We start from the raw sequence: 57,671 nt of genomic DNA, 5'->3' as shown, positions 1-57,671 counted from the left end.
AGAGCGTAACGCCGAAGCCCAGCCCCCCCATCGCGAGCAGGGTCAGCAGCACCGCCTGGCTGCGCCGGCTGCTAATCCACATCGGCACGCTCTTCTGCAAGGGTAAAACTGAACTGCCAGCGTCCCTCGGCGTCGCGCTGCGTTCCGCCCGCTTTTGCCGGCGCGAATCCCGCCACATTGGTCAGAATGCGCTCCAGTCCGGCCAGCGCCTGAAGGTTGAGGGCCAGGCCGTTCACGGTCAGAACCGCGCCCTGGTAATCCAGCCGCGTCAGCCACGCCTGCGCGGGCAGATCTGCCGCCAGCGCCAGCAGCCTGGGTTGCCAGGCGGCGATCGCCGCTCTACGCCGTTGCTGTTGACGATGACGCTGGTGCTGCTGCCACGCCTCGCGCATTGGAAGCTCGCGCTGTTTAAGCGAGGCGAGCAACTGCGCGTCGGCCGTCGCGTGGAGTGTCGCCAGGGCGAGATGCTGCAGACGGACCGTGCGACATACCTGCAGGATCATCAATCCCAGCAGCATAATGCCGGTAGCAATCAGCAGGATGAAGCGCAGGCGCTGGCGCCGCCGCAGGTCGCGCCAGGGGAGAAGATTAACGGCATGCGTCATGGTGTTCACTCCCCAGCGCCAGCCCAAGGGCGATAGCGTAGCGATCGCCATCGACCGGCAGAGGAGGCTGCCGGCGGTGAATGACCTGCCAGACATCTAAGTTGCTGGCCTCGTCGCCAGCGTCAGCGCACAGACGCAAAGGAACCTGAAGCTGCTCCGCCAGCTGGCTTAACGACTTCACCTCATCGCAGGTGACACAACCCCAGGCCTCCTGCGTCGCCCATAGCCAGTGATTTTCATCCCGCCACGCGAGGCCCTGCGACTGCGGGTTCAGCAAGGGGACAAACGCGCCGAGCGCGCTGGCATCCGGCACGATGGCCGCTACCCGCAGTCGTAGCCGTCCTGCCAGCGCCCGCAGGACATTGATGTCCAGCCGCTGCGCCGCCGTGACCTGCCAACCGTCATCCCGCGAGGTGGGAGCATAATCAATGCTTAAGGAGGCGGCGGGCATCGCCAGTTGCTGGGTCATCGCGCTGGCTATCCACGTCGCCTGTTCACGATCCCGCAGGGCGAACTGGGGATAAGGCAGGCGCTTTTGCAGCGTGCGAACGGCGGGGAAAGCGATACTGACTTGATGCTGCACCGGTAGCTCCCGCCGCCAGGCGCTAAGCTGTGCGCCAAGGGCGCTGACGTCCACCACCATCCCCTGCCGTACCAGGCCTGGCGGCAGCGGAATACGCCACCAGCGGCGCAGCGCCCAGTGTGAGCGTTCATGCAATAGCGCGACAATGGCGATGCTATCCTGCTGGATATGCATCCCGATCCGCCAGTTTCTGAAAGCCATGCTTACGATCTCCTTATCCGGCAAAACTGTCCGGCTATATCAATGCACCTGGCTTGCCTTTATACTACCGCGCGTTTGTTTATAAACTGCCCAAATAAAACTAAATGGGAAAACACCGGTGAAGTTCGTAAAGTATCTATTGATCCTTGCAGTCTGTTGCGTACTGCTGGGAGCAGGCTCGATTTTTGGCCTCTACAAATACATAGAGCCGCAACTCCCCGACGTCGCAACCCTGAAGGATGTGCGTTTGCAGATCCCGATGCAGGTCTATAGCGCCGACGGTGAGCTTATTGCGCAATATGGCGAAAAACGCCGTATCCCTGTGACGCTGCAGCAAATTCCCCCCGAGCTGGTGAAAGCGTTTATCGCCACTGAAGACAGCCGTTTCTATGAGCACCACGGCGTCGATCCGGTGGGTATTTTCCGCGCCGCCAGCGTGGCGATGTTTTCAGGCCACGCCTCCCAGGGCGCCAGCACCATCACCCAGCAGTTAGCACGTAACTTCTTCCTCAGCCCCGAGAAGACGTTGATGCGTAAGATTAAAGAGGCCTTTCTGGCTATCCGCATCGAGCAGTTGCTGAACAAAGATGAAATCCTTGAGCTGTATCTGAACAAGATCTACCTCGGCTACCGCGCCTATGGCGTCGGCGCCGCGGCGCAGGTCTATTTTGGCAAACCTATCGACCAGTTGACCCTGAGTGAGATGGCGGTGATTGCCGGTCTGCCGAAAGCGCCTTCTACCTTTAACCCGCTCTATTCCATGGATCGCGCGACCGCCCGTCGCAACGTGGTGCTGTCGCGTATGTTGAGCGAGGGGTACATCACCCAGGCGCAATATGATGAGGCGCGCAGCGAAGCGATCGACGCCAGCTATCACGCGCCGAAAATCGCTTTCTCCGCCCCTTACCTGAGCGAAATGGTGCGCCAGGAGATGGTGAATCGCTACGGCGAGCAGGCCTATGAAGATGGCTACCGGGTTTACACCACCATTACTCGCAAGAATCAGCAGGCAGCCCAGCAGGCGGTACGCAATAACGTGCTGGATTACGATATGCGTCACGGCTACCGCGGCCCGGCCAGCGTGCTGTGGAAAGTCGGTGAAACGCCGTGGGAGACGAAAAAAATCATCGACTCGCTGAAGCGTCAGTCTGGCTACGGCCCGCTTTTCCCGGCGGTGGTCACTTCCGCGAATGCCCAGGAGGCCGTCGCGCTGTTGGCTAACGGCGACTCGGTTTCTCTGACGATGGACGGCGTGCGCTGGGCCCGGCGCTTTATCTCGGATACGCAGCAGGGGGCGACCCCGCGTAAAGTCAACGACGTCCTGCAGGCCGGGCAGCAGATCTGGGTTCGTAAAGTGGCTGACGGCTGGTGGCTGTCACAGGTCCCGGACGTCAACTCAGCGCTGGTCTCCATTAATCCGCAAAACGGCGCGATTATTGCTCTCGTCGGCGGGTTTGACTTTAACCAGAGCAAGTTCAACCGCGCCACTCAGGCGCTGCGTCAGGTCGGCTCCAACATTAAGCCGTTCCTCTATACCGCCGCGATGGATAAAGGCTTAACGCTGGCTAGTATGCTCAACGATGTGCCGATCTCGCGCTGGGACGCAGGCGCAGGATCCGACTGGCGGCCGAAGAACTCGCCGCCGCAGTATGCCGGTCCGATTCGTTTACGCCAGGGGCTTGGACAGTCGAAAAACGTGGTGATGGTGCGCGCTATGCGCGCCATGGGCGTTGACTATGCCGCCGAGTATCTGCAGCGCTTTGGCTTCCCGGCGCAAAACATTGTCCACACAGAATCGCTGGCCCTGGGCTCCGCCTCCTTTACGCCCCTGCAGGTTGCCCGCGGATATTCGGTGATGGCCAACGGCGGCTTCCTGGTCAACCCGTTCTTTATCAGTAAGATTGAGAATGATCAGGGCGGCGTTCTCTTCGAAGAACGTCCGAAAATCGCCTGCCCGCAGTGTGATTTACCGGTCATTTACGGTGATACGCCAAAATCCAACGTGCTGGAAAATAAAGATGTGGAAGATGTCGCCACCTCGACGGAACCGCAGAACGGCAACGTGCCGCCACAGCCGCAGCTGGAGCAGGCCAACCAGTCGCTGGTTGCACAGAGCGGCGCCCAGGAATACGCGCCGCATGTGATTAACACGCCGCTGTCGTTCCTGATAAAAAGCGCACTGAACAGCAACATCTTTGGCGAACCGGGCTGGATGGGAACCGGCTGGCGTGCCGGACGCGATCTGCAGCGGCATGACATCGGCGGGAAAACCGGGACCACCAACAGCTCGAAGGATGCCTGGTTCTCAGGCTACGGCCCAGGTGTAGTGACTTCGGTATGGATCGGCTTTGACGATCATCGTCGCGATCTTGGCCGCACCACCGCCTCCGGGGCGATTAAAGATCAGATCTCCGGCTATGAGGGGGGTGCTAAAAGTGCCCAGCCGGCCTGGGACAGCTTTATGAAGAGCGTGCTGGAGGGGGTGCCGGAAGAGCCGTTAACCCCGCCGCCGGGGATCGTCACGGTGAATATCGACCGCAGCACTGGTCAGTTGGCTAACGGGGGCAACAGCCGCGCGGAATACTTCATTGAAGGAACCCAGCCCACGCAGCAGGCGGTCCATGAGGTGGGCACCACCCTGACTGACGGCGGTGGTGAAACCCACGAACTGTTCTGACAAAAAAAGCGCCTGCGGGCGCTTTTTTATTGCTGCTAACGGCGCGCTTTCTCTCAGAGTCGGCCCTGAGCCAGCAGCCACTCGCGCACCAAAAACAGCGCGCTGACGTTACGGGCTTCGTTAAAATCTTCTTCATCCAGCAGCGACATCAGCTGCGCCAGCGGCCAGCGCACCTGCGGCAGCGGCTCAGGTTCATCGCCCGGCAGTGACTCAGGATAGAGGTCTTCCGCCACCAGGATATTCATTTTGCTGGAGAAGTAAGAGGGGGCCATACTGAGCTTCTTCAGAAACGTCAGCTTATTGGCGCCAAAGCCAACCTCTTCTTTCAGCTCGCGATTCGCTGCTTCATCCACGGTTTCACCCGGGTCAATCAGCCCTTTGGAGAAACCCAGCTCGTAGGATTCCGTGCCGACGGCATACTCGCGAATCAAAATAATGTGATCATCAACAATCGGCACAATCATCACCGCTTCACGGGTGGATGGCCGCATACGTTCATAAACGCGACGCACACCGTTGCTGAATTCCAGATCGACGCTTTCGACATTAAAGAGGCGCGAACGGGCGACAGTTTCAACATTGAGAATGGTGGGTTTTTGTAATGATTTGCTCATTGTCATCGGTCTATGCTGTGATTAAGCAGTCATTGTGCGATACGCAACACGCTTTCGGCAATCCAAATCGCTACTTATTTACAGAGTTGTAACCTTTTACCGGCAAAGGGGAAAGTAATAAAGATAAAAAAGTCAATAGCTTGAATTCTGTTTGAGAATTTACCGATTTCTGCGCATTAACGTTTTTGGTAAGCTTATACGTTGCTGCATGACATATTCACTACCCTGTAACCAGGTGCGCCACTAACACTGCAGCTTGACGTTAGTCTTCACGTTCACCGACGATATCGTAAGAAAAAAATAACTATGATGGGATGGGCATGGGCACCTTTCTGATTTTCCTTACAGCTCTGCTAATCTGCGTATTGCTCATCGGATGGTGGTACCGGTCTCACGCCAGACGCCGACGCCTTCCTCTACTGCACGCCTTTAGCGACGCCACTACGCGGCCGCTTCCTGCCGATGAGCGTCAGGCTATCGAAAAGTATCTTGCGGAGCTCAGTCGCACCCTGCAGGTCCCGGCGTCCGGCGCAACGACCGCACCCGTCGCTTTGGCGCTGAATGAACAGAGTGATACGGTCTACGCGGTGACGCGAGCCATCACTCGCTACGGGATCACTACCGACGCGCCGAATAAATGGCGCTACTTTCTCGATTCGGTGGAAGTCCATCTGCCGCCGTTCTGGGAACAGCATATCAACGACGAAAACAGCGTTGAGCTGATCCCCACCGACAGCCTGCCGCTGGTTATCACCCTTAACGGACATAGCCTGAGCGACTATCGTCAGGAGGCGCAAAGCTACGCCCTGGAACGCGCATCGGCCACCCAGGCCTCCATTCGCGGCGAAGAGAGCGAACAGGTAGAGCTACGGCAGATCCGTCGGGAAAGTCGGGAAGAACACGCCCTCAACCGGCCGGATGGGCTGCGCGAAGCGATCCTGATCGTCGCCTCCTTTCTGTTCTTTTATTTCAGCCTGATTGGGCCAGCCGTTTTTACCCCCTGGCTGGTGGCCGCGGGGGTACTGCTTCTCGCCGCTGGCGTGGGGGGGATCTATGCCCCGCCGCGCCGCGCCGCGTTGCGCGAAATCCACTGCCTGCGTGGCGTTCCCAAGCGCTGGGGACTGTTTGGCGAAAACGATCAAGAACATATCAATAATATCTCGCTGGGCATTATCGATCTTATCTATCCGCGCCACTGGCAGCCATGGATAGCCCAGGACCTGGGACAGCAGACCGATATTGATATCTATCTCAACCGTCACGTGGCCCGCCAGGGACGCTACCTGTCGCTCCATGATGAAGTGAAAAACTTCCCGCTACAGTACTGGCTGCGCAGCGCGATTATCGCCGCCGGCGCGCTGGTAGTGGTGATCATGCTGTGGGTCAGCGTACCGCTAAATATGCCGTTTAAGTTCACCCTGTCGTGGTTGAAGGGCGCCCAGACGATTGAAGCGACAACCGTCGACCAGCTGGCAAAAGCCCATGTGCGCATTGGCGATACGCTGCGCCTGACAGGCACCGGGATGTGTAATATCCGTACGCCGGGTAGCTGGTCGGCCAAAGAGGATTCGCCGTTCCTGCCTTTCGATTGTTCACAGATTGTATGGAACGACGCCCCTCCTCTGCCGCTACCGGAGTCTGATATTGTCAGCAAAGCGACCGCCCTGATGCAATCCGTCCAGCGCCAGCTGCATCCGGAAACCGACGATGACTCCCGCGTCAGCCCGGCGCTGCGCTCCGCGATTCAGAAATCAGGCATGGTGCTGCTGGATGATTTCGGCGATATCGTCCTGAAAACCAACGATCTCTGCTCGGCAAAGGATGACTGCCTGCGCCTGAAGAATGCGCTGGTCAACCTCGGAAATACCCGTAACTGGGAGGCGCTGACCAAGCGCGCCACCGCCGGGAAACTGGACGGCGTGAACGTGCTGCTGCGCCCGGTCAGCGCGGAGTCGCTGGAGAATCTGGTGACCACTTCCACCGCCCCCTTTGTAATGCGTGAAACTTCGCGAGCCGCGCAGGCGCTAAACAGCCCGGCGCCCGGCGGTTTCTTGATCGCCAGCGATGAAGGCAGCGTGCTGGTCAATCAGCCGTGGCCGGCGGTGAGCCTGTATGATTATCCGGCACATGAGCAGTGGAGCGAGCTGCGGCGGCTGGCCGGTATGCTCATGCATACCCCTTTCCACGCCGAAGGGATCGTCACCAATCTGTTTACCGACGCCAACGGCACCCAGCATATCAATCTGCACCGCATCCCCGACCGCAGCGGACTGTGGCGCTATCTGGGCATTACGCTGCTGCTGTTGTCGATGCTGGGGTGCATGGCTTACCACGGCGTACAGGCGCTGCGTCGTTATCAACGCCATCGCCAGCGTATGGAAGAGATTCAGAAATATTACGAAAGCTGCCTGAACCCGGTACTGCTCCCCGCGTCTGACCCGCAAGATTAATTTTCCCGGCGACAGGGTATGATACCCTGTCGCCCATTTTCTGCTCGCTGGAGAGTCATCATGCATTTTGATATCGCCTGGCAGGAGGTCGATACCGTTCTGCTGGATATGGACGGCACGCTCCTGGACCTCGCTTTTGACAACTATTTCTGGCAAACGCTGGTGCCTGAAACCTGGGGAGCCGCCCGCGGCCTCAATCTGCAGGAGGCGAAAGACGCCATGCGCCAGGAGTATCACGCCGTGCAGCATACGCTAAACTGGTACTGTCTGGATTACTGGAGCGAGCGCCTGGGTTTGGATATTTGTGCGATGACCAGCGAACAGGGTCCGCGCGCCACGCTGCGCGAGGATACGGTGCCGTTCCTTGATGCGCTCAAGGCCTGCGGTAAGCGACGCATTCTGTTGACCAATGCCCATCCCCACAATCTGGCGGTGAAGCTCAAACACACCGGCCTGGATGCGCACCTTGATTTATTACTTTCCACCCACACATTTGGTTATCCGAAAGAGGATCAGCGCCTGTGGCGCGCCGTGGCGGAGGAGACTGGCCTTGAGGCCCATAAAACGCTGTTTGTCGACGACAGCGAGGCGATTCTGGATGCCGCGAGGGAATTTGGCATTCGTTACTGCCTGGGCATTACCAATCCCGACTCCGGGCTGGCGGAAAAGCAGTATCTGCGCCATCCGGGGCTGAATGATTACCGGCGACTGATCCCTTCGCTTACCCCGAAGGAGAGGCGATGAAAGAGAAGCCCAGCGAAACCGTCAGACTGGACAAATGGCTTTGGGCCGCCCGCTTTTACAAGACCCGCGCGCTGGCGCGGGAGATGGTTGAAGGCGGCAAGGTGCATTACAACGGACAACGCAGCAAACCCGGGAAAATTGTCGAGCTGGACGCCATGCTGACGCTGCGCCAGGGCAATGACGAGCGTACGGTACGGATCGTCGGTATTACCGAACAGCGCCGCCCGGCAAGTGAAGCCGTCGCCCTGTATGAAGAGACGGCGGAAAGTATCGAGAAGCGTGAAAAAGTGGCCCTGGCGCGCAAAATGAACGCCCTGACCATGCCGCACCCTGACAGACGTCCGGACAAGAAAGAGCGCCGCGACCTGATGAGATTTAAACACGGCGAGAGTGAGTAACTCGCGCCAGAAAGAGAGATGATTATGACTCAACACGATCAATTACATCGTTATCTGTTTGAAAACTATGCCGTACGCGGCGAGCTGGTGACGGTGTCGGAAACCCTGGAACAGATTCTGGCGAATCACACCTATCCACAGCCGGTGAAAACGGTGCTGGCGGAGCTGCTGGTCGCCACCAGCCTGCTGACCGCGACGCTGAAGTTTGCTGGTGATATTACCGTTCAGCTGCAGGGCGATGGCCCTTTACAGCTGGCGGTGATCAACGGCAATAACCAGCAGCAGTTGCGCGGCGTCGCGCGCGTGCAGGGCGATATTGCGGACGATGCGGATTTGAAAACGATGGTCGGCAACGGCTATCTGGTCATTACCATCTCCCCGAAAGAGGGTGAACGTTATCAGGGTGTGGTCGGTCTGGAAGGCGATACGCTGGCCGCCTGCCTGGAAGATTACTTCCAGCGTTCAGAGCAGTTGCCGACGCGCCTCATCATTCGCACCGGGGAACATGAAGGTCAGCCGATGGCCGGTGGGATGCTGCTGCAGGTGATGCCGGCGCAGGATACCCAGACGACCGACTTCGAGCACCTGGCGACGCTCACCGAGACCATCAAGGCGGAAGAGCTGTTCACCCTGCCGGCGAACGATGTGCTGTGGCGCCTGTACCATGAGGAAGAGGTCACGGTCTACGAGCCGCAGAGCGTCGAGTTCAAATGTACGTGTTCTCGTGAACGCTGCGCTGGCGCGCTGAAGACCCTGCCGGATGAAGAGATAGATAGCATCCTCGCCGATGAAGGCGAGATTGATATGCACTGCGACTACTGCGGTAACCACTATATCTTCAATGCCATGGATATTGCCGAGATCCGTAATAACGCCTCTCCGGCCGACCCACAGGTCCATTAATCCCCGCGTCTTCCACAGGTACAGGGTGGCGATGTTGTTCGTCGCCTTGTGCCTGACTTTTATTTATTCACGAGTTGAATCGATTTTCCCTGAAAGAGTTACGTAATTTTATTCCAGGAAAGCGATTACATTCACAATTCAGTAGTTTTTTTAATTACTTTTTAACCATTAATAAACATCTACCCCCAACATCCGTCCATTTCCTGAGATAATCCACTTCACTTCGTGACAGGAGTCACCGTTTTTTTCGTCATTCTGAGGAATGTCGAGATACGTAAATCTATGAGCCTGGTCGCGGTCAATACCCGGTAAGAAACCCTACAATTTACAGCAGTACATCTTGGCTAAGGAGCAGTGACATGCGCGTTAATCATGGTTTAACCCCGCAGGATCTCAAGGCTTATGGTATCAATGACGTTCAGGATATCGTCCACAACCCCAGCTACGATATGTTGTTTCAGGAAGAGCTCGACCCCAGCCTGGAAGGTTACGAACGTGGCGTATTAACCAGTCTGGGTGCTATCGCCGTCGACACGGGCATTTTTACCGGCCGTTCTCCGAAAGATAAGTATCTCGTTCGCGACGACACCACCCGCGATACCGTCTGGTGGTCCGATAAAGGCAAAGGTAAAAACGACAACAAGCCGCTTTCACAGGAAACCTGGCAGCATCTGAAAGGGCTGGTGACCCAGCAGTTGTCCGGTAAACGGCTGTTTATCGTCGACGCCTTCTGCGGCGCCAACGCCGATACCCGTCTCAGCGTGCGCTTTATTACCGAAGTGGCCTGGCAGGCGCACTTCGTTAAAAACATGTTCATCCGCCCGAGCGATGAAGAGCTGGCGGACTTCGAGCCCGACTTCATCGTGATGAACGGCGCGAAGTGCACCAACCCGCAGTGGAAAGAGCAAGGTCTGAACTCGGAAAACTTCATCGCCTTCAACCTCACCGAGCGCATCCAGCTGATCGGCGGCACCTGGTATGGTGGCGAAATGAAGAAAGGGATGTTCTCGATCATGAACTACCTGCTGCCGCTGAAGGGCATCGCCTCCATGCACTGCTCAGCCAACGTCGGCGAAAAAGGCGATGTCGCTATTTTCTTCGGCCTCTCAGGCACCGGCAAAACCACCCTCTCCACCGATCCAAAACGCCGCCTGATTGGCGATGATGAACATGGCTGGGATGACGACGGCGTGTTTAACTTCGAAGGGGGCTGCTACGCCAAGACCATCAAGCTCTCTGAAGCGGCCGAGCCGGATATCTATCACGCCATTCGCCGCAATGCTCTGCTGGAAAACGTGGTGGTGCGCGCCGATGGCACGATCGATTTCGATGACGGTTCGAAGACTGAAAACACCCGCGTCTCCTACCCCATCGACCATATCGACAACATTGTTAAACCGGTTTCCAAAGCGGGTCACGCCACCAAAGTGATCTTCCTGACGGCCGATGCGTTCGGCGTCCTGCCGCCGGTCTCCCGCCTGACCGCCGATCAGACCCAGTACCATTTCCTGTCCGGGTTTACCGCCAAACTGGCCGGCACCGAACGCGGCGTGACCGAGCCCACGCCAACCTTCTCCGCCTGCTTTGGCGCCGCCTTCCTGTCGCTGCATCCGACACAGTACGCCGAAGTGCTGGTTAAACGTATGCAGGCGGCCGGCGCGCAGGCTTATCTGGTCAATACCGGCTGGAACGGCACCGGCAAGCGTATCTCGATTAAAGATACCCGCGCCATCATCGACGCCATCCTCAATGGCTCGCTGGACAACGCGGAGACCTTTACCCTGCCGATGTTTAACCTGCAGATCCCAACGGCGCTCCCGGGTGTGGATACCCAGATCCTCGATCCGCGCAGCACCTATGGTTCCCCGGAGCAGTGGCAGGAAAAAGCCGATCAGCTGGCGAAGCTGTTTATCGAGAACTTTGAGAAGTATACCGATACGCCAGCGGGCGCCGCGCTGGTGGCGGCAGGGCCGCAGCGCTAACGGGCGCAGAGGTGAAAAAGCCGGGCTTGCCCGGCTTTTTGTTGTGCAACGTCCTGATTAGCCAACCTCGGCCGCACTCAGCTCTCTTTGGTGGGTTTCATCGGCGCCAGCATCCGGTGCACCGGTAGCCAGGCGCGGATCAGTAATCCGCCGCGTTCGCTGGAGCCAATCTCCAGCCGGCCGTTGTGATTGTCGATAATACGCTGAACAATCGCCAGCCCCAGCCCGGTGCCGCTGGTACTGCGGGCGCTATCGCCGCGTACAAACGGCTGGAACAGATGTTCGCGCTGCTCAGGTTTGATCCCCGGCCCGTCATCTTCCACCTGGAACCAGGCCCGGCTCGCTTCGCTGCCGCTGCTGACCTTGATCCAGCCATTGCCGTAGCGGGCCGCATTCACCACCATATTCGCCAGCGCACGCTTGATAGAAAGCGGGTGCATGCGTACCGGGATTTCACCGGCCTGCAGGGCAGTGGCGATCTCACGTTCATAGCCGCTCTCAGCAGCGATCACTTCCCCCAGCACCGCATTGAGGTCCGCCAGCTCCATCGGCATCTCCTGCCCGGTGCGCAGATAGTCGATAAACTGCTCGATGATGGCGTTGCACTCTTCGATATCTTTGTTAATCGACTCCGCGAGATACCCGTCCTGCTCGCCCATCATCTCGGTGGCCAGACGAATGCGCGTCAGCGGAGTACGTAAATCGTGGCTGACCCCGGCCATCAGCAACGTACGGTCGTCAGCCAGCTGCTTCACGCCCGCGGCCATATGGTTAAAGGCGCGGGTCACCGAGCGCACCTCAGAGGCGCCGTACTCTCGCAGCGGCGGCGGGATAATACCGCGCCCGACCTGCAGCGCCGCGTGTTCGAGATCTACCAGCGGACGGTTCTGAATACGGATAAACAGCCAGGCGCCGCCTATCGCCAACAGCATGATCGCCAGGGTATAGCGGAACAGCGGCGAGAAGTCGCCCTGATGGATCTCGGTCAGCGGTACCCGCACCCAGATATTGGGCGACAGCCAGGTCTTCAGCCACACCACGGGGGAGCTTTTATTGACCTCCACCCGCACCTCAGTGGGGCCGCCGAGCTGATGCGCCATCTGCTGGCTTAAGAATTCATAATGCTGCGCCCAGCGCAGCCCTGCGTCTTCCGCCGCTTCATTGGAATAGAGCGAAATCCCCAGCTCACGATAAATTTCACGACGAAACGCCGGGGGCACCACCAGCTGGGTGCCATCCTCCAGCTGCAGTTTGTCGGTCATCAGCATACGGACTTCGTAGGCCAATACTTTATTAAACTGCTGGAGACTCGGCAGGATCGCGAAATTCAGTACCACCAGATAGGTCGTCACCAGGCTGACGAACAGCAAGGTGACGATCAGGAGCAGCGTGCGAGCAAAGGAGCTGCGCGGCGAAAAGCGCACGCGTTTCATGCCTTAGAGCCGTCCGGGACGAAGACGTAGCCCAGACCCCAGACGGTCTGGATATAGCGCGGATGCGCCGGATCCTCTTCCACCATGCGGCGCAGGCGGGAGATCTGAACGTCGATGGAGCGCTCCATCGCAGAATATTCGCGCCCGCGGGCGAGGTTCATCAGCTTATCGCGCGACAGCGGTTCGCGAGGATGACTCACCAGCGCCTTCAGGACCGCAAATTCGCCGCTGGTCAACGGCATCGGCTCGTCTTCACGGAACATCTCGCGGGTGCCCAGGTTCAGTTTGAATTTACCAAAGGCGATAACCGCCTCTTCCTGCGATGGCGCGCCCGGCAGTTCATTCGCCTGACGACGTAGCACCGCCCGAATACGGGCCAGCAGTTCACGCGGGTTAAACGGCTTCGGAATGTAGTCGTCAGCCCCGATTTCCAGGCCAACGATCCGGTCAACCTCTTCACCTTTCGCCGTCACCATAATGATCGGCATCGGGTTGCTCTGACTGCGCAGACGACGGCAAATCGAGAGACCATCTTCCCCTGGCAGCATCAGATCCAGCACCATCAGGTGGAAGGATTCACGGGTTAACAGACGATCCATCTGTTCGGCGTTCGCCACGCTACGAACCTGGAAGCCCTGCTCGGTCAGATAACGTTCGAGCAGCGCACGCAGGCGCATGTCGTCATCCACAACCAGAATCTTATAATTCTCTTGCATTGTTTGTACTCCCAAAGGTTCACTGCAATAGTCAGTGCGTATTCTCAAAAAAGCCCGGCGCGCTCACCAGCTAAATCTGGTATATATTCCAGGCTAAATTGTTACAAAGCATATTTAACAGCAGGTTAAGTATACATTTAATCATAAGACACAGTATTTATCCTGTCGGTATTATTACGCGCTACAAATTGTGCGCAACGACAGACTGTCAGAAGGTTGAACTCACGATGAAAACGCCGCTGATCACCCGCGAGGGATATGAAAAACTGAAGCAGGAAATGGACTACCTGTGGCGCCAGGAGCGCCCGGAAGTGACCAAAAAGGTCACCTGGGCCGCCAGCCTTGGCGACCGCAGCGAGAACGCGGACTACCAGTACAACAAAAAGCGCCTGCGGGAGATCGATCGCCGGGTCCGCTATCTGACCAAATGTCTGGAACAGTTAAAGATCGTCGATTATTCCCCGCAGCAGGAAGGCAAAGTCTTCTTCGGCGCCTGGGTAGAGATCGAAAACGACGAGGGCGATACCAAACGCTTTCGCATCGTCGGCTACGATGAGATTTTTGGCCGCAAAGACTACATCTCCATCGACTCGCCAATGGCGCGCGCCTTGCTGAAAAAAGAGGTCGGCGATCTGGCTATCGTTAACACGCCGGCGGGCGAAGCCAGCTGGTATGTCAACGAGATCGAATACGTAAAATAGACAAGAACTTTCCGAGAGACACCGGGCGCGACTGGCATTTTCAGCCGTCAGTCCGTATAACTAGTCCCTGATTTTTGACCCTAAAGATGAATTAAAAGCCATGATGAATGATTCGCTCTGCCGCATTATTGCGGGTGAACTTCAGGCCAGAGCCGAACAGGTAGAAGCTGCCGTTCGCCTGCTTGATGAAGGGAACACCGTGCCGTTTATTGCACGTTATCGTAAAGAAGTCACCGGCGGTCTGGATGACACGCAGCTGCGTAATCTGGAAACCCGCCTTGGCTATCTGCGCGAACTGGAAGACCGTCGTCAGGCGATCCTCAAATCCATCGCTGAACAGGGCAAACTGACCGACGCGCTGGAAAAAGCCATCACCACCACGCTCAGCAAAACCGAACTGGAAGATCTCTACCTGCCGTACAAGCCGAAGCGCCGTACCCGCGGGCAGATCGCCATCGAAGCCGGGCTGGAGCCGCTGGCTGACCTGCTGTGGAACGAACCGGCCCACGATCCGGAAGCGGAAGCCGCAAAATATATTAACGCTGACAACGGCATCGCCGACAGCAAAGCGGCCCTGGACGGCGCGCGCTATATTCTGATGGAGCGGTTTGCCGAAGACGCCGCGCTGCTGGCGAAGGTCCGCGACTATCTGTGGAAAAACGCCCACCTGGTCTCCACCGTCGTCAGCGGCAAAGAAGAGGAAGGCGCCAAATTCCGCGACTACTTCGATCACCACGAGCCGATCGCCACCGTGCCCTCGCATCGCGCCCTGGCGATGTTCCGCGGTCGCAACGAAGGCGTGCTGCAGCTCTCTTTAAACGCCGATCCGCAGTTTGACGAGCCGCCGAAAGAGAGCCACGGCGAGCAAATTATTATCGACCACCTTGGCCTGCGCCTGAATAACGCCCCGGCGGACAGCTGGCGTAAAGGTGTCGTCAGCTGGACCTGGCGTATCAAAGTGCTGATGCACCTCGAAACCGAGCTGATGGGCACCGTGCGCGAGCGCGCGGAGGACGAAGCCATCAACGTCTTCGCCCGTAACCTGCACGACCTCCTGATGGCCGCGCCCGCCGGGCTGCGCGCCACCATGGGACTCGATCCGGGCCTGCGCACCGGGGTGAAAGTGGCCGTCGTCGACGCCACCGGTAAACTGGTCGCCACCGATACCATCTATCCCCATACCGGCCAGGCCGCCAAAGCGGCCGTCGTCGTCGCCGCGCTGTGTGAAAAGTACAATGTTGAGCTGGTGGCCATCGGCAATGGTACCGCCTCGCGTGAAACCGAGCGTTTCTTCCTCGACGTGCAGAAGCAGTTCCCGAAAGTCACCGCCCAGAAGGTGATCGTCAGCGAAGCCGGGGCTTCCGTTTACTCCGCCTCCGAGCTGGCGGCCCAGGAGTTCCCGGACCTCGACGTGTCGCTGCGCGGCGCGGTCTCCATCGCCCGCCGTCTGCAGGATCCCCTGGCCGAGCTGGTGAAAATCGACCCGAAATCGATTGGCGTCGGCCAGTATCAGCACGATGTCAGCCAGACCCAGCTGGCGCGTAAGCTGGACGCGGTGGTGGAAGACTGCGTGAACGCCGTCGGCGTTGACCTGAACACCGCCTCCGTTCCGCTGCTGACCCGCGTCGCCGGCCTGACCCGCATGATGGCGCAGAACATCGTTGCCTGGCGCGACGAGAACGGCCAGTTCCAGAATCGCCAGCAGTTGCTGAAGGTCAGCCGTCTGGGGCCGAAAGCCTTTGAACAGTGCGCCGGCTTCCTGCGTATCAACCACGGCGACAACCCGCTGGATGCCTCCACCGTGCACCCGGAAGCCTATCCGGTGGTCGAGCGCATTCTGGCCGCCACCCAACAGGCGCTGAAAGATCTGATGGGCAACAGCAGCGAACTGCGTCATCTGAAGGCTGCGGATTTCACCGATGAGAAGTTCGGCGTTCCGACCGTCACCGACATTATCAAAGAGCTGGAAAAACCGGGCCGCGATCCGCGTCCGGAGTTTAAGACGGCGAAGTTCGCCGACGGCGTAGAGACCATGAACGATCTACTGCCGGGGATGATCCTGGAAGGCGCCGTCACCAACGTCACCAATTTCGGCGCGTTTGTCGATATCGGCGTCCATCAGGATGGACTGGTACACATTTCGTCGCTTTCTGACCGGTTTGTTGAAGATCCGCACACCGTGGTGAAAGCGGGCGACATCGTGAAGGTCAAGGTCATGGAAGTCGATCTGCCGCGTAAACGTATCGCCCTGACCATGCGTCTCGACGAGCAGCCAGGCGACAGCAACGCCCGCCGCGGCGGCGGTCAGGATCGCCCCCAGGGTAACCGCCCGGCCGCGAAGGCCGCCAAACCCCGCGGTCGCGAGGCACAGCCTGCCGGTAACAGCGCAATGATGGATGCCCTCGCTGCGGCGATGGGTAAAAAACGCTAATCTCTCCCTGCCCCTTTTCAGGGGCAGTTTTCATTTTTCATCCCCTGGCGATACGGCCGCCATTACGCGCAAAACGGGTTCAGTCATTTCTGATAACCTGCATTAATTCCGTTAAGGAAAGGTCGCGAAATTATTATTTTCATTTCGTTAACTTAAGAAACCTTAATTAAACATTAGATCGCCGAAATAATATTTTGCGCCTATTTGATCACCGACTGGATTTTGCGGCATATCAATAAAAAGGTGATTTTCGCTATAAAAATAGCGCGAAGCGCATCATATGTATTGATGATAAAAACCATTCTCATTATCATCACTTTCAGAACGTTTTTTCCTTTTTCGTTGGCTACGGTCCCCGGCGCAGCTGCCTCCAGGCGTCCGGAAAATTCTTCTTCGGTTATCGATAGACAAGTAGGCCCTATGCAATTCACACCTGATAGTGCGTGGAAAATTACCGGATTCTCCCGCGATATTAGCCCAGCATACCGTCAGAAATTACTCTCCCTCGGCATGCTGCCCGGTTCCTCTTTTCATGTGGTTCGCGTAGCGCCGCTCGGCGATCCTGTTCATATTGAAACCCGACGCGTCAGTCTGGTATTACGCAAAAAAGATCTCGCCTTAATCGAACTGGAAGCGGTTGCACAATAACGGCTGGCCCGGCACAAGAGTCTGAAATATGAAAAAATTAACCGTTGGTTTAATTGGTAATCCTAATTCTGGCAAGACCACCTTATTTAATCAGCTGACCGGCGCCCGCCAGCGCGTAGGCAACTGGGCCGGGGTCACCGTTGAGCGTAAAGAGGGCGTTTTCGCCACCACTGACCATCAGGTCACGCTGGTCGACCTCCCGGGGACCTACTCCCTGACCACCATCTCTTCGCAGACCTCGCTGGACGAGCAGATTGCCTGCCACTACATCCTGAGCGGCGACGCCGACATGCTGATTAACGTGGTTGATGCCTCCAACCTTGAGCGAAACCTCTATCTGACGCTGCAGCTGCTCGAGCTGGGGATCCCCTGCGTCGTCGCGCTGAACATGCTGGATATCGCCGAAAAGCAGCAGGTGCGTATCGATATCGACGCCCTCGCCGCCCGTCTCGGCTGCCCGGTCATTCCGCTGGTCTCAACCCGCGGACGCGGAATCGAAGCGCTGAAGATTGCCCTCGACCGTCATCAGGCGAACAGCGATATTGAGCTGGTTCACTATCCGCAGCCGCTGCTGCGCGAAGCTGACCTGCTGGCGCAGCAAATGTCAGCGCAGATCCCGACCCGGCAGCGGCGCTGGCTGGGTCTGCAGATGCTGGAGGGCGATATCTACAGCCGGGCCTATGCCGGCGACGCCGCCGATAAACTGGATATTGCTCTGGCGAATCTCAGCGACGAGATCGACGACCCGGCGTTGCATATCGCAGACGCACGCTATCAGACCATCGCCGCCATTTGCGACGCCGTCAGCAACACCCTGACCGCCGAGCCGAGCCGCTTCACCGCGGCGATGGACAAAGTGATCCTCAACCGCTTCCTCGGGTTGCCGATTTTTCTCTTTGTCATGTACCTGATGTTCCTGCTGGCGATAAACATCGGCGGCGCGCTGCAGCCGATTTTTGATGCCGGTTCGGTCGCGGTCTTTATTCACGGTATTCAATGGCTGGGCTACACCCTGCACTTCCCGGACTGGCTGACCGTGTTCCTCGCCCAGGGGATCGGCGGCGGTATCAACACCGTGCTGCCGCTGGTGCCGCAGATCGGCATGATGTATCTGTTCCTCTCCTTCCTTGAGGACTCCGGCTACATGGCGCGCGCCGCCTTTGTCATGGACCGCCTGATGCAAGCCCTCGGCCTGCCGGGGAAATCCTTTGTCCCGTTGATTGTCGGTTTCGGCTGCAACGTGCCGTCGGTGATGGGCGCCCGTACCCTTGACGCGCCGCGCGAGCGTCTGATGACCATTATGATGGCGCCGTTTATGTCCTGCGGCGCGCGGCTGGCGATCTTCGCCGTCTTCGCAGCCGCGTTCTTTGGTCAGAACGGTGCGCTGGCGGTCTTCTCGCTCTACGTACTGGGCATTGTGATGGCCATTCTCACCGGCCTGATGCTGAAGCACACCATTATGCGTGGCGAAGCCTCGCCATTCGTGATGGAGCTGCCGGTGTACCACGTCCCGCACATCAAGAGCCTGATTATCCAGACCTGGCAGCGCCTGAAAGGCTTTGTGCTGCGCGCCGGGAAGGTGATCGTCATTGTCAGCATCTTCCTCAGCGCGCTGAACAGCTTCTCGCTGAGCGGTAAGGTCGTCGACAACATCAACGACTCCGCGCTGGCCTCGGTGAGCCGGGTCATTACGCCGGTGTTTAAACCGATCGGCGTGCATGAAGATAACTGGCAGGCCACCGTCGGCCTGTTTACCGGCGCGATGGCGAAGGAGGTGGTGGTCGGTACGCTGAACACCCTCTATACCGCCGAAGATATCCAGAATGAGGAATTCAATCCGCAGACCTTCAGCCTCGGCGAAGAACTGCTCGCCGCCGTCGACGAAACATGGCAGGGACTGAAAGACACCTTCAGCCTCAGCGTCCTGGCCAACCCCATCGAAGCCAGCAAAGGCGATGGCGAGATGGCCACCGGCGCCATGGGCGTGATGGGCAGTAAATTTGGCAGCGCGGCGGCGGCATACAGCTACCTGATCTTCGTTCTGCTCTATATCCCCTGCATCTCGGTGATGGGCGCCATCGCCCGCGAATCGAGCCGCGGCTGGATGACCTTCTCCATCCTGTGGGGGCTGAATATCGCCTATTCGCTCTCGACGCTCTATTACCAGACCGTCAGCTTTAGCGACCATCCGCGCTACAGCCTGGTGTGTATCCTGGCAGTGGTGTTGTTCAACGTGGTGCTCTTCGGCCTGCTGCGCCGGGCGCGCAGCCGGGTGGACGTCTCGCTGCTGGCCACCCGAAAAACGCCGGCCTCCTGCTGTTCCAGCCCGGCTGGCGATTGCCACTAAGGAGGGTCTGTGGCGTCGTTAATGGAAGTCCGCGATATGCTGGCCCTGCAGGGTCGTATGGAGGCGAAACAGCTCAGCGCCCGCCTGCGGACGCCTCAGCCGCTGATTGACGCGATGCTGGAACGGATGGAAGCCATGGGTAAGGTGGTACGGATCAGCGAAACGAGCGAGGGCTGTCTCTCAGGCAGCTGTAAAAGCTGTCCTGAAGGGAAAGCGGCGTGCCAGCAGGAGTGGTGGGCGCTGCGATGAAAAGAGTCAGGCCAGATCGCGCAGCGGGTAAAACGAGTAAGACAGCAGTGAAAAACGGGCCAACAGGCCCGTTTTTTATGACTGGATTATTTATAAACGTCAGCGTTAGCGTGTACGGTTTTTTCGTTTTTCTGCCCGGCAATCACCACAAAGTATTTCCCACCCAGCTCATCGGCTTTTTTAGACAGATCGCGTCGGGCGTCCATCGGTGACGTCGTCCTGGAGGTCGTGATGCTGCCGACCTTGGTCAAATTCATCTTCGCCACGTCTTCTTTTTGGATCTCTTTCGCGGCAAATGCGCCAAAAGACAGGGTGCCAATCACCAGAGATGCAACCATTCCTGTAACAAGTTTCATAGCCTCTACTCTCCATAAGGTTGTTATTGTAGGTCACGGTGGCGGAATGAAATAATCAACCACCGTAACAACCTAAGTATTGCTAGGAATGGCCCATTTACCATGGCGCGGCAAAAAAAATTACCCCAGCCGCGTTTTCAACGCCAGCAGCGGCTCGCAGAAGGCCGCGGGATGGGAAACAAACGGCGCATGCGCCGCCTTATCGAAGAGGATTGACTCGCTTTCCGGCCACAGCTTATCCAGCAGCGGGACAATCTTGCGCGGCACCAGTCCGTCCAGCCGGCCATACAGCCGCAGAAACGGTATCGGCAACCCAACCAGCGCCTGGCGCAGATCGACGGTTCTGAGGATCTCCAGTCCGCCGTTCAGCGCCTCGGCGGAAGGCATCGGCAGCGAGAGCACCGCCTGCTTTAACGCCCGCGCATCCTGACGCGCGCTCTCTGTGCCCATGGTTTGCAGGGCGAGGAATCGCTCGACGGTGCGCTGGAAATCGTCGCTCAGCTGCTGCTGAAACCCGGCCAGCACCTCGGGCTTGATGCCGGGCCAGTCGTCACGGGCCGCGAAACAGGGGGAAGAGGCAACCGTCACCAGCGCCTGCACGCGTTCCGGGTGCATCATCGCCACCTGGCTTGCCACCAGCCCGCCCAGGCTCCAGCCCAGCCACACCGCCTGAGGAGGAGCCTGCTCCAGCACCCGCTGCGCCATCGCCTCGAGCGACATCGCCCCATACCCGCCGCTGCGGCCATAGCCCGGCAGGTCCACCAGGTGGAGGGTAAAATGCGAAGCCAGCTGCGGCGTGATGCAATCCCATACCTGAGCGTTCAGCCCCCAGCCGTGCAGCAGCACAAGATGACAATCCCCTTCGCCGATTGTTTGCCACCAGATGTCGTTCATCCGTTACCGTTCTCTTTTTTACTGGACAGAAGGCCAAATATGCTAACAGCACACAGCTTATGCTGGCTATGCCAAATGCCGCTGGCGGTCGCCTGCTGGGGGATCTGCTCCCGCTGCAGCCGCGCCCTGCTCGCCTGCCCCCCGCTCTGCCCCCAGTGTGGCCTGCCGGCGGCGACATCCCATCATCCCTGCGGCCGCTGCCTGCAAAAGCCGCCTCCCTGGCATTGGCTGGTGGCAGTCAATGACTATCGCCCGCCGCTGAGCGGTCTGGTCCAGCAGTTGAAGTTTCACCATCGTCCGGAGCTGGGGCCCGCCCTGGCGCGTCTGCTGCAGCTGCGTCTTAAGCAGCGGCACGATTTGCCGCCGGTGGACGGTATGGTCGGCGTACCGCTGTGGCATCGCCGCCGCTGGCGCCGGGGTTATAATCAGTGTGACGAACTGTGCCGACCGTTAGCCCGCTGGCGAGGTTGCGTCTGGCATCGGGAAGGCCTGACTCGCCAGCGAGCCGGCGCCGTCCAACATTCGCTCAATGCCCGCCAGCGCAGGCAGAACCTGAAAAATGCCTTTCAGCTTGAATTTGCCGTGGAGGGACTCCATATCGCTATCGTGGATGATGTCGTCACGACCGGCAGCACCGTCGCCGAGATATCCCGCCTGCTTTTGCGAAACGGCGCCGCGACGGTTCAGGTATGGTGTTTGTGCCGTACCTTGTAGACCCCCGCTGATGGGCGTATTATAACCCAGTAAAATAGTCAACTATTAGGCCAACGCTATGATCCGTATTTCCGATGCTGCACAAGCGCACTTTGCCAAACTGCTGGCAAATCAGGAAGAAGGGACGCAAATTCGCGTATTTGTGATTAATCCCGGCACCCCAAACGCTGAGTGCGGCGTATCTTACTGCCCACCGGATGCGGTGGAAGACACCGACACGGCGCTGAAATTTGAACAGCTGACCGCCTATGTCGATGAGCTCAGCGCGCCCTATCTGGAAGACGCTGAAATTGATTTCGTCACCGACCAGCTTGGCTCGCAGCTGACGCTGAAAGCGCCGAACGCCAAGATGCGCAAAGTCTCTGACGATGCCCCGCTGATGGAGCGCGTCGAGTACCTGCTGCAGTCGCAGATTAACCCGCAGCTGGCGGGCCACGGCGGCCGCGTGTCGCTGATGGAGATCACCGACGACGGTCTGGCTATTCTGCAGTTCGGCGGCGGATGCAACGGCTGTTCGATGGTTGACGTGACCCTGAAAGAAGGCATTGAAAAGCAGCTGCTGAACGAGTTTCCGGAGCTGAAAGGGGTTCGCGATCTGACCGAGCATCAGCGCGGCGAGCACTCCTACTACTAAGCCCTTCCTCCGGCGGCACCCTGCCGCCGGTCCTCCCTGGCCCTTTCTGTGTTACCGCGCAACATCTCCCGCTAAATGACCGGCAAAAACCGGGGAAAGAGTATGACTTAAGTCTCATATTTAACATTTTCCCCCGTCAGGTGATTCTCAACCCTCACATGTTACCCGTATCATCCACTTCAGGCACCACCGGCAAAAAAATAGCCAGCTATCCTTTCTCTGGGTAAGGATAATGCAAGTATTTACGGTGCCAGACTATTTTGCTCCCACATGGGGCAGATGTCTTACAGGTTGAATCTTTGACGTTACCCATAACAAATTAAGGCCAGGTAAATCATGCCATTAATCATCGTTGCTATCGGGGTTGCCCTGTTATTGCTGTTAATGATCCGTTTCAAAATGAACGGCTTCATTGCGCTGGTTCTGGTGGCGCTCGCCGTCGGATTAATGCAGGGTATGCCGCTGGATAAAGTGATCGTCTCTATCAAGAACGGCGTTGGCGGCACCCTTGGCAGCCTCGCGCTGATCATGGGCTTCGGCGCTATGCTCGGTAAACTGCTGGCAGACTGCGGCGGCGCCCAGCGTATCGCCACTACCCTTATCAATAAGTTCGGTAAGAAGCATATTCAGTGGGCGGTTGTGCTGACCGGCTTCACCGTCGGCTTCGCGCTGTTCTATGAAGTGGGCTTCGTGCTGATGCTGCCGCTGGTGTTTACCATCGCCGCCTCGGCCCGCATCCCGCTGCTGTACGTCGGTGTACCGATGGCCGCCGCGCTCTCTGTCACCCACGGCTTCCTGCCGCCGCATCCGGGTCCGACAGCGATTGCCACCATCTTCCATGCCGATATGGGCAAAACGCTGCTCTACGGCACCATTCTGGCTATCCCGACGGTTATCCTGGCAGGGCCGGTGTTTGCGCGCTTCCTGAAAGGCATTGATAAGCCGATCCCGGAAGGCCTGCATAACCCGAAAGTGTTCACAGAAGAAGAGATGCCTGGCTTTGGCGTCAGCGTCTGGACCTCGCTGGTACCGGTGATCCTGATGGCGATGCGCGCCGTGGCCGAGATGATCCTGCCGAAGGGCCACGCCTTCCTGCCGATTGCTGAGTTCTTCGGCGACCCGGTGATGGCCACCCTGATTGCGGTACTGATCGCCCTGTTCACCTTCGGTTTGAACCGCGGCCGCTCTATGGAGCAGATCAACGATACCCTGACTTCCTCTATTAAAATCATCGCCATGATGCTGTTGATCATCGGCGGTGGCGGCGCCTTCAAGCAGGTGCTGGTGGATAGCGGCATGGATAAATACATCGCCTCTATCATGCACGAATCGAACATGTCTCCGCTGTTTATGGCGTGGTCAATCGCCGCAGTGCTGCGTATCGCGCTGGGTTCGGCGACCGTTGCCGCCATCACCGCAGGCGGGATTGCCGCGCCGCTGATCGCCACCACCGGCGTCAGCCCGGAACTGATGGTTATCGCCGTTGGCTCCGGCAGCGTTATCTTCTCTCACGTCAACGATCCGGGTTTCTGGCTGTTCAAAGAGTACTTTAACCTGACCATCGGCGAGACCATCAGGTCCTGGTCGGTGCTGGAAACCATTATCTCAGTATGCGGCCTGGTAGGCTGTCTGCTGCTGGGGATGGTGGTGTAAGGAGACTCCCGCACAGAAAAAGGCCGGTCCGCATTATGCGGACCGGCCTTTTTTATCGGACATGCTCATCGCCGCGCAGCAAACGACGCGGCGGGAAGTCATCTGGCGGCGGCTTTCTTGCTCGCCGCCTTACGCCGTTTATCCAGATCCTTGATCAGCTTATTGACCTGTTCATCGGCAAACATCTGCTCCAGGGTGACGGACAGCTTCCGGCGCCAGTTCGGGTACTCAGTGCTGGTACCCGGAATGTTAACCGGCGACGCCATCTCCAGCCAGTCTTCCGGCTGCAGGCCCAGTAGCGCACTGTTACTGTCGGCAATGTAACGCTGCATCCCCCGGTTGAGGATCCCGGTCATGCTCATCAGCGAGGCCTTATGCCCGGCACGTTTGGGCAGACAGCCGTACTTATGCAACGCATCCAGCAGCCCTTGCTTCGCCAGCTCGCGGTCCTGGTACAGCCCGCGCAGCACCACCTCATCAGGATAGAGCCCCAGCGCTTTACCTAGCGTCAGATCGCCGCTTTCCCAGTAGCCGCGGAGGGTGGGCAGGTCGTGCGTCGTCGCCACAGCCATTGATTGCTCCGGGTACAGCGCCGGCGCGCGGAACGTTTTCTCTGCATCACTCTCAAAATAGAGCACCTTATAAGAATAGACGCCGCTGTTGCGTAACTTGCTGACAATCTCCACCGGTACCGTGCCCAGGTCTTCGCCGATCACCATGCAGCGATGACGCTGGCTTTCCAGCGCCAGAAGCGACAGCAGATCGTCGACGGGATACTGAACGTAAGCGCCATGGTCGGCGGTTTCACCATAGGGGATCCACCACAAACGCAGCACCGACATCACGTGATCGATGCGCAGCGCGCCGCAGTTCTGCATATTGGCGCGCAGCAGATCAATAAACGGCTCATAGGCGCGAGCGGCAATAATATGCGGATCCATCGGCGGCAGGCCCCAGTTCTGGCCCAGCGGGCCCAGAATATCCGGCGGCGCGCCCACGGACGCTTTCAGGCAGTACAGCTCACGGTCGCACCAGGTCTCCGACCCGCCTTCGGCGACGCCCACCGCCAGATCGCGGTAGAGGCCAATCGGCATCCCGTCGCGCTGGCTGGTTTCCCAGCAGGCGGCGAACTGGCTCCAGGCCAGCCACTGCAGCCAGAGATAGAAACTGACGTCGTCCTCATGCTCAATGCAGAAGGCTTTCACCTCCGGGCTGTCGATATCCTGAAAGGCCTTCGGCCAGGCCGGCCAGCCCCAGCGCAGCGGGTCCTGTTGTACCTGCCAGGCGTGAAGCGCATCGAAAGCGGCCTGCCAGTAGAGGCTTTCCCCTTCGCGCAGAACAAACTCGCGGAACGCTGTCATCTGCTCATCTTCACGACGAGAGAATCGTTTCCACGCCATACGCAGCGCGGTCATTTTCAGCGTGGTGACCGCGGTATAGTCGACATCATCCGTTTGCCGCGCCGCCTGCAAGGCCTGCTGGGTCGCTGCGGACTGCCACCACGCCTGCGCCTCTTCGCTACGCTGGAAATCTTCAACCGCATTAACGTCGATGTAGATGACGTTCAGCCAGCGACGTGAAGACGGGCTATACGGACTGGCGCTCTCCGGGTTCGCCGGATAGAGAGCATGTATCGGGTTAAGGCCAATAAACGACCCGCCGCGGCGGGCGATTTCCGGCAACATGGCCCGCAGATCGCCAAAATCGCCGATCCCCCAGTTTTTCTCCGAGCGCAGGGTATAAAGCTGCACGCAGGTGCCCCACAGCTTTTTCCCCTCTTTCAGCGGCTGCGGTTCGTAGCAGCGCGCCGGCGCGACAATGGTCCGGCAGTGCCAACGCTCTCCCTCCTGGGTGAGCGTCAGGGAGTGGTACCCCTCCGGCAGTTTAGCCGGCAGCGGCAGCGTCTCGCCGCCGCGGGTTTTCCCTTGATACTGCTTACCGTCCTCAGTGGTCAGGATCCACTGATACTCACCGCGTCCTGCCACCGGCAGCGACATTTTTTTGCCGTGGGTGAAAATTTTCACGTTCGGCAGCGGGTTAACCGCCACTTTCGTGGCGGCGGTAGAGCGATGCATCGCATCCAGCAGGCGCTGTTTGGTGACAGCCGCGATAGACTGCGGCTTACCGTGCGCATTGATATAGCTGGGGCTGATGCCCGCCGCCAGCGCGGCATTATCGAGGCGTTTACTCTCCATAGGCCTTCCTTTAGCGTTTCGCCTGCCAGATACGTTGCTGATAATCGCGGATCGAGCGGTCGGAGCTGAACATGCCGCAGCGCGCGGTGTTGAGGATAGCCGCGCGGGTCCAGGCCTCCTCGTCGCGATACAGCTCATCTACCCGTTTTTGCGCCGCTACGTAGGCTTCGAAATCGGCCAGCACCAGGTACGGATCGCCGCCCTGCAGCAGGCTGTGCAGCATCTGATCGAAGGCATGCTTGTCGCCGTTGCTGTAGGTGCCGTTCTCCAGCTCCTTAAGCACCGCATCGAGCAGCTTGTCTTTTTTACGCCATTTCAGCGGATCGTAGCCTTTCGCTTTCAGGGCTTTCACCTCTTCAACCGTGTGGCCGAAGATAAAGATGTTTTCCTCGCCCACCTGCTCAGCGATTTCCACGTTAGCGCCATCCAGCGTCCCGACGGTCAGCGCGCCGTTCAGCGCCAGCTTCATGTTGCCGGTGCCAGAGGCTTCTTTACCCGCGGTGGAGATCTGCTCGGAGATATCCGCCGCCGGGATCAGTTTTTCCGCTGCCGATACACAATAGTCCGGCAGGAAGACCACCTTCAGCTTATCGCCGACTTTCGGGTCATTGTTGATCGCTTCCGCTACCTTATTGATGGCAAAAATAATGTTTTTCGCCAGATAGTAGCCCGGCGCCGCTTTCGCGCCGAACAGGAAGACGCGCGGCACGCGGTCCGCCTGCGGGTTTTCGCGGATCTCTTTGTACAGCGCAAGAATATGCAGCAGGTTAAGGTGCTGACGCTTGTACTCGTGCAGGCGTTTGATCTGAATATCGAAAATCGCCTGCGGGTTGATCTCAATCCCGGTACGCTGCTTCACAAACTCGGCCAGATGAACTTTGTTGGCCTGCTTGATATCGCGATAGGTCTGACGGAATGCCGCATCGTCAGCGTATTTTTCCAGATTGATCAGCTGGTCGAGGTCATTGGCCCACTCTTTTTTCAGCGTCTCATCCAGCAGCGAGGCCAGCGCCGGGTTGCACTGCTTGATCCAGCGGCGCGGCGTGATGCCGTTGGTCACGTTATGGAATTTGTTCGGCCACAGCTGGTTATATTCCGGGAACAAATCTTTTACCACCAGGTCCGAGTGCAACGCCGCCACGCCGTTGACGGCAAAGCCGCCCACCACGCACATGTTGGCCATCCGCACCTGCTTGTCATGCACCACCGCCAGCTTCGCCCAGACCTGCTTATCGCCCGGCCAGGTTTTGTCCACCAGCTGTTTAAAGCGGTCGTTGATCTCTTTAATGATCTGCATATGGCGCGGCAGCAGCGCTTTCACCAGCTTCTCATCCCAGCACTCCAGCGCTTCCGGCATCAGGGTGTGGTTGGTGTAAGCAAAGGTTTTGCTGGTGATCGCCCAGGCGTCGTCCCAGCTCAGCTGGTGCTCGTCGATCAGCACGCGCAGCAGCTCCGGAATGGCGATGGTCGGGTGCGTATCGTTCAGCTGGATCACTTCGTAATCCGCCAGCTCGGCCAGCTTGCGGCCTGCCAGATGATGACGGCGCAGGATATCGGCCACTGAGCAGGCGCACTGGAAGTACTGCTGCATCAGGCGCAGTTTTTTACCGGCCTGATGGTTGTCGTTCGGGTACAGCACCTTGGTCAGTTTTTCCGCGTCGATGCCCTGCTGCTCGGCGCGCAGGAAATCGCCATCGTTGAATTTGGTCAGGTTGAACGGATGAGCGTGTTTGGCCTGCCACAGACGCAGCGGCTGGGCGACGTTGTTGCGATAGCCAAGCACCGGCAGGTCCCAGGCTTCGCCGGTAATGACGAACGCCGGCTGCCATTCGCCGTTTTTGCTGACTTTCCCGCCGATGCCGACCTGGACATCCAGCGCTTCGTTATGACGGAACCACGGGTAGCTGTTACGCCCCCAGTCGTCCGGGGCTTCCATCTGCTGGCCATCGTCAAATGACTGGCGGAACAGACCATACTGGTAATTGAGACCGTAACCGGTCGCCGACTGCCCCACCGTCGCCATGGAGTCGAGGAAGCAGGCTGCCAGACGTCCCAGGCCGCCGTTACCCAGCGCCGGGTCTGTCTCTTCTTCCAGCAGATCGGTGAGGTTGACGTCGTAGCCTTTCAGCGCGTCGCTAACGCCCTCGTACCAGCCCAGGTTGAGCAGGTTGTTGCCGGTCAGGCGACCAATCAGAAACTCCATCGAGATGTAGTTAACGTGACGCTGTCCTTGCGCCGGTTTCGCTACCGGCTGCGCCGCCAGAAGTTCCGCCAGCGCTCCGCTGACCGCGCGCCACCATTGACGCTGTGTCATCTCGGAAGCGGACTGTAAACCAAAATGCTGCCACTGACGCGTCAGTGCAGCCTGAAACTGAGCTTTGTTAAATGAAGTCTGTGACATAATGAGATCCGGGTCCTTTACTAAAACGATGGCGCTAGTGTGCCGACCTCCCGATTCATCGTCCTCATCCCGACGGGGATTAGACAGGGAGGAGTGGCGGGGATGAGCGAAAAGTGTGATCCTGGACACTATAGTGTGGGTGAGAAGGCAAAAATATGCTGTAAAAATCACCGCGATATGACAATCGAGAGGTTACGTCCGCAGGGAAAAAATTTGTTACAGGCCAATACGCGCTAAAAATCTTTCCGCCTCTCGCCAGGTTATTAAAAAAATAAATAGAGAGCTCTGGAGAAATAAGCACATTTCATCACATTGATCCGCAAAAAAGATTACTTCTAAGAAATCTCTGACAATAATTTAATAAAAACAAACAACTACTCTTCACATAAAATAAATCTCTCCCCGCTCCGCCAGCCGCCGCCTGAAAACCGCTGGCGGCGAGTTCTGCCTGCGATTTTTCCCCATTCTCAACCAATGTCAAAATTTGTGACATAGAGCAAATTCAAGAGCATAAAGTTCGGACATAACTTGCAATAAATTTCATAATCACCGACCTTATTAGATATTAATTACGAAGCGCAAAAAAAATCGCAACCTCTCTCTTGCACAGCGAAATGTAGAACTATGTTGATTCCGTCAAAATTAAGTCGTCCGGTCCGCCTTGAACACACTGTGGTTCGTGAGCGTTTACTGGCGAAACTTTCCGGCGCGAACAATTATCGTCTCGTGCTGATCACCAGCCCTGCCGGGTACGGTAAAACAACGCTCATTTCTCAGTGGGCCGCGGGTAAAAACGATCTCGGGTGGTTTTCGCTGGACGAAGGCGACAATCAGCAGGAGCGTTTTGCCAGCTATCTGATCGCGGCGATCCAGCAGGCTACCGGCAACCACTGCGCGGCCAGTGAAGCGATGGTGCAAAAGCGCCAGTACGCCAGCCTCTCCTCTCTTTTTGCGCAGCTGTTTATTGAACTCGCCGACTGGCAGCGCCCGCTGTACCTCGTCATTGATGATTATCACCTGATCAATAATCCGGTGATCCATGACGCGATGCGCTTTTTCCTGCGCCATCAGCCGGAGAATATGACCCTGGTGGTGCTGTCGCGTAACCTGCCGCAGCTGGGCATTGCCAACCTGCGCGTCCGCGATCAGCTTCTGGAGATTGGCAGCCAGCAGCTGGCCTTTACCCACCAGGAAGCGAAACAATTTTTCGACTGCCGTCTGACGTCGCCAATCGAAGCCGACGACAGCAGCCGGCTGTGCGACGATGTCGCCGGGTGGGCCACCGCGCTGCAGCTCATCGCCCTCTCCGCCCGCCAGAATAACTCTTCCGCCCAACACTCCGCCCGCCGCCTCGCCGGGATTAACGCCAGCCATCTGTCGGATTATCTGGTGGATGAAGTACTGGATAACGTCGACGCCCGCACGCGTAACTTTTTGCTGAAGAGTTCTCTGCTGCGCTCGATGAACGACGCGTTAATCGTGCGCGTCACCGGCGAAGAGAATGGCCAGATGCAGCTGGAGGAGATCGAACGCCAGGGGCTATTCCTGCAGCGGATGGATGATTCCGGTGAATGGTTCCGCTATCACCCGCTGTTTGGCAGCTTCCTGCGCCAGCGTTGTCAGTGGGAGCTGGCGGTTGAACTGCCGGAGATCCACCGCGCTGCGGCGGAAAGCTGGATGGCGCAAGGGTTCCCCAGCGAGGCCATTCATCATGCGCTGGCCGCTGGCGATGCCAAAATGCTGCGCGATATCTTACTCAACCACGCCTGGGGCATGTTTAACCATAGCGAACTAGGGCTGCTGGAGCAGTCGCTGTCGGCGCTGCCCTGGTCAAATCTGCTGGAAAATCCGCGCCTGATCCTGCTGCAGGCCTGGCTGATGCAGAGCCAGCATCGTTACAGCGAAGTCAACACCCTGCTGGCGCGCGCCGAGCAGGAGATGAGTGTGGAAATGGACACCGCGATGCATGGCGATTTCAACGCGCTGCGCGCACAGGTAGCGATTAACGACGGCGACCAGGACGAAGCGGAACGTCTGTCGATGGTGGCCCTGGAAGAGCTGCCGCTGGCCAACTATTACAGCCGCATCGTCGCCACCTCGGTGCATGGCGAAGTCCTCCATTGCAAGGGGAAACTGACCAAATCCCTCGCCGTGATGCAGCAGACCGAACAGATGGCCCGCCGTCACGACGTGTGGCATTACGCGCTGTGGAGCATTATTCAGCAAAGTGAAATTCTCTTTGCCCAGGGCTTCCTGCAGGCTGCCTGGGAGAGCCAGGAGAAAGCCTTCCAGCTGGTGCGTGAACAGCACCTTGAGCAGTTGCCGATGCATGAGTTCCTGCTGCGCATCCGTTCTCAGCTGCTGTGGGCATGGGCGCGCCTCGACGAAGCTGAAGCCTGCGCCCGCCAGGGAATGGACGTTCTCTCAACTTATCAGCCGCAGCAGCAGCTGCAGTGTCTGGCGCTGATGGTCCAGTGCTCGCTGGCGCGCGGCGATCTCGATAATGCCCGCAGCCACCTGAACCGGCTGGAAAACCTGCTCGGTAACGGTCATTATCACAGCGACTGGGTCTCCAACGCCGATAAGGTGCGGGTGATCTACTGGCAGATGACCGGCGATAAAACCGCGGCGGCCAACTGGCTGCGCCAGACGCCGAAGCCGGAATTCGCCAACAACCACTTCCTGCAGAGCCAGTGGCGCAACATTGCCCGGGCGCAGATCCTGCTGGGCGATTTCGAACCGGCGGAAATGGTGCTGGAAGAGCTGAACGAAAATGCGCGTTCGCTGCGTTTGATGAGCGATCTCAACCGCAACCTGCTGCTGCTCAACCAACTGTACTGGCAGGCAGGACGCAAGAGCGAAGCGCAGAAAGCCTTGCTCGAAGCCCTGACGCTCGCCAACCGCACCGGCTTTATCAACCACTTTGTGATTGAAGGCGAGGCGATGGCTCAGCAGCTGCGCCAGCTGATCCAGCTAAACACTCTGCCGGAGCTGGAGCAACACCGTGCCCAGCGTATTCTGCGCGACATCAACCAGCATCATCGCCACAAATTCGCCCACTTTGACGAAGGGTTCGTCGAGCGGCTGCTGAATCACCCGGAGGTGCCGGAGCTTATCCGCACCAGCCCGCTGACCCAGCGCGAATGGCAGGTGCTTGGCTTAATCTATTCCGGTTACAGCAACGAGCAGATTGCCGGCGAGCTTGACGTGGCGGCCACCACCATCAAGACCCACATTCGCAACCTGTATCAGAAACTGGGCGTCGCCCACCGGCAGGACGCGGTGCAGCATGCTCAGCAGTTACTCAAAATGATGGGATACGGCGTCTGACGACGCCGTTGCCGTTTAGCACAGCTCCAGCTGGAGGTTGTTATCGGTGATGACCTTCAGCACGCCCGCCGGCGGCAGCACGTCGGTATAGACCGCATCGACCATACTGATACTACCCATATTGACCATCGCATTGCGGCCAAACTTGGTATGATCCACCACCAGCATCACGTGGCGTGAATTCTCAATGATCGCGCGCTTGGTGCGCACTTCATGATAATCAAACTCCAGCAGCGAGCCATCGCTGTCGACGCCGCTGATGCCAAGAATGCCGAAGTCGAGACGGAACTGCGAGATAAAATCCAGGGTCGCTTCCCCAATGATCCCGCCGTCGCGACTACGCAGTTCACCACCGGCGAGAATAATGCGGAAGTCCTCTTTAACCATCAGCGTGTTGGCCACGTTCAGGTTATTGGTGACAATGCGCAAATCGTGGTGATCGAGCAGGGCGTGCGCCACCGCTTCCGGCGTGGTGCCGATATCAATAAACAGCGTCGCCCCGTCGGGGATCTCGCTGGCTACCCGCCGGGCGATACGCTCTTTTTCCGCCGTCTGGGTCGCTTTGCGATCGTGCCAGGAGGTGTTCACCGAGCTGGAGGGCAGCGCCGCGCCGCCGTGATGGCGGAGGATCATTTTCTGTTCGGCTAAATCATTCAGGTCGCGGCGGATGGTCTGCGGGCTGACCGCGAACTGCTCAACCAGCTCTTCCGTGCTGACGTAACCCTGTTTTTTTACCAGCTCGATAATCGCGTCATGACGTTGTGTTTGTTTCATGAAATATCCCTGGAAAAATATCGCCTACCCGACCCCTGTCGGTAAGTCTTTATGCGCGTTTTCGCCCATGTAAGGTATCAACAAACGCCATCGCCAGGCCGGTCGCCAGACCAGCCACATGCGCGCCGTTAGCGATCGCCATGCCGAAAACGTCAAACCAGCCAGCAATTAACCACACTAAAGAAAAGAGTATCAACCCGCGCTGCAGATAAATACCGCTCTGCGGATCGCGCTCGCCCCGCAGCCAGACGTAGCCCATCAGCGCATAGACCACGCCCGATAAGCCGCCAAACCACGGGCCGCTAAACTGATGCTGCACGAAGCCGCTCAACAGGGCGCTGATAACGGTGATCACCACCAGTTTGCCGCTGCCGATGCGTTTTTCCACCGCGCCGCCGAGATACCACCACCATAGCAGGTTGAAGAGAATATGCATCAGCGAGAAATGCATGAAAGCATGGCTGAAATAGCGCCAGGCTTCGAACTGCAGCGAAGGATCGTAGGGCCAGGCCAGCCAAATCATCACCGGCTGATCGCCCAACAGATTTTGCAGGATAAACACCGCGATGCAGATGAGCAGAATCGCCCAGGTGAACGGGCCGGCGTTATGCCGCAGCGTGGCAAAGAAAGGAAAGCGCTGATAGCGCAACCCGCTATTGGTCTGTCCGGACTGCCAGCTCGCCGCCAGATAACGCGGGTCCGCCGGGTTCTCAAGGAAGCGGGCCAGCTCAGCCCTGACACGCCCGGCCTGACTCTCATCAGCCAGCCAGACGTCGCTCTGGGCGTGCTGCTGAATGGTCAGGATAATCCCCTGCGTCGCCATATAATCGACAAACGCCTGGGCCACCCGTGGATTGGCAAAAGAGGTAATCATTAACATGCAGCGAATCGCTTATTCCACACAAAGGGGGATAGTATACCTGCCAGCCGTTAAAACGTCCCGTGCGCCACTTCCGCCGGGAAATGGCGATGCCAGGCGTCGAACCCGCCATCAACGCTGTAGACCTTATCAAACCCCTGCTGTAGCAGATACTGCGCGGCGCCCTTGCTGCTGTTGCCGTGATAGCACATCACCATCACCGCCGTGTCAAAGTCGTGGTCACGCATAAACGCGCCCAGCGTATCGTTGGTCAGATGAAACGCGCCCGGCGTATGGCCCATCGCATAGCTTTGCGGATCGCGGATATCCACCAGCACCGCCGTCTGCTGATGCAGCTTCTGGTGCGCTTCTTCAACGTTGATACATTCAAACTGTTCCATGATTCTCTTCTCTTTCTCGTCATGACGGGCGATGGCCGGCCCAATTTTACCCTGTAGTGTACCGTCAGGCGGTAAAGAAACGCCAATATGTTACACCCATCACTCCAAAATGTTTTTTTGATGTTACCAAAAGCGCGTTTGTTTGCTATAGTGAGCGATATCGAGCATTTGTGAGCTTAAACGAAAGTGTGAGAGGGTAAGAACGTGGAAACCAAAGATCTGATTGTGATAGGCGGAGGCATCAACGGTGCCGGTATCGCGGCAGATGCCGCCGGGCGGGGTTTATCCGTACTGATGCTGGAAGCGCGCGATCTCGCCTGCGCTACCTCCAGCGCCAGTTCCAAACTTATCCACGGCGGGCTACGCTACCTCGAACACTATGAGTTCCGCCTGGTCAGCGAAGCGCTGGCCGAGCGTGAAGTGCTGTTAAAAATGGCTCCGCATATCGCCTTCCCGATGCGCTTTCGTCTCCCGCATCGTCCGCATCTGCGTCCGGCATGGATGATCCGTATCGGCTTGTTTATGTACGATCATCTGGGCAAACGCACCAGCCTGCCGGGCTCCACCGGCTTGCGTTTTGGCGCAGAATCGGTACTTAAGCCGGAAATTGTGCGCGGTTTCGAATATTCCGACTGCTGGGTCGACGATGCCCGCCTGGTGCTGGCCAACGCGCAGATGGTTGTCCGCAAAGGCGGCGAAGTGCGGACCCGCACTCGCGCCATCTCGGCAAAACGAGAGAATGGCCTGTGGGTGGTGGAAGCGGAAGATATCGATAGCGGCGAGAAGTTTACCTGGAAGGCGCGCGGTCTGGTCAATGCCACCGGTCCATGGGTCAAACAGTTCTTCGACGAAGGGATGCATCTGCGCTCGCCTTACGGTATCCGCCTGATCAAGGGCAGCCACATCGTGGTGCCGCGAGTGCATACTCAGAAGCAGGCCTATATTCTGCAAAACGAAGATAAACGTATTGTGTTTGTTATCCCGTGGATGGATGAGTTCTCCATCATCGGCACGACGGACGTCGAGTATAAGGGCGATCCGAAAGCGGTAGCCATTGATGATAAAGAGATTAATTACCTGCTGAACGTCTATAACGCGCACTTTAAAAAGACTCTCAGCCGGGACGATATCGTCTGGACCTACTCCGGCGTCCGTCCGCTGTGTGATGACGAGTCGGATTCGCCGCAGGCGATCACCCGCGACTACACGCTGGATATTCACGATGAGAACGGCCAGGCGCCGCTGCTCTCCGTCTTCGGCGGGAAGCTGACCACCTATCGCAAACTGGCCGAGCATGCGCTGGAAAAACTGACTCCCTATTACAAAGGGATCGGCCCGGCATGGACCAAAACCGCGGTGCTCCCCGGCGGCGATATCGGCGGCGACCGCGACGACTATGCAGCAAAACTGCGCCGTCGCTTCCCGTTCATCAGCGAATCACTGGCCCGCCATTATGCCCGCACCTACGGGAGCAACAGCGAGTGGATCCTGAAGGAAGCCAGCGCCCTGAGCGATCTGGGGGAAGATTTCGGCCATGAGTTTTATGAAGCCGAGCTGAAATATCTGGTTGAGCACGAATGGGTGCGCAGCCTGGATGACGCCATCTGGCGTCGTACCAAACAGGGCATGTGGCTGAATGCCGAGCAGCAAGCGCGCATCAGCGAATGGCTGGCGCAGCATGCGGGAAAGTCTGAACTGTCGTTAGCGTCCTGACATCGCGCGGCGCCAGGAGAGAAATACCCGGGCTATGGCTTGCGCTTGGCCCGGATACCTGTTCACAAATTAAACGAGACTTTTTTTCCAGTCGGCAATGTGACATTTATACTGAGTTCTCCCCCCAGTGCCGCAATGTAGCGTTTTAGGGTCGAAAGCCGCGGATCGTTATCAGCCTGTTCCATTTTAGCGATCGTTGGCTGCTTTACCCCCATAGCCGCAGCCATCTCTGTTTGCGACATTTGCAACTCTTCTCGAAGCAAGTTTAAAGCGACAGACTGGCGTATCTCTGCCGCTTTCGCTGCAATACGCTGCTGGCTTTCAGGACTCTGTTTCGCCATGAGTTCTTTTAGCGTGGCCATTATCGCTCCTTAGTCAGGTGTTGGCTGAATTCTCTGTCAGCCAGAGTAATCATCTCTTTGTAAAAACGTTTCTCATTCATGCCATCCTTATTGCCCGCACATAAAACGATAGCTTTCCGCAGAGGATCAAAAGCAAAAAAGGCGCGGATGGGGAGCCCATGATGCTGAACCCGGAGTTCTTTCATATTCTGAAACGTTGAATCTTTCACCGTATCAACATACGGGCGCCCAAGCTGCGGACCAAAATCAGATAAGATGAGCATCGTGGCCAACATATCCTCTTTTAAAGCTCTACTTTGTAATTCGAACCAGGCATCAAACGTATCCGTCGTTTCTACATCCCACATAGGCGATCCCTCATAGCCTAAAGGCTATCATCCATATTATAGCCATTAGGCTATGAACGTAAACTTATTGAGCATTTATCGTACTGCTGGCGAATTCACGTCAATAGTATATTCCCGCAATAGCCTGAATCCTCCCCGGCACTTTTCCGAATAAAACGTTCTCCGCACAGACAGAAACGGGGCCAAATGGCCCCGTTGAGTTGCATTGACTGGCTTACAGCCTTACCGGGTCGATATGCCAGATATATTTCGCGTACTCCTGGATCGTCCGGTCAGAGGAGAAGTAGCCCATGTTGGCAATATTCAGCATCGCCTTATAGGCCCACTCTTCCGGATGTTGATACAGCTCGTCGACGCGATCCTGACAGTCCACATAGCTGCGATAGTCCGCCAGCACCTGGTAGTGGTCGCCAAAGTTAATCAGCGAATCCAGCAGGTCGCGGTAGCGCCCCGGTTCCGCCGGGCTGAACACGCCGGTACCGATCTGCGTCAGCGCCTGGTGAAGCTCTTCATCCTGCTCGTAGTATTCGCGTGGTTTATAGCCGCTGCGACGTAGCTCCTCCACCTCTTCCGCGGTGTTGCCGAAGATAAAGATATTCTCTTCGCCCACGTGCTCCTGCATCTCCACGTTCGCCCCGTCGAGGGTGCCGATAGTCAGCGCTCCGTTAAGGGCAAACTTCATATTGCTGGTGCCGGAAGCTTCAGTGCCTGCGAGGGAGATCTGTTCCGACAGGTCTGCCGCCGGAATAATCAGCTGCGCCAGGCTGACGCTGTAGTTGGGGATAAAGACCACCTTCAGCTTGTCGCCAATCTGCGGATCGTTATTGATCACCGCGGCCACATCGTTGATCAGGTGAATAATATGCTTGGCCATGTAGTAAGCCGAGGCCGCCTTACCGGCGAAAATGTTCACTCGCGGCACCCACTCCGCCTGCGGATCGGCTTTGATCCGGTTATAGCGGGTAATGACGTGCAGCACATTCATCAGCTGGCGTTTGTACTCGTGGATGCGTTTGATCTGCACATCAAACAGCGCCTTCGGATTCACCACCACATTAAGCTGCTGCGCAATATAGCTGGCCAGCCGCTGTTTGTTTTCCAGTTTAGCCTGACGCACCGCCTGATTGACCGTCGGATAGTCGATATGCTGCTTCAGCTCGTCAAGCTGGCTCAGATCGGTCCGCCAGGTGCGGCCGATATGCTCATCCAACACTTTCGACAACGGCGGGTTGGCCAGCGCCAGCCAGCGGCGCGGCGTGACGCCGTTGGTGACGTTGGTAAAGCGCATCGGGAAGATTTTAGCGAATTCGGCAAACAGCGACTCCACCATCAGCCGCGAATGCAGCTCCGACACGCCGTTGACCTTGTGGCTGACCACCACCGCCAGCCAGGCCATCCGCACGCGACGGCCGTTGGACTCGTCGATAATCGAGGTTCGGCTGAGCAGCGCGGTATCATTGGGATACTGCTCCTGCAGGGTCTTGAGGAAGTAATCGTTAATCTCGAAGATAATCTGCAGATGGCGCGGCAGAATTTTGCCCAGCATATCCACCGGCCAGGTCTCAAGCGCCTCGCTCATCAGCGTATGGTTGGTATAGGAGAAGACCTGACAGGTCACCTCGAACGCCTCGTCCCAGCTGAATTTATGTTCGTCGATAAGCAGGCGCATCAGCTCCGGTATTGACAGCACCGGGTGGGTGTCATTGAGGTGAATGGCAATCTTGTCCGCCAGGTTGTCAAAGGTCTTATGCAACATGTAATGGCGGCTCAAAATATCCTGTACCGTCGCCGACACGAGGAAATACTCCTGGCGCAGACGCAGCTCGCGTCCGGAGTAGGTCGAGTCATCCGGATAGAGCACGCGGGAGACGTTTTCGGAGTGGTTTTTATCCTCTACCGCAGCGAAGTAGTCGCCCTGGTTGAATTTACCAAGGTTAATTTCGCTACTGGCCTGCGCGCTCCACAGACGCAGCGTGTTGGTGGCATCGGTGTCAAAGCCGGGGATGATCTGGTCGTAGGCTTCCGCAATAATCTCTTCCGTCTCAATCCAGCGGGTTTTCTTTCCTTCCTGCTGAATGCGGCCGCCGAAACGCACTTTGTAGCGGGTGTTGTGGCGCTCAAACTCCCACGGGTTACCGTACTCCAGCCAGTAGTCAGGGGACTCTTTTTGTCGGCCATCGACGATATTCTGTTTAAACATCCCGTAGTCGTAGCGGATCCCGTAACCGCGTCCCGGCAGACCCAGCGCCGCCAGGGAATCCAGGAAGCAGGCCGCCAGACGTCCCAGACCGCCGTTGCCAAGACCGGGGTCATTCTCTTCATCGATCAGCTCTTCCAGATCGAGCCCCATCTCCGCCAGTGCGCTGCTCACATCGTCATAAATGCCCAGCGACAGCAGCGCGTTAGAGAGGGTACGGCCAATCAGGAACTCCATCGACAGATAGTATACCTGGCGCACTTCCTGCGAGAGCTGCGCGCGGTTGGAGCGCAGCCAGCGCTCCACCATGCGATCGCGGACGGCAAACAGCGTGGCGTTAAGCCATTCATGCTTGTTGGCGATGGCCGGATCTTTACCGATGATAAACATCAGCTTATAGGCAATAGAGTGCTTTAACGCCTCAACGCTCAGCGTCGGTGATGCATAGCTAAAGGGTACATTCATAACAATGACTCCAGTGGTTACATCAAGCGTTGATAAAGTTCGCGATAGGAGTTCGCGGCAACCTGCCAGCTAAAATCCATATTCATCGCCTGACGCTGCACATAGCGCCAGAGCGACGGGCGCGACCAGAGAACAAAGGCGCGACGGATAGCGCGCAGCAATGACAGCGCATTGCTGTCCTCAAAGACAAACCCTGTCGCCAGACCATCGGCAAGGTTCTCCAGCGAACTGTCAGAGACCGTGTCCGCCAGCCCCCCGGTGCGGCGCACCAGCGGCAGCGTGCCGTACTTCAGACCATACAGCTGAGTTAAGCCGCACGGTTCAAAGCGGCTCGGCACCAGAATGACGTCGGCGCCGCCCATAATGCGATGGGAGAAGGCCTCATGGTAGCCAATCTGCACCCCCACTTTGCCCGGATGTTCGGCGGCGGCGGCGAGGAAACCTTCCTGCAGCACCGGATCGCCGGCGCCCAGCAGCGCCAGCTGGCCGCCCTGCTCAAGCAGACCCGGCAGCGCTTCGAGCACCAGATCCAGCCCTTTCTGGCTGGTCAGGCGGCTGACCACGGCAAACAGCGGCGCTTTGTCATCGACCTTCAGGCCCATCGCAATCTGCAGCTGACGCTTGTTCTCCGCCTTCTCCTCCAGCGTGTCGCGATCGTAGCGCATCGGCAGCAGCAGATCGTTTTGCGGACTCCAGATACCGTCGTCAACGCCGTTGAGGATCCCCGACAGCCGTCCTTCATGATGGCGCTGGCGCAGCAGCCCTTCCATGCCGTAGGCGTATTGCGGTTCGGTGATCTCGCGCGCGTAGGTCGGGCTTACCGCCGTAATATGGTCGGCGTAGTAAAGACCGGCCTTCAGAAACGAGATCTGACCGTTAAACTCGAGGCCATGCATGTTGTAAAACGACCACGGCAGCTCGATATCATTCATATGCCAGGAGTAAAACATCCCCTGGTAGGCCAGGTTGTGCACGGTAAAGACCGATTTAGCCGGGCGTCCGCGCGCCGCCAGGTAGGCCGGCGTCAGGCCGGCGTGCCAGTCATGGGCATGCACCACATCCGGGCGCCAGAACGGATCCAGTCCGCTGGCCATTTCGCTTCCCACCCAGCCCAGCAGCGCAAAGCGCAGGACGTTGTCGGTATAAGCGTGCTGGTTGGTATCGTGGTATGGGCTCCCCGGCCGGTCATAGAGATGCGGGGCGTCTATCAGGTAGATCCCCACGCCGTTAAAGTGGCCGTACAGCAGCGTGATCCGCCCGGCGAAGGTATCGCGGCGGGTTACCACCTGGGCATCCACCACGCCGCGGCGGATATCGGGAAACGCCGGCAACAGCACGCGGGTGTCGATACCCTCCGCAATTTGCGCCGCCGGCAGTGCGCCGATGACGTCCGCCAGACCGCCCGTCTTTAACAGCGGGAACATCTCAGAACATACATGTAAGACCTGCATTAGCGCTCCTGTTTGTGCCCCAATTTCCGCAGCATGTCGCGGGTCACCAGCACGATACCTTCCTCTGAGCGATAGAAGCGGCGTGCATCCTCTTCCGCGTTCTCACCAATCACCATACCTTCCGGGATGACGCAGGCGCGGTCAATCACGCAGCGACGCAGGCGGCATGAGCGCCCCACCCAGACATCTGGCAACAAGACTGCCGAATCAATGTTACAGAATGAGTTCACCCGCACGCGCGGGAACAGCACCGACTGCACCACCACCGACCCGGAGATAATGCAGCCGCCGGAAACCAGCGAGTTCAGGGTCATGCCGTGGCTACCGGAGCGGTCCTGGACGAACTTCGCCGGCGGCAGCGATTCCATATGGGTGCGGATCGGCCAGTTCTGGTCGTACATATCCAGCTCCGGCGTGACTGACGCCAGATCGAGGTTGGCCTTCCAGTAGGCCTCCAGCGTTCCCACATCGCGCCAGTACGGCTCAGCGTTCGGGTCAGACTGCACGCAGGAGAGCGGGAAAGGATGTGCATAAGCCATGCCAGCTTCAGTGATCTTCGGAATGATATCTTTGCCGAAATCGTGGCTGGAGTTTTCGTTGCGATCGTCTTCTTCCAGCAGCTCATAAAGATAGGCGGCGTCAAAGATATAAATGCCCATACTGGCCAGTGATTTGGTCGGGTCGGTTGGCATCGCCGGCGGGTTAGCGGGTTTCTCGACGAACTCAATGATTTTTTCGTTTTCATCGACCGCCATGACGCCGAAGGCGGATGCCTCTTCAATGGGCACCGGCATGCAGGCCACGGTGCAACGCGCCCCTTTTTCGACATGGTCAATCAGCATGCGCGAGTAATCCTGCTTATAAATATGATCGCCCGCGAGGATCACCACGTACTCCGCTTTGTAGCGGCGGATGATGTCCAGGTTCTGCGTCACTGCGTCCGCCGTGCCGCGATACCAGTTTTCGCCGTGCACGCGCTGCTGGGCTGGCAGCAGATCGACAAACTCATTCATCTCTTCGCTGAAGAACGACCAGCCGCGCTGGATGTGCTGCACCAGCGTGTGCGACTGATACTGGGTGATGACGCCGATACGGCGGATCCCTGAGTTAATGCAGTTAGATAATGCGAAATCGATAATACGGAACTTGCCGCCGAAGTGAACGGCAGGTTTCGCACGCTTAATGGTGAGATCCTTGAGCCGGGTGCCACGCCCGCCCGCGAGGATCAACGCCACGGATTTGATGGGTAATTGACGCGCCAGCATCAGCGGATCGTTTTTTTCAAGCCTAACCATGATTAACTCCTTTTTACACCCCAGCTTTCCTTCTCATCCCGCCGCGCCGCCGCCACGAGTTCAACCGGAAGCTTCAGGGATTACGACCTTTGAAATACGCACACTCCGTGCGCGGGCCCATGCCAGACAGCCATGATGACCGGATTATCCTCTCCGGCGAAGGGAGGAACGGCGCGCCATTCCCCCTCAGGTAAAACCATATCGACCACCTCTGCGGTGGCGTTCAGCGTGAGCAGCCAGCGATCAGACAACTGGATCTGCATACACGCTGCGCCCTGCTGCCACTCCCCGGCAGTCAGCGGCTGGGCGTTGCGATTAAGCCAGCGGACATTGCCATCGCCCTCCTGCCACCAGCGGTTGCGGGTGAGCGCTGGAATGCGACGGCGCAGGTGGATCAGCGCCGCGGTAAACGCGGTTAATCCCGGGTTCGCCTGACGCCAGTCCAGCCAGGTCAACGCGTTATCCTGGCAGTAGGCATTATTGTTGCCGTGCTGGCTGTGGCCCTGCTCATCGCCCGCCAGCAGCATTGGCGTCCCCTGAGCCAGCAGCAGCGTCGTCAATAGCGCATGCACGCTGGCGCGCCGCCGTTCAATCACCGCAAGATTGGCGTCTAATCCCTCTATACCATGATTGTTGCTGTAGTTATTGTTAGTCCCATCGCGATTCTCCTCCCCGTTTGCCTCATTGTGTTTCTGATTGAAACAGACGCAGTCGCGGAGCGTGAAGCCATCGTGGGCCGTCACCAGGTTCACCGTCGCCGACGGCCGTTTGCCATCGCGAGCAAAGAGATCGCTGGAGGCCGCGAAGCGTTGCGCAAAGTCACCGAGGGAGACGTTTTGCTGCAGCCAGAAACGACGGGAAATATCGCGAAAATGGTCATTCCATTCGGCGAACAGCGGTGGGAAATTAGCCACCTGATAGCCGCCCGGGCCGATATCCCAGGGTTCCGCAATCAGTTTCACCTGCGACAGCACGCTGTCGCGGCGGATAGCCTCGAACAGCGGCGCATCCTGGCGGAATTCCGGCGTCCGCCCCATCACTGAGGCGAGGTCGAAGCGAAAGCCGTCAACATGGCACTCATCCACCCAGAAGCGCAAACATTGGCGCGCCCATTCCACCACCCCGGGGTGGCTGAGATTGAGCGTATTACCGCAGCCGGTCCAGTTGTGATAATCGCCATCCTCCCTTACCCAATAATAGCTACGGTTGTCGATTCCGCGCAGGGAGACGGTGGGCCCTTCGAGATCAATTTCCGCGCTATGGTTGAGCACGATATCCAGAATCACCTCGATGCCGGCGGCATGAAGCGCCTTAACCGCATCACGAAACTCATCGAGGGCACGCGCGGGATCGCTGGCATAGCGCGGATCCAGCGCGGACCATGCCAGCGGGTTGTAGCCCCAGTAGTTGCTCAAGCCCATCCGCTGCAGTCGCGGCTCGCTGGCGAACTGCGCTACCGGCAACAGCTCGAGGGCGCTGATGCCCAGCGATTTGAAGTAAGCGATCATCACCGGGTGGCCCAGCGCCTTATAAGTTCCGCGAATGGCTTCCGGCAGCTGCGGGTGCAACAGGGTGAGCCCTTTCACGTGCGCTTCATAAATCACCGTTTCCCCCCACGGGGTACGCGGCGGCTTATCGCCCCGCCAGTCGTAATGCAGATCCACCACTTGCGATTTTGGCGCGATTGCGGCGCTGTCGCGATGATCCGGCTCCCACATTCCACCATGCAGGCGTTCGTCATCCGGCAGATCGCCCTCGACCCGATACGCGCAGGGATCGAGCAGCAGCTTCGCCGGGTTAAAGCGGTGCCCCTGCGCCGGGTCCCAGGGACCATGCACCCGATAGCCGTAGCGCAGGCCCGGCCCGGCAGCGTCCAGCCAGCCGTGCCAGATGTCGCCGCTGCGCGCCGGGAGATCGACGCGTTGCTCGTTGCCCTGCTCGTCGAATACGCACAGCTCCACCCGCTCCGCATGGGCGGAGAAGAGGGCGAAATTCACGCCCTTGCCGTCATAGCTGGCGCCCAACGGCGCAGGTTTGCCTGCCGCCAGTGAGGTCATTGCGCCTCCCGGACCAGCCAGATCGTCGCCAGCGGAGGCAGGGTCAACGATAGCGAGTGTTCGCGGCCATGGCTGGCGATCGCGTCGCTCTCCACCACACCGCCGTTACCCTGGTTGCTGCCGTGATAGTGCATGGAGTCGGTATTCAACGCCTCGCGCCAGCGTCCCGGCTGGTTAATGCCGAAGCGGTAGTCATGGCGCGGCACCGGCGTGAAGTTGCTGGCGACGATAATCTCATTCCCGGCCCGGTCGCGGCGCACAAAGACAAACACCGAACGCTCATGGTCGTCGACCACCAGCCATTCGAAACCGTAGGGGTCAAAATCCAGCTCGTGCAGCGCTTTATGGTGACGGTAGGTATGGTTCAGGTCACGCACCAGTCGCTGGACGCCATGGTGCCAGTTGTCGCCGCCCTCCAGCAGATGCCAGTCGAGGCTGCCGTCGTGGTTCCACTCGCGGCCTTGAGCGAACTCATTGCCCATAAACAGCAGTTTTTTACCCGGGAAGGCGAACAGCCAGCCGTAGTAGGCGCGCAGGTTGGCAAACTTCTGCCAGGCATCCCCCGGCATGCGGTCGAGAATCGATTTTTTGCCGTGCACCACTTCATCGTGGGAGAGCGGCAGCACAAAATTTTCGGTGTAGTTGTAGAGCATGCCGAAGGTCATTTTGTCATGATGGTAGCGGCGATGCACCGGATCGAGCTTCATGTAATCCAGGGTGTCGTGCATCCAGCCGAGGTTCCATTTGAACCAGAAACCGAGGCCGCCGCCGGCTGGCGGACGGGTCACCCCAGCAAAATCGGTGGACTCTTCCGCCATCGTCACCGCGCCCGGCGTCTGTTCGCCGAGGATGCGGTTGGTGCTGCGCAGAAACTCAATAGCTTCCAGATTTTCCCGGCCGCCGTATTCGTTGGGGATCCACTCACCTGCCTTGCGGCTGTAATCGCGATAGATCATTGAGGCCACCGCGTCGACCCGCAGGGCATCAATACCGAAGCGCTCGATCCAGTACAGCGCGTTACCGACGAGGAAGTTGCTGACTTCGCGGCGACCATAGTTGTAGATCAGGGTATTCCAGTCCTGGTGATACCCCTCGCGTGGATCGCTGTGCTCATACAGCGAAGTACCGTCAAACGAGGCAAGGGCAAAATCATCCGCCGGGAAGTGGCCGGGCACCCAGTCAAGAATGACGTTCAGCCCGGCGGCGTGCGCGGCGTTGATAAAGTAACGGAAATCATCGCGGGTGCCGAAACGGCGGGTCGGCGCATAGAGCCCGGTGGGTTGATAGCCCCAGCTGCCGTCGAACGGGTGCTCGTTTACCGGCAGCAGTTCGAGATGGGTGAAGCCCATCCATTTGGCGTAGGGCACCAGCTGGTCGGCCAGCTCGCGGTAGCTCAGCCAGAAATTATTGTCGGTATGACGGCGCCAGGAGCCGAGATGCACTTCATAGATAGAGATCGGGGCATCGAACTGGTTCGCCGCTTTGCGGTCCGCCGGCTGTTCCACTTTGGGCGGCAGATCGCAGATAAGCGAGGCGCTTTCCGGACGCATTTGCGACTCAAAGGCGTAAGGGTCGGCTTTGACCCGCAGATGGCCGTGGGCGTCAATCAGTTCGAATTTATACAGCTGGCCATTATGCGCGCCGGGAACGAACAGCTCCCAGATCCCGGACTCTTTGCGGAATCGCATCGGGTGGCGTCTGCCATCCCAGTAGTTAAACTGCCCCACCACCGACACGCGGCGGGCATTCGGCGCCCACACCGAGAAACGGGTACCGGTGACGCCGTCCATGGTGGCAGCGTGCGCGCCCAGCGTTTCGTAAGGGCGCAGGTGGGTCCCTTCGGACAGCAGCCAGACGTCAAGATCCTGCAACAGCGGACCAAAGCGATAAGGGTCATCAATCAGATTCTGCTGCCCGTGCCAGGTGACGGCCAACTGATAGCGAAAGGCGTTTTTGCGACGTGGCAGGACGCCGCTGAAGAAACCACGCGAGTCGAGGCATTCGAGCTTGCCGACTTTGCGTCCGGTTTTCGGTTCAATAACCCACACGTCGGTGGCATCGGGTAATAATGCGCGTACTTCCAGCCCGGCGTCAGTACGGTGCATGCCGAGCACGGAAAAGGGATCCGCGAAATGACCGGCGATTAGCGCATTAATCACGTCTCTATCAATATGATTAGACATGCTTTCATCCTGTTGTAAGTGTCGCTCATTCCTGTAACTGGCGACTTTTTTTGACCTGAACGGCGCAGTGCTCTCAGCATCCTCCTGCTCCGTCCCACCTTCAGGTAAGGAATTCCTTACTTAAAGCATAGCCAAGGCTGAGTTACCTCCGTGGGGAAAAATCTAACATCCGCGTTTACTCCTTGTATTACGCAAAAAAAAAGGGGGCTTGAAGACCCCCTTTATGTTCATCCTGCGCTTACGCCAGCTGGCGAAGCATCCGGCGCAGCGGCTCCGCAGCGCCCCACAACAGCTGGTCGCCAACGGTAAAGGCCGACAGATACTCCGGCCCCATATTCAGTTTACGCAGGCGCCCTACCGGGGTGGTCAGGGTGCCCGTCACCGCGGCTGGGGTCAGCTCGCGCATGGTAATCTCACGATCGTTCGGGACCACTTTGGCCCACGGGTTGTGCGCGGCCAGCAGCTCCTCAACGGTCGGGATAGACACATCTTTCTTCAGCTTGATGGTGAACGCCTGGCTGTGGCAGCGCAGCGCGCCAACGCGGACGCACAGGCCGTCTACCGGGATAACGGACGAGGTGGCGAGGATCTTGTTGGTCTCCGCCTGGCCTTTCCACTCTTCGCGGCTCTGGCCGTTATCCAGCTGTTTGTCGATCCACGGGATCAGGCTGCCCGCCAGCGGTACGCCGAAGTTATCCACCGGCAGCTCGCCGCTGCGGGTCAGCGACGTCACTTTGCGCTCGATATCCAGAATGGCGGAAGCCGGATTCGCCAGCTCTGCCGCAACATGGTTGTGCAGCTGACCCATCTGGCTCAGCAGCTCGCGCATATGACGCGCGCCGCCGCCGGAAGCCGCCTGGTACGTTGCCACGCTGACCCACTCCACCAGATCCTGGGCAAACAGGCCGCCGAGGGACATCAGCATCAGGCTAACGGTACAGTTGCCGCCGACAAAGGTTTTGACGCCATTATTCAGGCCGGCGGTGATCACGTCCTGGTTAACCGGGTCGAGGATAATGATCGCATCGTCCTTCATGCGCAGCGAAGAGGCGGCGTCAATCCAGTAACCCTGCCAGCCGCTTTCGCGCAGCTTCGGGTAAATCTCGTTGGTGTAATCGCCGCCCTGGCACGTGACAATAATGTCCAGTGCCTTCAGCGCGTCCAGATCGAACGCATCCTGAAGCGTGCCACCGGTGCTACCGCCGAATGACGGCGCTGGCTGTCCCAGCTGGGAGGTAGAGAAGAACACCGGGCGAATGGCGTCGAAATCGCGCTCTTCAACCATGCGTTGCATGAGAACAGAGCCGACCATTCCGCGCCAGCCGATAAAACCAACATTTTTCATAACGTATTCCTGCGAGGTGTGTGCTGTTTGTGCCTGGCCAGTTTCCAACTGGATTATCCCTCACCTTACAAAATGCAGCTAAAGTCGCAAGTGAAATTAATCAATGATTGCTGAACAATCAGAAAAGCAACTTATCCTGCACATTGTCCACCGTCGCTGGTCGTCGTCAAAAACGCAACGATTATCGGGGAAATCCCCTGCGCAATGGAATATTTTCCGTTGCTATTTTATTGATCCTGATTATGGATTGAGCGCGAAATCAGGTGATTTACCGCTTGCCAAATAAACGCATCAAACCCAGGCACAGCAAGGGCTGACGAGGGATACGAGTATCGTCGTAGCGCTAATAAGGGCGAATAGCAGGCAAGGAAAAGGGGGAAAAAGGGCGGCTTATTACAAAGAAGCCAGGGTAAGCAGCGTTACCCTGGCTTTTTATACCCCGCGAGCGGGAGGTGAGCGGGCTTAGCTCAGCAGCTGGAAAGCGATCATACCGACAATCGCCCCGGTGGTACCCAGGATGGTTTCCATCATGGTCCAGGTTTTCAGCGTCTGGGCTTCCGTCGCACCGGTAAATTTACCGAACAGCCAGAAGCCGGCATCGTTCACGTGGCTCACCACAATCGAGCCGCCGGCGATACAGATAGACAACGCTGCCATCTGCGCGCCGCTGTAGTTCAGTTGCTCAATGACCGGCATCACCAGGCCAACCGCCGTCAGACAAGCAACGGTGGCAGAGCCCTGAATGATACGGACGGCAGCCGCCAACACGAAGCAGGTAATCGCAATCGGCAGACCCAGGCCTGTCAGCGCTTCGCCGAGCGCCGGGCCGACGCCGGAGTCAACCAGCACCTGCTTGAAGACGCCGCCGGCGCCGATCACCAGCAGGATAATCCCCGCCGGCTGCAGCGCGTGGCCACAGATCTCCATCACGCGGTCTTTCGCCATCCCCTGGCGCATCGCCAGGCCGTAGATCGCGACCAGGCAGGCAACCAGGATCGCGGTGAACGGATGGCCGATAAACTCGAACCATTCGTAGGCAGTGGAACCCACCGGCACAAAGCGCGCGGCGATGGTTTTTAGACCCACCAGCACCAGCGGCAGCAGGATCAGCGACAGGCTAAAGCCGAAGGAGGGCATTTTGCCTTCGCCGAGATGCGGTTCGCTGATATCGTCAGGAATATGCAGCTCAACGTAGCGGCTAATGAAGTTACCCCACAACGGACCGGCGATAATCATCCCCGGGATCGCGGCGCACAGGCCAATCAGGATCATCCAGCCAAAGTCGGCGTGCATTTGCGACGCCAGCAGCATCGGCGCCGGCCCGGGAAGCAGGAACGCGGCGGCGGCGGCCACCCCTGCAAACAGCGGGATCACCAGCTTCACGAGGTTAGTGCCGGTATGGCGCGCCATCGAGAAAGCGACGCTGATCAGCAGGACAATGGCCACTTCGAAGAACAGCGGCAGCGCGCAGATAAGACCGGCAAGACCAATCGCATAGTGCGCGCGGTTGTGGCCGAAGGATTTGAGCATCTTGACGGCAATCTGATCGACCGCCCCCGTTTCATGCAGGATCTTACCGAACATCGCGCCGAGCGCGACGACGATCGCCAGGAAGCCCAGCGTACCGCCCATCCCTTTCTCCATCGTCGCCGCGATTTTATCCAGCGGCATGCCGGAGAAAAGACCTGCACCAATAGAAACCACCATCAAAGCCACGAAGGCGTGCATCCGCGCTTTCATGACTAAAAACAGCAGCAGCAATACCGAGCCGACTGCTGTTAAAACAAGCGTTAAAGTACTCACTAGTGACTGCCTTTGTTGATCACCTCGATGGTGCTGGCCACCACGCCTTCCAGCGGCTGGTCGATATCGACGATAAGCACATCGCTCTCGTCGGCGCCTGGTTCCTGCAGCGTTTCAAACTGCGTCACCAACATTTGGGTTTTGAAGAAGTGTCCTTTGCGTGCCTTCAGACGGTTTTCGATCACGTCGAAATCGCCTTTCAGATAGATGAAGGAGAGGTTCGGGTTGCCCTTGCGCAGAATGTCGCGATAGCTCTTCTTCAGCGCCGAGCAGACGATCAGCGACACCTTGTTGGTACGCTGCATAGCAAACGCGGCGTCATTCAGCGCCTGCAGCCACGGCGTGCGGTCATCATCGTTCAGCGGCTCACCGGAGGCCATCTTAGTGATGTTGCTGCGCGGATGCAGAAAGTCGCCGTCGAGAAACGCGGCATGCAGTTGATGCGCCACTTCGCTGGCGACAGCGGATTTCCCGCTGCCGGAAACGCCCATCAGAACATAGACGTGGTGATCATGATTAGTCGTGCTCAAAGCATCCTCCCACCGGACAGGTACGCCGCGCCATGGCTGACTCATCCAGCGCGAAGGCGGCGTATCGGTTAATTGTTACGGGTAACTGTTATCGGTAACATTGTCATGCCGGACCTGTGGAGAAGCAATATCCATTCGTGCCAGATGTGAATATGTGTGATCTACTTCAAACTTGTCAGTTTAAATTGATCCGCCCGGTGACAATGTGAAACCTAAATCTAACATCTTAGGGGTAATCGCTTCACCACGAATGCGCGCCAGCAGCCGTTCGGCGCCGATGCGTCCCATCCGCTCGCGCGGGGTCAGGACGCTGGCCAGCCGCGGCTCCATCACCTGGCCGATATCATGGCCGTGGAACCCGGCGATCGCCATATCATCGGGGATCTTCAGCCCCAGGCGCTGGCATTCAAACGCCGCGCCGACCGCAAGGTCATCGTTGGTACAGAAGATACCGTCAAGCTGCGGATATTCGCGGCGCGCCTGACGCATCAGCTCAATACCCGACGAGTAGGACGAAGACTGCTCCACCATCACGCTATAGGGCGTCATCCCGGCGTCGAGCATCGCCTGCTCGTACCCCTTCTGTTTGATGATAGTTCGTTCATCGAGACGCGCCCCCAGATAGGCGACGTGGCGGTGGCCGCGGGCGATAATCGCTGCGGTCATCTGCCGGGCGGCTTCAAAGTTATCAAACCCGACAGCGATATCGAGGCACGGCGACCGGCTGTCCATCAGCTCCACCACCGGAATGCCGGCGACTTCAATCATCTTCAGGGTGCGAGGCGTATGAGTGCGTTCGGTGAGGATCAGGCCGTCAATGTTCCAGGAGAGCATCGATTCCAGGCGTTTCTCTTCCATTTCCGGCTTATAGCCGTAGTGCGCCAGCATGGTTTGATAGCCGAAGGCGTCGGTGACGCTTTCGATACCGCGCAGCACTTCCGAGAAGACCTGGTTAGTTAACGACGGTAGCAGCACGCCGATGGCGCGGCTGGTCGCGTTGGAGAGAATGTCAGGGGCGCGATTGGGAATATAACCCAGTTCATCGAGGGCAACGGCAATCTTGCTACGCAGCGCTTCGGAGACCTGCTCCGGGTTGCGTAAATAGCGACTGACCGTCATTTTGGTCACGCCGACAAGATCGGCTACATCCTGAAGTACGGGTCTTTTCTTTTTCATCGTCCTGACTGTGATCAACGGGGAAACATTTTCTCAGTTTATCACGGACAAAGCGCAACCTTCGCCGATGTTGGAGAAGGTTGCGCAATTTATTTAACCTGGCTCAGATAACTATCAAACCGGCGGCAGATCGAACAGCAGGATCTCGCTATCGCTGTCGGCATGAACCGAAATAGCCTGCTCGTCCCAGATGGCCAAACCGTCGCTGGTGGTGGCTTTGGTACCGTTGATGGTCACTTCGCCTTTGACCACCTGGATCCACACGCGGCGTTCCGCGGCAATCTGGTGAACCGACTGCTCATCTTTCAGCAGCGCCCAGCGATAGAGTTCCATATCCTGGTACACCTTCAGCGAGCCATCTCGCGCATCTGGCGACAACACCAGCTGTTTGCCCTGGGCGGCGTCGAAGCGGCGCTGCTCGTAGCGCGGGGTAATGCCGGTTTCTTCCGGAATAATCCAGATCTGATACAGACGCAGACGATCGGTTTTGCTCGGGTTGTACTCAGAGTGGCGCACCCCGGTACCCGCACTCATGATCTGGAACTCGCCTGCCGGCACCTGCTCTTTGTTGCCCATGCTGTCCTGGTGCTCCACCGCCCCTTCCAGCACATAAGTCAGGATTTCCATGTCTTTGTGTGGATGGGTACCGAAGCCCTGACCAGCGTCGATGACGTCGTCGTTAATCACCCGCAGGGCAGAGAAGCCCATAAAATTCGGGTCATAATAGTTGGCGAAAGAGAAAGTATGCCAGGAATCCAGCCAACCATGGTTAGCGTGGCCACGTTCGTTCGCTTTGCGTAAGTAGATCATGTTGCACCCCCGTATGTTTTCGATGGAGTCAGTGTGGACCCATTTCGCCGTCGATCATAGAGGGTGAAAATTGACTCCTCTGTTCAAAAAATATGAACAAGCGTCGAGGAGCCCGTTTTGCTTATTTTGCCAGGGTGATGGTGGCCGGAGAAGGCTGTTCAAAGCCGCGCTCCAGGATCTCCATATTGGTGAGAACGTCAGATTCCTTGACGTAATTCGGCTGGCCGTTGACGAGAGTTTCATACAGCGCGTCGTACACCCGACCGTAGTCGCCGGTCTCCAGCGGCACCGCTTCACGCACCGTCTCCCCCGCCTCGTTGACGTACACCAGCTCGCCGACGCTGTCGTCCGCGCCAAAACCCGGCTCGCCCGGCATGATATTGGCCTTCAGGCTGGTCTCCTGCTGGTCAATGCCGTATTTCACAAACGAACCTTTATGGCCGTGAACGATGAATTTCGGGTAGTCGATCTGCACCAGGTGGCTGGTTTTGACGATGGCCTTCAGATCGCCGTAGAACAGTTGGGCCTCAAAGGTGTCATCCGGGTTGGCTTTATTGCGCAGCGAGCGCAGATCGTAAGAGACATGGTCCGGACGGCCGAACAGCGAAATGATCTGATCCAGGGTATGCACGCCGAGACCATAGAACTCGCCGTTTTGCGGGCCACCGGGGTTGGTCTCCGCCACCGGGCGGTAGTTATCGAAATGGCTTTCGATCTCCACCAGTTCGCCGAGTTTCCCGCTCTCAATCACCTTTTTGGTGGTCAGGAAGCAGGAGTCGAAGCGACGATTCTGGTAGGGCGTCACCGTGAGACCTTTGCTGTTTGCCAGGGCAAACAGGGTTTTTGCTTCCTCAAGCGTCGGGGTGAACGGCTTTTCCACCAGCACGTTTTTCCCCGCCTCCAGCGCCTTTTTCGCATATTCGAAATGGCTGTCGGCGTGGGTGCAGACCACCACCAGTTTGACCTGTGGGTCGTTTAACACGTCATCAAGATCGCTGGTGAAATGGATATGGGAATATTGCGGCACCTGCTCCTCGGGCTTTGCCCGGCGGCGGTAAATGTGCGCCACCTGCCAGCGGTCTTTGCGTTGCAAAACGTAAGGAAGGTGATAGCGGGTGGTGCTTTTACCAAAGCCAATAAATGCACAGTGCAGAGTCATAACGCTGTCCTTAGTTGATGAGCTACCTTCAACCATAGCGCAAGCCGGGCCATCACTTCATCCTCTCTGTCCGCTTTCCTGGAAGATTCGCCAGCAAAATAGCTCAAGCATCACTTATACGAAAATATTAATAACTAATTGATTAACCAGTGATTAATTCGCCATTTTCCAGCTAAAAAACTTGATCCTAACGGCGAAACTACGGATAAGTGGAGGGCAAACCAGGACGTTGCTGATGACTAACGGAGTAGCCAGCCGCTGCTAATGGACAAACAGTATTTCGCCATAAACGGCACCCTTTTTTTCTGGCTTCTTGGACTGATCGCCTGGTCTGTCGATGCCATCGCGCTGGCGCGCCTGGCGGCCGCCTGCGCGCTTGTCGCTTTCCTCCTCCATAGCCAACGGAATAAGATTAACGCGATGTTTATTAAGAAAAATAAAACGGAACCTCAAGCGTCAGAAGCAGCCACACTTCCGGCAATAAACCCAGAACCCGAAGCGGTCGCCAGCAAAAAACACGAGACCACGATCATCGCCAGCGGGGTACATTTCGTCGGCAATATCGTCGCCAGCGGCCATGTCTATATTCACGGCCAGTTGACCGGCAACATTGAGGCCAAAGAGCATCTGATTAAGGTAATGCGTGAAGGCCAGGTGGAGGGCAACATCAGCTGCCGGGAGCTGATTATTGACGGCAAGGTGCAGGGCCAGTGTCATGGCGATAGCATCACCATCGAGGAGCACGGCCATCTGGATGGTACCCTCGCCTATCGCGCGCTGGCGATCAAGAAAGGCGGGGTTTTTAGCGGTCGCGCTGAAATGCTGGCCGCAGCGGAGAACAAAAGTCATATTCTCGGTCTGGTAGCAGACACGCCATCCAAAGCCGACGCGGAGCCCGCCAGGCCGCAGAGCGCCTGAAATAGCGGCAAAAAAAAAGCCAGCACCCGGCTGGCTAAAGTAATACTGGAAGCAATGTGAGCAATGTCGTGCTTTCAGGCTTTCCGCAAGGGTCTCCCTGAATGCAGGACAATAATAATCATTCTCATTCGCACTTGTCTACTTTTTTTTGCAAATAATGCGTGTTGACTCGAACGCCGTAGTCAGTGATGTTTAAAGGGACTTTTCACCTGAATGAGGAACAAGGAATGAGTGACATCGTGATACGCCATGCTGAACCGAAAGATATTGACGCGATTCGTCAAATTCACGCCCAGCCGGAGGTGTATCACAACACGCTACAGGTCCCTCATCCATCCGAACATATGTGGCGGGAGCGGCTAACCGATACGCCCGGCGTGAAGCAGCTGGTGGCCTGTATCGATGAGCAAGTCGTCGGCCATTTAAGCATTGCCGTCGTCCAACGTCCCCGCCGTAGCCACGTCGCCGATTTTGGTGTCAGCGTGGATTCGCGCTGGCACAACCGCGGCGTCGCCAGCGCGCTGATGCGTACCATGATTGATATGTGCGACAACTGGCTGCGGGTCGAGCGTATTGAGCTGACGGTGTTCGCCGATAACGCCCCGGCAATTGCGGTGTATAAGAAGTACGGCTTTGAGATCGAAGGCACCGGCAGGCGTTACGCGCTGCGCAACGGTGAGTATGTGGATGCGTATTATATGGCCAGAATGAAGTAGCGTGTTGCCGGGTGGCGGCGACTGGCCGCCCTCTGTGCGCTCCCTGCGTCATGAGAGTCATAACGCAGAAGAAATATCGGGAGCGCAATGTGCTCTTAATTAACACAAAGCACATATTTTTCCCGGACCAAAAAGTTGAAAACCGATAACAGTATCTACGTTCGCACAGTTGTAGGCCCGGTAAGCGCAGCGCCACCGGGCAACACATCAATACCCCGCCGTTAAATCATCCGGCGAACGCGGATCGGAGGCGCCATACAGCATGCCGTCCGGCCCTACCATGATGCTTTGGGTACTGCCCATTGCCTCTTTCAGCGCCACTTTCTGCCCCTTCGTCTCGAGCAGCTTCAGGGTATCCGGGCTAAAGCCTTTCTCCACCCGCAGCTCATCCGGCAGCCATTGATGGTGGAAACGCGGCGCATTGGTGGCTTCCGCGACGTTCATCCCGAAATCGATGGTATTGACCACCATCTGCAGTACGGTGGTGATGATCCGACTGCCGCCCGGGCTGCCTGTCACCAGCCAGGTTTTGCCGTCTTTCACCACAATGGTCGGCGACATCGACGACAGCGGGCGTTTTTTCGGCTCCACCGCATTGGCGTCGCCGCCCACCAGACCATAGACGTTAGGCACGCCGGGCTTCGCCGAGAAATCATCCATCTGGTTATTGAGTAAAATACCGGAATCGCCGGCCACAATGCCGGTACCGAAGGTGGTATTCAGCGTATAGGTCACCGCCACCGCATTACCCTCTTTATCGACCACCGAGAAGTGGGTGGTCTGGTTACTTTCATACGGTGCCAGCTTGCCCGGGCGGATCTGACTGGAAGGTTTGGCCTTGTTGACATCAATCTCGGCGGCAATTGCTTTGGCGTAAGCTTTGCTGGTCAGCGCCTGCCACGGCACTTTGACGAAGTCAGGGTCGCCGAGATATTCAGAACGGTCGGCATAGGCGTGTTTCTCCGCCTCCGCCATCACCTGCATAGCATCGGCACTGCCAAAGCCATATTTCTGCATATCGAAGTTTTCGAGGATATTGAGGATCTGCACGATGTGGATCCCGCCGGAAGACGGCGGCGGCATGGAATAAACCTCATACCCGCGATATTCGCCGCTAACCGGCGTACGCTCCACGGCCTTATAGCTGGCAAGATCGGCTTTGGTGATTAGCCCGCCGTGCTTTTTCATCTCGTCAGCGATCTGGTCGGCGATGGCCCCTTTATAGAAGGCCTCCGGGCCGTGCTCGGCAATCAGCTCCAGGCTCTTACCGAGATTCTTTTGCACCAGCCGGTCGCCCTTTTTCAGCGGCTCGCCGTTCTTCCAGAAGATCGCTTTACTGTTTTCATGCTGCGGGATCACTTCGCTGCCATAGGTCTTCAGATCGTCCGCCAGCGCATCGTTAACGATAAAGCCCTCTTCTGCCAGCTTAATCGCCGGGCGGATCACTTTGTTCAGCGGCATGGTGCCGTATTTTTCCAGGGCGAGAGAGAAACCGGCGACGCTGCCTGGCGTGCCGGAGGCCAGATGCGAAGTCAGTGATTTTTTACTGTCCGGGTTGCCCTGGTCGTCAAGGAACATGTCGCGGGTGGCCTGTTCCGGCGCCATTTCGCGGAAATCGATCGCCGTGGTCTTGCCGTCTTTAGTCCGCAGCATCATAAAACCGCCGCCGCCGATATTCCCGGCCTGCGGATGCGTGACCGCCAGCGCGTAGCCAACCGCCACCGCCGCATCGACAGCGTTGCCGCCCTGGCGCAGAATATCCACGCCGACTCGGGTCGCCAGCGCGTCCACCGACGCCACCATCCCCTGCCGGGCGCGTACCGGGTGGAACACATCTTCCTCTACGCCATAAGAGACCGGCGGCGGCGGTGGCGGATTGGCGGCGACGGTGAAACTACCGCCCGCCAGCAACGCAGCGATGACCACCTGGCGCCATATTGTTGTTTTTATCATTGTCTTACTCCTGAAAGGTAGGTTTCATTCCCCGCTTAAGCCTGGTTGATAACTCCTAAAAAATCATTGTTATGGCGGATTCGAGGTACACTTAAGTGATCCCACGCACGGGAGGAGAAAACCATGAAAGCGATTCTGTTTCTGGCGGCGCTGATGCCGCTTGGCGTATTAGCCCAGCCGATCAATATTAATAACAACCCTAACCAGCCGGGTTACGTGGTGCCCAGCCAGCAGCGCATGCAAAATGAGATGAAGGTGCAGCAACAGCAGCAGCAGAGCATGCTGAAGCAGGATCTGAACAATCAGACCCGCTCGCAGCAGCAGCATTTGCAAAACCAGTTGCAGACGAATCAGCAGCGCGCGGCCCAGGGCGGTAATCTCAATCCGCCGCAGCAGGTGCTACCGAACAACAACGGTGGAATGCTGCGGCAGACCAACCCGTAAGTCAGCCGCCGCAAATCCGTCTTAAGGGTGGAAATTCGGCCCGATGACGTCAATGGCATCGGTGCAGATGCAATCTACACCCCAGCGCAGCAGCTCGGCGGCGCGCTGGGGTTTATTGACCGTGTACACCAGAATATGCAGGCCGGCCTGTTTCAGGCTCGCCACCCGCGCCGCATCCAACAGCTTGTGATTGAGGTGAATCGACACGCAGCCCAGCCGGGTGGTCAATTCGCGCCAGTCATCGCGCCACTCATCCAGCAGCAGCCCGCGCGGCAGCTCGGGCGCGGCTTCCTGCGCCGCCTCCAGAGCATCGATTTCAAAAGAGGAGAGCAGCGGCGCGGCCATGCCTTGCCACAGATCGCGCGCAGCCAGGGCCACCACGTTGCCGGTCTGCGGCCCCAGCCCGGTGGTCGGCTTAATTTCGATATTCGCCATCATACCGTGACGGCGGCAGCGCTCCGCCACCTGAGAGAGCAACGGCAGCGGCTCGCCCTTAAATTCACGGCTGAACCAGCTGCCGGCATCGACCTTCAGCAGATCGTCCCACGCCAGCTCGCCCGCCACGCCCCAGCCGTTGCTGGTGCGTTCGAGATTATCGTCGTGCAGCAGAAAGATCTGCCCGTCCTTCGACAGCTTGACGTCAAATTCAATCATCGTGTGCCCGTAGCGGGCGCCAACGTCGATAGCCGCCAGGGTGTTCTCCGGCGCCAGTTTACCGCCGCCGCGATGGGCGACGATGCGGGGATAAGGCCAGTTACTCATGCGCGTTGTCCTGTTTCACCATCAAAGAGATGCAGATGTTCCAGGGGCAGATGCAGCCATAGCGTACTGCCGCCCGCCGGGCGCTGCTGATG

At 57.9% G+C, this 57,671-nt stretch carries 48 protein-coding genes and 1 pseudogene (2 of these 49 only partly in view); 20 read left to right on the top strand and 29 right to left on the bottom strand.

Going from position 1 to position 57,671, the window contains the following annotated elements; genetic code table 11:
- The 3 genes in view from AC3EMD_RS01835 to AC3EMD_RS01825 are tightly spaced (each overlapping or abutting the next) and all read right to left on the bottom strand, a layout consistent with a single transcriptional unit that may run on beyond the window.
- A protein-coding gene (locus AC3EMD_RS01835) for a HofO family protein (protein ID WP_302073909.1) crosses the window boundary here: on the bottom strand, positions 1-82 show its 5' portion. Its footprint begins 347 nt before the window's first position; the window shows 82 of its 429 coding nt (coding positions 1-82); it begins with the start codon at positions 80-82; the stop codon falls past the left edge of the window.
- Positions 72-605 carry a PilN domain-containing protein gene (locus AC3EMD_RS01830; RefSeq protein ID WP_012540413.1) on the bottom strand — a complete coding sequence of 178 codons (534 nt, stop codon included), beginning with the start codon at positions 603-605 and terminating at the stop codon, positions 72-74. The genes AC3EMD_RS01835 and AC3EMD_RS01830 overlap by 11 nt, the downstream gene beginning before the upstream one ends.
- A complete protein-coding gene (locus AC3EMD_RS01825; RefSeq protein ID WP_012967139.1) occupies positions 589-1,389 on the bottom strand; it encodes a type IV pilus biogenesis protein PilM in 801 nt (266 codons plus the stop codon). Before AC3EMD_RS01825 ends, AC3EMD_RS01830 begins: the two co-directional genes overlap by 17 nt.
- A 118-nt stretch (positions 1,390-1,507) precedes the next feature.
- Here AC3EMD_RS01825 and mrcA point away from each other — a divergent pair, with 118 nt between their 5' ends.
- Positions 1,508-4,066 carry a peptidoglycan glycosyltransferase/peptidoglycan DD-transpeptidase MrcA gene (gene mrcA, locus AC3EMD_RS01820; RefSeq protein ID WP_008807011.1) on the top strand — a complete coding sequence of 853 codons (2,559 nt, stop codon included), beginning with the start codon at positions 1,508-1,510 and terminating at the stop codon, positions 4,064-4,066.
- Between the two features lie 53 nt (positions 4,067-4,119).
- Here the strand turns inward: mrcA and nudE are convergent, their stop codons facing one another.
- Positions 4,120-4,680 carry an ADP compounds hydrolase NudE gene (nudE, locus tag AC3EMD_RS01815; protein ID WP_012967138.1) on the bottom strand — a complete coding sequence of 187 codons (561 nt, stop codon included), beginning with the start codon at positions 4,678-4,680 and terminating at the stop codon, positions 4,120-4,122.
- 320 nt (positions 4,681-5,000) lie between these two features.
- Between nudE and AC3EMD_RS01810 the strand changes: the two genes are divergently transcribed.
- From AC3EMD_RS01810 to pckA, 5 genes are all read left to right on the top strand, one after another.
- Positions 5,001-7,130, top strand: a complete 2,130-nt coding sequence (locus AC3EMD_RS01810; RefSeq protein WP_100781139.1) for an intracellular growth attenuator family protein — start codon at positions 5,001-5,003, stop codon at positions 7,128-7,130.
- A gap of 60 nt (positions 7,131-7,190) precedes the next feature.
- Positions 7,191-7,874: a GMP/IMP nucleotidase gene (gene yrfG / locus AC3EMD_RS01805; RefSeq protein ID WP_004181456.1), complete on the top strand. Its 684-nt coding sequence runs from the start codon at positions 7,191-7,193 to the stop codon at positions 7,872-7,874.
- Entirely contained in the window at positions 7,871-8,272 is a 402-nt protein-coding gene (hslR, locus tag AC3EMD_RS01800) for a ribosome-associated heat shock protein Hsp15 (RefSeq protein WP_302073908.1), read from the top strand. The genes yrfG and hslR overlap by 4 nt, the downstream gene beginning before the upstream one ends.
- A gap of 18 nt (positions 8,273-8,290) precedes the next feature.
- Positions 8,291-9,175 (top strand): Hsp33 family molecular chaperone HslO, encoded by an 885-nt coding sequence (hslO, locus tag AC3EMD_RS01795; RefSeq protein WP_008807007.1) that lies wholly within the window; start codon positions 8,291-8,293, stop codon positions 9,173-9,175.
- 359 nt (positions 9,176-9,534) lie between these two features.
- A complete protein-coding gene (pckA, locus tag AC3EMD_RS01790) occupies positions 9,535-11,157 on the top strand; it encodes a phosphoenolpyruvate carboxykinase (ATP) (protein WP_016161903.1) in 1,623 nt (540 codons plus the stop codon).
- Between the two features lie 77 nt (positions 11,158-11,234).
- On the opposite strand, the gene envZ is transcribed toward pckA, so the two are convergent.
- Together envZ and ompR are read right to left on the bottom strand one after the other, a co-directional pair.
- The gene (gene envZ, locus AC3EMD_RS01785) at positions 11,235-12,590 is read right to left on the bottom strand and encodes a two-component system sensor histidine kinase EnvZ (RefSeq protein WP_008807005.1); all 1,356 of its coding nucleotides are present in this window, start codon (positions 12,588-12,590) and stop codon (positions 11,235-11,237) included.
- The gene (gene ompR, locus AC3EMD_RS01780) at positions 12,587-13,306 is read right to left on the bottom strand and encodes an osmolarity response regulator transcription factor OmpR (protein ID WP_001157751.1); all 720 of its coding nucleotides are present in this window, start codon (positions 13,304-13,306) and stop codon (positions 12,587-12,589) included. The genes envZ and ompR overlap by 4 nt, the downstream gene beginning before the upstream one ends.
- A 227-nt stretch (positions 13,307-13,533) precedes the next feature.
- On the opposite strand from ompR, the gene greB reads away from it, so the two are divergent.
- From greB to feoC, 5 genes are all read left to right on the top strand, one after another.
- The gene (gene greB / locus AC3EMD_RS01775) at positions 13,534-14,007 is read left to right on the top strand and encodes a transcription elongation factor GreB (RefSeq protein WP_008807004.1); all 474 of its coding nucleotides are present in this window, start codon (positions 13,534-13,536) and stop codon (positions 14,005-14,007) included.
- A gap of 100 nt (positions 14,008-14,107) precedes the next feature.
- Positions 14,108-16,438 carry a Tex family protein gene (locus AC3EMD_RS01770; RefSeq protein WP_040968926.1) on the top strand — a complete coding sequence of 777 codons (2,331 nt, stop codon included), beginning with the start codon at positions 14,108-14,110 and terminating at the stop codon, positions 16,436-16,438.
- A 420-nt stretch (positions 16,439-16,858) separates the two neighbouring features.
- Positions 16,859-17,086, top strand: a complete 228-nt coding sequence (feoA, locus tag AC3EMD_RS01765; protein WP_002920506.1) for a ferrous iron transporter A — start codon at positions 16,859-16,861, stop codon at positions 17,084-17,086.
- A gap of 28 nt (positions 17,087-17,114) precedes the next feature.
- Positions 17,115-19,433 (top strand): Fe(2+) transporter permease subunit FeoB, encoded by a 2,319-nt coding sequence (feoB, locus tag AC3EMD_RS01760; protein ID WP_008807002.1) that lies wholly within the window; start codon positions 17,115-17,117, stop codon positions 19,431-19,433.
- Positions 19,434-19,442: 9 nt separating this feature from the next.
- Positions 19,443-19,682: a [Fe-S]-dependent transcriptional repressor FeoC gene (gene feoC, locus AC3EMD_RS01755; protein WP_004202151.1), complete on the top strand. Its 240-nt coding sequence runs from the start codon at positions 19,443-19,445 to the stop codon at positions 19,680-19,682.
- A gap of 86 nt (positions 19,683-19,768) precedes the next feature.
- Here feoC and AC3EMD_RS01750 read toward each other — a convergent pair whose 3' ends face one another.
- A complete protein-coding gene (locus tag AC3EMD_RS01750) occupies positions 19,769-20,038 on the bottom strand; it encodes a YdgH/BhsA/McbA-like domain containing protein (RefSeq protein ID WP_002920510.1) in 270 nt (89 codons plus the stop codon).
- Between the two features lie 120 nt (positions 20,039-20,158).
- Entirely contained in the window at positions 20,159-20,932 is a 774-nt protein-coding gene (gene bioH, locus AC3EMD_RS01745; RefSeq protein WP_302073907.1) for a pimeloyl-ACP methyl ester esterase BioH, read from the bottom strand.
- Positions 20,933-20,971: 39 nt separating this feature from the next.
- On the opposite strand from bioH, the gene gntX reads away from it, so the two are divergent.
- The 3 genes from gntX to gntT all read left to right on the top strand — a co-directional run bounded on the left by gntX (position 20,972) and on the right by gntT (position 23,933).
- Positions 20,972-21,646, top strand: coding sequence for a DNA utilization protein GntX (gntX, locus tag AC3EMD_RS01740; protein ID WP_023340779.1), 675 nt, complete (start codon positions 20,972-20,974; stop codon positions 21,644-21,646).
- Between the two features lie 58 nt (positions 21,647-21,704).
- On the top strand, positions 21,705-22,280 hold the full coding sequence (nfuA, locus tag AC3EMD_RS01735; protein ID WP_002920540.1) for a Fe-S biogenesis protein NfuA: 576 nt from the start codon (positions 21,705-21,707) through the stop codon (positions 22,278-22,280).
- A gap of 336 nt (positions 22,281-22,616) precedes the next feature.
- The gene (gene gntT / locus AC3EMD_RS01730; RefSeq protein ID WP_008806999.1) at positions 22,617-23,933 is read left to right on the top strand and encodes a gluconate transporter; all 1,317 of its coding nucleotides are present in this window, start codon (positions 22,617-22,619) and stop codon (positions 23,931-23,933) included.
- Between the two features lie 98 nt (positions 23,934-24,031).
- Here gntT and malQ read toward each other — a convergent pair whose 3' ends face one another.
- Complete coding sequence (gene malQ, locus AC3EMD_RS01725; RefSeq protein ID WP_008806998.1) at positions 24,032-26,128, bottom strand: 4-alpha-glucanotransferase; 2,097 nt, start codon at positions 26,126-26,128, stop codon at positions 24,032-24,034.
- 10 nt (positions 26,129-26,138) lie between these two features.
- Positions 26,139-28,529, bottom strand: a complete 2,391-nt coding sequence (gene malP, locus AC3EMD_RS01720) for a maltodextrin phosphorylase (protein ID WP_016161908.1) — start codon at positions 28,527-28,529, stop codon at positions 26,139-26,141.
- Between the two features lie 624 nt (positions 28,530-29,153).
- Here malP and malT point away from each other — a divergent pair.
- The gene (malT, locus tag AC3EMD_RS01715) at positions 29,154-31,859 is read left to right on the top strand and encodes an HTH-type transcriptional regulator MalT (RefSeq protein WP_008806996.1); all 2,706 of its coding nucleotides are present in this window, start codon (positions 29,154-29,156) and stop codon (positions 31,857-31,859) included.
- A 15-nt stretch (positions 31,860-31,874) separates the two neighbouring features.
- Here malT and AC3EMD_RS01710 read toward each other — a convergent pair whose 3' ends face one another.
- Genes AC3EMD_RS01710 through glpE form a run of 3 tightly spaced genes read right to left on the bottom strand, consistent with a single transcriptional unit; the run spans position 31,875 to position 33,893 of the window.
- Positions 31,875-32,633 (bottom strand): DeoR/GlpR family transcriptional regulator, encoded by a 759-nt coding sequence (locus tag AC3EMD_RS01710; protein WP_008806995.1) that lies wholly within the window; start codon positions 32,631-32,633, stop codon positions 31,875-31,877.
- A 49-nt stretch (positions 32,634-32,682) separates the two neighbouring features.
- Positions 32,683-33,513 (bottom strand): rhomboid family intramembrane serine protease GlpG, encoded by an 831-nt coding sequence (gene glpG, locus AC3EMD_RS01705; protein ID WP_008806994.1) that lies wholly within the window; start codon positions 33,511-33,513, stop codon positions 32,683-32,685.
- A 50-nt stretch (positions 33,514-33,563) separates the two neighbouring features.
- Positions 33,564-33,893, bottom strand: a complete 330-nt coding sequence (gene glpE, locus AC3EMD_RS01700) for a thiosulfate sulfurtransferase GlpE (protein ID WP_004202138.1) — start codon at positions 33,891-33,893, stop codon at positions 33,564-33,566.
- A 204-nt stretch (positions 33,894-34,097) separates the two neighbouring features.
- On the opposite strand from glpE, the gene glpD reads away from it, so the two are divergent.
- Positions 34,098-35,606 carry a glycerol-3-phosphate dehydrogenase gene (gene glpD, locus AC3EMD_RS01695; protein WP_008806993.1) on the top strand — a complete coding sequence of 503 codons (1,509 nt, stop codon included), beginning with the start codon at positions 34,098-34,100 and terminating at the stop codon, positions 35,604-35,606.
- A gap of 62 nt (positions 35,607-35,668) precedes the next feature.
- Here glpD and AC3EMD_RS01690 read toward each other — a convergent pair whose 3' ends face one another.
- The 8 genes from AC3EMD_RS01690 to asd all read right to left on the bottom strand — a co-directional run bounded on the left by AC3EMD_RS01690 (position 35,669) and on the right by asd (position 47,308).
- The gene (locus AC3EMD_RS01690; protein WP_008806992.1) at positions 35,669-35,968 is read right to left on the bottom strand and encodes a helix-turn-helix domain-containing protein; all 300 of its coding nucleotides are present in this window, start codon (positions 35,966-35,968) and stop codon (positions 35,669-35,671) included.
- Positions 35,968-36,315, bottom strand: a complete 348-nt coding sequence (locus AC3EMD_RS01685) for a type II toxin-antitoxin system RelE/ParE family toxin (RefSeq protein ID WP_302073906.1) — start codon at positions 36,313-36,315, stop codon at positions 35,968-35,970. The genes AC3EMD_RS01690 and AC3EMD_RS01685 overlap by 1 nt, the downstream gene beginning before the upstream one ends.
- A 214-nt stretch (positions 36,316-36,529) precedes the next feature.
- The gene (gene glgP, locus AC3EMD_RS01680; RefSeq protein ID WP_008806990.1) at positions 36,530-38,977 is read right to left on the bottom strand and encodes a glycogen phosphorylase; all 2,448 of its coding nucleotides are present in this window, start codon (positions 38,975-38,977) and stop codon (positions 36,530-36,532) included.
- Positions 38,978-38,994: 17 nt separating this feature from the next.
- Positions 38,995-40,428, bottom strand: a complete 1,434-nt coding sequence (glgA, locus tag AC3EMD_RS01675) for a glycogen synthase GlgA (protein ID WP_004202133.1) — start codon at positions 40,426-40,428, stop codon at positions 38,995-38,997.
- Positions 40,428-41,723 carry a glucose-1-phosphate adenylyltransferase gene (glgC, locus tag AC3EMD_RS01670; RefSeq protein WP_008806989.1) on the bottom strand — a complete coding sequence of 432 codons (1,296 nt, stop codon included), beginning with the start codon at positions 41,721-41,723 and terminating at the stop codon, positions 40,428-40,430. The genes glgA and glgC overlap by 1 nt, the downstream gene beginning before the upstream one ends.
- A gap of 80 nt (positions 41,724-41,803) precedes the next feature.
- Complete coding sequence (gene glgX / locus AC3EMD_RS01665) at positions 41,804-43,780, bottom strand: glycogen debranching protein GlgX (protein ID WP_023340784.1); 1,977 nt, start codon at positions 43,778-43,780, stop codon at positions 41,804-41,806.
- Complete coding sequence (glgB, locus tag AC3EMD_RS01660; RefSeq protein ID WP_008806987.1) at positions 43,777-45,963, bottom strand: 1,4-alpha-glucan branching enzyme; 2,187 nt, start codon at positions 45,961-45,963, stop codon at positions 43,777-43,779. The genes glgX and glgB overlap by 4 nt, the downstream gene beginning before the upstream one ends.
- A 238-nt stretch (positions 45,964-46,201) precedes the next feature.
- On the bottom strand, positions 46,202-47,308 hold the full coding sequence (gene asd / locus AC3EMD_RS01655; RefSeq protein ID WP_012540397.1) for an aspartate-semialdehyde dehydrogenase: 1,107 nt from the start codon (positions 47,306-47,308) through the stop codon (positions 46,202-46,204).
- Positions 47,309-47,411: 103 nt separating this feature from the next.
- On the opposite strand from asd, the pseudogene AC3EMD_RS01650 reads away from it, so the two are divergent.
- Positions 47,412-47,774, top strand: a pseudogene (locus tag AC3EMD_RS01650) (hypothetical protein).
- On the opposite strand, the gene gntU reads toward AC3EMD_RS01650, so the two are convergent.
- The 5 genes from gntU to AC3EMD_RS01625 all read right to left on the bottom strand — a co-directional run bounded on the left by gntU (position 47,771) and on the right by AC3EMD_RS01625 (position 52,786).
- Complete coding sequence (gene gntU, locus AC3EMD_RS01645) at positions 47,771-49,111, bottom strand: gluconate transporter (RefSeq protein ID WP_008806984.1); 1,341 nt, start codon at positions 49,109-49,111, stop codon at positions 47,771-47,773. The pseudogene AC3EMD_RS01650 and the gene gntU sit on opposite strands and share 4 nt — an antisense overlap.
- Positions 49,111-49,641, bottom strand: coding sequence for a gluconokinase (gntK, locus tag AC3EMD_RS01640; RefSeq protein WP_012540395.1), 531 nt, complete (start codon positions 49,639-49,641; stop codon positions 49,111-49,113). Before gntK ends, gntU begins: the two co-directional genes overlap by 1 nt.
- Positions 49,642-49,821: 180 nt before the next feature.
- Positions 49,822-50,817 carry a gluconate operon transcriptional repressor GntR gene (gene gntR, locus AC3EMD_RS01635; protein ID WP_131002875.1) on the bottom strand — a complete coding sequence of 332 codons (996 nt, stop codon included), beginning with the start codon at positions 50,815-50,817 and terminating at the stop codon, positions 49,822-49,824.
- A gap of 114 nt (positions 50,818-50,931) precedes the next feature.
- Positions 50,932-51,627: a pirin family protein gene (locus AC3EMD_RS01630; RefSeq protein ID WP_002920779.1), complete on the bottom strand. Its 696-nt coding sequence runs from the start codon at positions 51,625-51,627 to the stop codon at positions 50,932-50,934.
- A gap of 121 nt (positions 51,628-51,748) precedes the next feature.
- Positions 51,749-52,786, bottom strand: a complete 1,038-nt coding sequence (locus AC3EMD_RS01625) for an oxidoreductase (RefSeq protein ID WP_302073905.1) — start codon at positions 52,784-52,786, stop codon at positions 51,749-51,751.
- 264 nt (positions 52,787-53,050) lie between these two features.
- Here AC3EMD_RS01625 and AC3EMD_RS01620 point away from each other — a divergent pair, with 264 nt between their 5' ends.
- Positions 53,051-53,704 (top strand): bactofilin family protein, encoded by a 654-nt coding sequence (locus AC3EMD_RS01620; RefSeq protein ID WP_008806981.1) that lies wholly within the window; start codon positions 53,051-53,053, stop codon positions 53,702-53,704.
- Positions 53,705-53,931: 227 nt separating this feature from the next.
- Positions 53,932-54,420, top strand: a complete 489-nt coding sequence (gene yhhY / locus AC3EMD_RS01615; RefSeq protein WP_004181470.1) for an N-acetyltransferase — start codon at positions 53,932-53,934, stop codon at positions 54,418-54,420.
- Between the two features lie 207 nt (positions 54,421-54,627).
- Here the strand turns inward: yhhY and ggt are convergent, their stop codons facing one another.
- Entirely contained in the window at positions 54,628-56,373 is a 1,746-nt protein-coding gene (ggt, locus tag AC3EMD_RS01610) for a gamma-glutamyltransferase (RefSeq protein WP_008806980.1), read from the bottom strand.
- A gap of 123 nt (positions 56,374-56,496) precedes the next feature.
- On the opposite strand from ggt, the gene AC3EMD_RS01605 reads away from it, so the two are divergent.
- Entirely contained in the window at positions 56,497-56,817 is a 321-nt protein-coding gene (locus AC3EMD_RS01605) for a DUF2756 family protein (protein WP_008806979.1), read from the top strand.
- Positions 56,818-56,838: 21 nt separating this feature from the next.
- Here the strand turns inward: AC3EMD_RS01605 and ugpQ are convergent, their stop codons facing one another.
- Both ugpQ and AC3EMD_RS01595 read right to left on the bottom strand, forming a co-directional pair.
- Entirely contained in the window at positions 56,839-57,579 is a 741-nt protein-coding gene (gene ugpQ / locus AC3EMD_RS01600) for a glycerophosphodiester phosphodiesterase (RefSeq protein ID WP_022066273.1), read from the bottom strand.
- Positions 57,576-57,671 carry the final stretch of a sn-glycerol-3-phosphate import ATP-binding protein UgpC gene (locus AC3EMD_RS01595; protein ID WP_008806977.1) on the bottom strand. Its footprint extends 975 nt past the window's final position, so the window shows 96 of its 1,071 coding nt (coding positions 976-1,071); its start codon lies beyond the right edge, outside the window; the stop codon is at positions 57,576-57,578. The genes ugpQ and AC3EMD_RS01595 overlap by 4 nt, the downstream gene beginning before the upstream one ends.

The organism is Klebsiella sp. PK18, from assembly GCF_057784655.1.
The sequence above is the reverse complement of the archived record's forward strand: the minus strand, read 5'-3'. Positions and strand labels throughout refer to the sequence as shown.

What these genes read in the sequence shown, in the direction of transcription:
- AC3EMD_RS01830 (WP_012540413.1), bottom strand. Translation starts at nt 605, where the DNA reads ATGACGCATGCCGTTAATCTTCTCCCCTGGCGCGACCTGCGGCGGCGC.
- AC3EMD_RS01825 (WP_012967139.1), bottom strand. Translation starts at nt 1,389, where the DNA reads ATGGCTTTCAGAAACTGGCGGATCGGGATGCATATCCAGCAGGATAGC.
- nudE (WP_012967138.1), bottom strand. Translation starts at nt 4,680, where the DNA reads ATGAGCAAATCATTACAAAAACCCACCATTCTCAATGTTGAAACTGTC.
- AC3EMD_RS01810 (WP_100781139.1), top strand. Translation starts at nt 5,001, where the DNA reads ATGGGCACCTTTCTGATTTTCCTTACAGCTCTGCTAATCTGCGTATTG.
- yrfG (WP_004181456.1), top strand. Translation starts at nt 7,191, where the DNA reads ATGCATTTTGATATCGCCTGGCAGGAGGTCGATACCGTTCTGCTGGAT.
- hslR (WP_302073908.1), top strand. Translation starts at nt 7,871, where the DNA reads ATGAAAGAGAAGCCCAGCGAAACCGTCAGACTGGACAAATGGCTTTGG.
- hslO (WP_008807007.1), top strand. Translation starts at nt 8,291, where the DNA reads ATGATTATGACTCAACACGATCAATTACATCGTTATCTGTTTGAAAAC.
- pckA (WP_016161903.1), top strand. Translation starts at nt 9,535, where the DNA reads ATGCGCGTTAATCATGGTTTAACCCCGCAGGATCTCAAGGCTTATGGT.
- envZ (WP_008807005.1), bottom strand. Translation starts at nt 12,590, where the DNA reads ATGAAACGCGTGCGCTTTTCGCCGCGCAGCTCCTTTGCTCGCACGCTG.
- ompR (WP_001157751.1), bottom strand. Translation starts at nt 13,306, where the DNA reads ATGCAAGAGAATTATAAGATTCTGGTTGTGGATGACGACATGCGCCTG.
- greB (WP_008807004.1), top strand. Translation starts at nt 13,534, where the DNA reads ATGAAAACGCCGCTGATCACCCGCGAGGGATATGAAAAACTGAAGCAG.
- AC3EMD_RS01770 (WP_040968926.1), top strand. Translation starts at nt 14,108, where the DNA reads ATGATGAATGATTCGCTCTGCCGCATTATTGCGGGTGAACTTCAGGCC.
- feoA (WP_002920506.1), top strand. Translation starts at nt 16,859, where the DNA reads ATGCAATTCACACCTGATAGTGCGTGGAAAATTACCGGATTCTCCCGC.
- feoB (WP_008807002.1), top strand. Translation starts at nt 17,115, where the DNA reads ATGAAAAAATTAACCGTTGGTTTAATTGGTAATCCTAATTCTGGCAAG.
- AC3EMD_RS01750 (WP_002920510.1), bottom strand. Translation starts at nt 20,038, where the DNA reads ATGAAACTTGTTACAGGAATGGTTGCATCTCTGGTGATTGGCACCCTG.
- bioH (WP_302073907.1), bottom strand. Translation starts at nt 20,932, where the DNA reads ATGAACGACATCTGGTGGCAAACAATCGGCGAAGGGGATTGTCATCTT.
- gntX (WP_023340779.1), top strand. Translation starts at nt 20,972, where the DNA reads ATGCTAACAGCACACAGCTTATGCTGGCTATGCCAAATGCCGCTGGCG.
- nfuA (WP_002920540.1), top strand. Translation starts at nt 21,705, where the DNA reads ATGATCCGTATTTCCGATGCTGCACAAGCGCACTTTGCCAAACTGCTG.
- gntT (WP_008806999.1), top strand. Translation starts at nt 22,617, where the DNA reads ATGCCATTAATCATCGTTGCTATCGGGGTTGCCCTGTTATTGCTGTTA.
- malQ (WP_008806998.1), bottom strand. Translation starts at nt 26,128, where the DNA reads ATGGAGAGTAAACGCCTCGATAATGCCGCGCTGGCGGCGGGCATCAGC.
- malP (WP_016161908.1), bottom strand. Translation starts at nt 28,529, where the DNA reads ATGTCACAGACTTCATTTAACAAAGCTCAGTTTCAGGCTGCACTGACG.
- malT (WP_008806996.1), top strand. Translation starts at nt 29,154, where the DNA reads ATGTTGATTCCGTCAAAATTAAGTCGTCCGGTCCGCCTTGAACACACT.
- AC3EMD_RS01710 (WP_008806995.1), bottom strand. Translation starts at nt 32,633, where the DNA reads ATGAAACAAACACAACGTCATGACGCGATTATCGAGCTGGTAAAAAAA.
- glpG (WP_008806994.1), bottom strand. Translation starts at nt 33,513, where the DNA reads ATGTTAATGATTACCTCTTTTGCCAATCCACGGGTGGCCCAGGCGTTT.
- glpE (WP_004202138.1), bottom strand. Translation starts at nt 33,893, where the DNA reads ATGGAACAGTTTGAATGTATCAACGTTGAAGAAGCGCACCAGAAGCTG.
- AC3EMD_RS01690 (WP_008806992.1), bottom strand. Translation starts at nt 35,968, where the DNA reads ATGGCCACGCTAAAAGAACTCATGGCGAAACAGAGTCCTGAAAGCCAG.
- AC3EMD_RS01685 (WP_302073906.1), bottom strand. Translation starts at nt 36,315, where the DNA reads ATGTGGGATGTAGAAACGACGGATACGTTTGATGCCTGGTTCGAATTA.
- glgP (WP_008806990.1), bottom strand. Translation starts at nt 38,977, where the DNA reads ATGAATGTACCCTTTAGCTATGCATCACCGACGCTGAGCGTTGAGGCG.
- glgA (WP_004202133.1), bottom strand. Translation starts at nt 40,428, where the DNA reads ATGCAGGTCTTACATGTATGTTCTGAGATGTTCCCGCTGTTAAAGACG.
- glgC (WP_008806989.1), bottom strand. Translation starts at nt 41,723, where the DNA reads ATGGTTAGGCTTGAAAAAAACGATCCGCTGATGCTGGCGCGTCAATTA.
- glgX (WP_023340784.1), bottom strand. Translation starts at nt 43,780, where the DNA reads ATGACCTCACTGGCGGCAGGCAAACCTGCGCCGTTGGGCGCCAGCTAT.
- glgB (WP_008806987.1), bottom strand. Translation starts at nt 45,963, where the DNA reads ATGTCTAATCATATTGATAGAGACGTGATTAATGCGCTAATCGCCGGT.
- asd (WP_012540397.1), bottom strand. Translation starts at nt 47,308, where the DNA reads ATGAAAAATGTTGGTTTTATCGGCTGGCGCGGAATGGTCGGCTCTGTT.
- gntR (WP_131002875.1), bottom strand. Translation starts at nt 50,817, where the DNA reads ATGAAAAAGAAAAGACCCGTACTTCAGGATGTAGCCGATCTTGTCGGC.
- AC3EMD_RS01630 (WP_002920779.1), bottom strand. Translation starts at nt 51,627, where the DNA reads ATGATCTACTTACGCAAAGCGAACGAACGTGGCCACGCTAACCATGGT.
- AC3EMD_RS01625 (WP_302073905.1), bottom strand. Translation starts at nt 52,786, where the DNA reads ATGACTCTGCACTGTGCATTTATTGGCTTTGGTAAAAGCACCACCCGC.
- AC3EMD_RS01620 (WP_008806981.1), top strand. Translation starts at nt 53,051, where the DNA reads ATGGACAAACAGTATTTCGCCATAAACGGCACCCTTTTTTTCTGGCTT.
- yhhY (WP_004181470.1), top strand. Translation starts at nt 53,932, where the DNA reads ATGAGTGACATCGTGATACGCCATGCTGAACCGAAAGATATTGACGCG.
- ggt (WP_008806980.1), bottom strand. Translation starts at nt 56,373, where the DNA reads ATGATAAAAACAACAATATGGCGCCAGGTGGTCATCGCTGCGTTGCTG.
- AC3EMD_RS01605 (WP_008806979.1), top strand. Translation starts at nt 56,497, where the DNA reads ATGAAAGCGATTCTGTTTCTGGCGGCGCTGATGCCGCTTGGCGTATTA.
- ugpQ (WP_022066273.1), bottom strand. Translation starts at nt 57,579, where the DNA reads ATGAGTAACTGGCCTTATCCCCGCATCGTCGCCCATCGCGGCGGCGGT.